The 57,377-nt window shown below is 73.2% G+C and carries 45 protein-coding genes, 1 pseudogene and 1 riboswitch; of the genes and pseudogenes, 33 read left to right on the plus strand and 13 right to left on the minus strand.

The genetic code is table 11. The features are described 5' to 3' along the window. The 3 genes and pseudogenes from ACH4FX_RS18120 to ACH4FX_RS18130 all read right to left on the minus strand — a co-directional run. A pseudogene (locus ACH4FX_RS18120) lies at nt 1–232 on the minus strand (IS630 family transposase); the annotation flags it as partial. Continuing rightward, a complete protein-coding gene (locus tag ACH4FX_RS18125) occupies nt 229–768 on the minus strand; it encodes a winged helix-turn-helix domain-containing protein (protein WP_398480015.1) in 540 nt (179 codons plus the stop codon). The gene ACH4FX_RS18125 and the pseudogene ACH4FX_RS18120, both read right to left, overlap by 4 nt. Nucleotides 769–856: 88 nt before the next feature. Further along, nucleotides 857–1,636, minus strand: coding sequence for a GNAT family N-acetyltransferase (locus ACH4FX_RS18130; protein WP_398480017.1), 780 nt, complete (start codon nt 1,634–1,636; stop codon nt 857–859). Nucleotides 1,637–2,034: 398 nt separating this feature from the next. On the opposite strand from ACH4FX_RS18130, the gene ACH4FX_RS18135 reads away from it, so the two are divergent. Next, nucleotides 2,035–2,388 (plus strand): hypothetical protein, encoded by a 354-nt coding sequence (locus tag ACH4FX_RS18135; RefSeq protein ID WP_398480019.1) that lies wholly within the window; start codon nt 2,035–2,037, stop codon nt 2,386–2,388. A 122-nt stretch (nt 2,389–2,510) separates the two neighbouring features. On the opposite strand, the gene ACH4FX_RS18140 is transcribed toward ACH4FX_RS18135, so the two are convergent. Continuing rightward, a complete protein-coding gene (locus tag ACH4FX_RS18140) occupies nt 2,511–3,686 on the minus strand; it encodes an NlpC/P60 family protein (RefSeq protein WP_398480021.1) in 1,176 nt (391 codons plus the stop codon). A 7-nt stretch (nt 3,687–3,693) separates the two neighbouring features. Then, nucleotides 3,694–3,915: riboswitch (cyclic di-AMP (ydaO/yuaA leader) on the minus strand. Between the two features lie 279 nt (nt 3,916–4,194). On the opposite strand from ACH4FX_RS18140, the gene pcrA reads away from it, so the two are divergent. Continuing rightward, nucleotides 4,195–6,702, plus strand: coding sequence for a DNA helicase PcrA (gene pcrA / locus ACH4FX_RS18145; protein WP_398480022.1), 2,508 nt, complete (start codon nt 4,195–4,197; stop codon nt 6,700–6,702). A 106-nt stretch (nt 6,703–6,808) separates the two neighbouring features. On the opposite strand, the gene ACH4FX_RS18150 is transcribed toward pcrA, so the two are convergent. Then, a complete protein-coding gene (locus tag ACH4FX_RS18150; RefSeq protein WP_398480024.1) occupies nt 6,809–8,551 on the minus strand; it encodes a peptidoglycan DD-metalloendopeptidase family protein in 1,743 nt (580 codons plus the stop codon). Nucleotides 8,552–8,823: 272 nt separating this feature from the next. Then, entirely contained in the window at nt 8,824–9,756 is a 933-nt protein-coding gene (locus ACH4FX_RS18155) for an esterase/lipase family protein (protein ID WP_398480026.1), read from the minus strand. Between the two features lie 427 nt (nt 9,757–10,183). Here ACH4FX_RS18155 and ACH4FX_RS18160 point away from each other — a divergent pair, with 427 nt between their 5' ends. Beyond that, nucleotides 10,184–10,594, plus strand: coding sequence for a cobalamin B12-binding domain-containing protein (locus ACH4FX_RS18160; protein ID WP_398480028.1), 411 nt, complete (start codon nt 10,184–10,186; stop codon nt 10,592–10,594). Nucleotides 10,595–10,725: 131 nt separating this feature from the next. Here ACH4FX_RS18160 and ACH4FX_RS18165 read toward each other — a convergent pair whose 3' ends face one another. Together ACH4FX_RS18165 and ACH4FX_RS18170 are read right to left on the minus strand one after the other, a co-directional pair. After that, nucleotides 10,726–12,672: a DUF5691 domain-containing protein gene (locus ACH4FX_RS18165; protein WP_398480030.1), complete on the minus strand. Its 1,947-nt coding sequence runs from the start codon at nt 12,670–12,672 to the stop codon at nt 10,726–10,728. 141 nt (nt 12,673–12,813) lie between these two features. Continuing rightward, on the minus strand, nt 12,814–14,196 hold the full coding sequence (locus ACH4FX_RS18170) for an SWIM zinc finger family protein (RefSeq protein ID WP_398480031.1): 1,383 nt from the start codon (nt 14,194–14,196) through the stop codon (nt 12,814–12,816). A gap of 267 nt (nt 14,197–14,463) precedes the next feature. Here ACH4FX_RS18170 and ACH4FX_RS18175 point away from each other — a divergent pair, with 267 nt between their 5' ends. From ACH4FX_RS18175 to sucD, 7 genes are all read left to right on the plus strand, one after another. Further along, nucleotides 14,464–15,597: an AAA family ATPase gene (locus ACH4FX_RS18175; protein WP_398480033.1), complete on the plus strand. Its 1,134-nt coding sequence runs from the start codon at nt 14,464–14,466 to the stop codon at nt 15,595–15,597. Beyond that, nucleotides 15,594–18,263: a DUF5682 family protein gene (locus ACH4FX_RS18180; RefSeq protein ID WP_398480035.1), complete on the plus strand. Its 2,670-nt coding sequence runs from the start codon at nt 15,594–15,596 to the stop codon at nt 18,261–18,263. Before ACH4FX_RS18175 ends, ACH4FX_RS18180 begins: the two co-directional genes overlap by 4 nt. Nucleotides 18,264–18,428: 165 nt before the next feature. Then, nucleotides 18,429–19,586 carry a VWA domain-containing protein gene (locus tag ACH4FX_RS18185; protein WP_398480037.1) on the plus strand — a complete coding sequence of 386 codons (1,158 nt, stop codon included), beginning with the start codon at nt 18,429–18,431 and terminating at the stop codon, nt 19,584–19,586. A 227-nt stretch (nt 19,587–19,813) separates the two neighbouring features. Further along, nucleotides 19,814–20,767 carry a hypothetical protein gene (locus tag ACH4FX_RS18190; protein WP_398480039.1) on the plus strand — a complete coding sequence of 318 codons (954 nt, stop codon included), beginning with the start codon at nt 19,814–19,816 and terminating at the stop codon, nt 20,765–20,767. A 129-nt stretch (nt 20,768–20,896) separates the two neighbouring features. Further along, complete coding sequence (locus ACH4FX_RS18195; protein WP_398480041.1) at nt 20,897–21,985, plus strand: hypothetical protein; 1,089 nt, start codon at nt 20,897–20,899, stop codon at nt 21,983–21,985. A gap of 391 nt (nt 21,986–22,376) precedes the next feature. After that, nucleotides 22,377–23,558, plus strand: coding sequence for an ADP-forming succinate--CoA ligase subunit beta (gene sucC, locus ACH4FX_RS18200; RefSeq protein ID WP_398480043.1), 1,182 nt, complete (start codon nt 22,377–22,379; stop codon nt 23,556–23,558). Between the two features lie 23 nt (nt 23,559–23,581). Further along, complete coding sequence (sucD, locus tag ACH4FX_RS18205) at nt 23,582–24,466, plus strand: succinate--CoA ligase subunit alpha (RefSeq protein ID WP_125054662.1); 885 nt, start codon at nt 23,582–23,584, stop codon at nt 24,464–24,466. A 135-nt stretch (nt 24,467–24,601) separates the two neighbouring features. Here the strand turns inward: sucD and ACH4FX_RS18210 are convergent, their stop codons facing one another. Continuing rightward, nucleotides 24,602–25,567, minus strand: a complete 966-nt coding sequence (locus ACH4FX_RS18210) for a sigma factor-like helix-turn-helix DNA-binding protein (protein ID WP_398480045.1) — start codon at nt 25,565–25,567, stop codon at nt 24,602–24,604. A gap of 179 nt (nt 25,568–25,746) precedes the next feature. Between ACH4FX_RS18210 and ACH4FX_RS18215 the strand changes: the two genes are divergently transcribed. Then, complete coding sequence (locus ACH4FX_RS18215; RefSeq protein ID WP_398480047.1) at nt 25,747–28,014, plus strand: DUF6350 family protein; 2,268 nt, start codon at nt 25,747–25,749, stop codon at nt 28,012–28,014. Nucleotides 28,015–28,059: 45 nt separating this feature from the next. On the opposite strand, the gene ACH4FX_RS18220 is transcribed toward ACH4FX_RS18215, so the two are convergent. Next, nucleotides 28,060–29,058 (minus strand): hypothetical protein, encoded by a 999-nt coding sequence (locus ACH4FX_RS18220; RefSeq protein ID WP_398480049.1) that lies wholly within the window; start codon nt 29,056–29,058, stop codon nt 28,060–28,062. Nucleotides 29,059–29,321: 263 nt separating this feature from the next. On the opposite strand from ACH4FX_RS18220, the gene purN reads away from it, so the two are divergent. Next, on the plus strand, nt 29,322–29,975 hold the full coding sequence (purN, locus tag ACH4FX_RS18225; RefSeq protein WP_398480051.1) for a phosphoribosylglycinamide formyltransferase: 654 nt from the start codon (nt 29,322–29,324) through the stop codon (nt 29,973–29,975). Next, nucleotides 29,972–31,531: a bifunctional phosphoribosylaminoimidazolecarboxamide formyltransferase/IMP cyclohydrolase gene (gene purH / locus ACH4FX_RS18230; RefSeq protein WP_398480053.1), complete on the plus strand. Its 1,560-nt coding sequence runs from the start codon at nt 29,972–29,974 to the stop codon at nt 31,529–31,531. Before purN ends, purH begins: the two co-directional genes overlap by 4 nt. 99 nt (nt 31,532–31,630) lie before the next feature. Here purH and ACH4FX_RS18235 read toward each other — a convergent pair whose 3' ends face one another. Both ACH4FX_RS18235 and ACH4FX_RS18240 read right to left on the minus strand, forming a co-directional pair. Further along, nucleotides 31,631–32,200, minus strand: a complete 570-nt coding sequence (locus ACH4FX_RS18235; protein ID WP_398480055.1) for a hypothetical protein — start codon at nt 32,198–32,200, stop codon at nt 31,631–31,633. A 152-nt stretch (nt 32,201–32,352) separates the two neighbouring features. Further along, on the minus strand, nt 32,353–33,153 hold the full coding sequence (locus ACH4FX_RS18240; protein WP_398480057.1) for an RDD family protein: 801 nt from the start codon (nt 33,151–33,153) through the stop codon (nt 32,353–32,355). Nucleotides 33,154–33,429: 276 nt separating this feature from the next. Between ACH4FX_RS18240 and ACH4FX_RS18245 the strand changes: the two genes are divergently transcribed. From ACH4FX_RS18245 to ACH4FX_RS18300, 12 genes are all read left to right on the plus strand, one after another. Continuing rightward, nucleotides 33,430–34,284 (plus strand): bifunctional methylenetetrahydrofolate dehydrogenase/methenyltetrahydrofolate cyclohydrolase, encoded by an 855-nt coding sequence (locus tag ACH4FX_RS18245; protein ID WP_398480058.1) that lies wholly within the window; start codon nt 33,430–33,432, stop codon nt 34,282–34,284. A gap of 63 nt (nt 34,285–34,347) precedes the next feature. Beyond that, nucleotides 34,348–34,776 (plus strand): DUF3017 domain-containing protein, encoded by a 429-nt coding sequence (locus tag ACH4FX_RS18250; protein ID WP_398480060.1) that lies wholly within the window; start codon nt 34,348–34,350, stop codon nt 34,774–34,776. A 233-nt stretch (nt 34,777–35,009) separates the two neighbouring features. Then, complete coding sequence (locus tag ACH4FX_RS18255; RefSeq protein ID WP_398480062.1) at nt 35,010–36,230, plus strand: NADP-dependent isocitrate dehydrogenase; 1,221 nt, start codon at nt 35,010–35,012, stop codon at nt 36,228–36,230. 368 nt (nt 36,231–36,598) lie between these two features. After that, the gene (locus ACH4FX_RS18260; RefSeq protein ID WP_398480064.1) at nt 36,599–37,402 is read left to right on the plus strand and encodes a peptidoglycan-binding protein; all 804 of its coding nucleotides are present in this window, start codon (nt 36,599–36,601) and stop codon (nt 37,400–37,402) included. Next, complete coding sequence (locus ACH4FX_RS18265) at nt 37,399–38,301, plus strand: DUF2690 domain-containing protein (RefSeq protein ID WP_398480066.1); 903 nt, start codon at nt 37,399–37,401, stop codon at nt 38,299–38,301. The genes ACH4FX_RS18260 and ACH4FX_RS18265 overlap by 4 nt, the downstream gene beginning before the upstream one ends. A 293-nt stretch (nt 38,302–38,594) precedes the next feature. Then, nucleotides 38,595–40,103 (plus strand): helix-turn-helix domain-containing protein, encoded by a 1,509-nt coding sequence (locus tag ACH4FX_RS18270; protein WP_398480068.1) that lies wholly within the window; start codon nt 38,595–38,597, stop codon nt 40,101–40,103. Between the two features lie 321 nt (nt 40,104–40,424). After that, nucleotides 40,425–41,414: a malate dehydrogenase gene (locus ACH4FX_RS18275; protein ID WP_398480070.1), complete on the plus strand. Its 990-nt coding sequence runs from the start codon at nt 40,425–40,427 to the stop codon at nt 41,412–41,414. A 224-nt stretch (nt 41,415–41,638) separates the two neighbouring features. Further along, a complete protein-coding gene (locus ACH4FX_RS18280; protein ID WP_398480072.1) occupies nt 41,639–43,597 on the plus strand; it encodes a hypothetical protein in 1,959 nt (652 codons plus the stop codon). Between the two features lie 118 nt (nt 43,598–43,715). Continuing rightward, on the plus strand, nt 43,716–44,093 hold the full coding sequence (locus ACH4FX_RS18285; protein WP_398480074.1) for a hypothetical protein: 378 nt from the start codon (nt 43,716–43,718) through the stop codon (nt 44,091–44,093). A gap of 2 nt (nt 44,094–44,095) precedes the next feature. Next, nucleotides 44,096–45,061, plus strand: coding sequence for a hypothetical protein (locus ACH4FX_RS18290; RefSeq protein ID WP_398480076.1), 966 nt, complete (start codon nt 44,096–44,098; stop codon nt 45,059–45,061). 59 nt (nt 45,062–45,120) lie between these two features. Further along, complete coding sequence (locus tag ACH4FX_RS18295; RefSeq protein ID WP_398480078.1) at nt 45,121–45,366, plus strand: helix-turn-helix transcriptional regulator; 246 nt, start codon at nt 45,121–45,123, stop codon at nt 45,364–45,366. Continuing rightward, nucleotides 45,363–45,905 carry a hypothetical protein gene (locus tag ACH4FX_RS18300; RefSeq protein WP_398480080.1) on the plus strand — a complete coding sequence of 181 codons (543 nt, stop codon included), beginning with the start codon at nt 45,363–45,365 and terminating at the stop codon, nt 45,903–45,905. The genes ACH4FX_RS18295 and ACH4FX_RS18300 overlap by 4 nt, the downstream gene beginning before the upstream one ends. Here ACH4FX_RS18300 and ACH4FX_RS18305 read toward each other — a convergent pair. Beyond that, nucleotides 45,872–46,378 carry a DUF1772 domain-containing protein gene (locus ACH4FX_RS18305; RefSeq protein ID WP_398480082.1) on the minus strand — a complete coding sequence of 169 codons (507 nt, stop codon included), beginning with the start codon at nt 46,376–46,378 and terminating at the stop codon, nt 45,872–45,874. The genes ACH4FX_RS18300 and ACH4FX_RS18305 overlap by 34 nt on opposite strands. 147 nt (nt 46,379–46,525) lie before the next feature. Here ACH4FX_RS18305 and ACH4FX_RS18310 point away from each other — a divergent pair, with 147 nt between their 5' ends. The 8 genes from ACH4FX_RS18310 (at nt 46,526) to ACH4FX_RS18345 (ending at nt 57,049) form a co-directional block, all read left to right on the plus strand. After that, a complete protein-coding gene (locus ACH4FX_RS18310) occupies nt 46,526–47,503 on the plus strand; it encodes an AraC family transcriptional regulator (RefSeq protein ID WP_398480083.1) in 978 nt (325 codons plus the stop codon). A gap of 238 nt (nt 47,504–47,741) precedes the next feature. Next, nucleotides 47,742–49,250: an aldehyde dehydrogenase family protein gene (locus ACH4FX_RS18315; RefSeq protein WP_398480085.1), complete on the plus strand. Its 1,509-nt coding sequence runs from the start codon at nt 47,742–47,744 to the stop codon at nt 49,248–49,250. Nucleotides 49,251–49,308: 58 nt separating this feature from the next. Next, the gene (locus tag ACH4FX_RS18320; RefSeq protein WP_398480087.1) at nt 49,309–50,853 is read left to right on the plus strand and encodes a GMC family oxidoreductase; all 1,545 of its coding nucleotides are present in this window, start codon (nt 49,309–49,311) and stop codon (nt 50,851–50,853) included. Then, a complete protein-coding gene (locus ACH4FX_RS18325) occupies nt 50,850–51,965 on the plus strand; it encodes a glycine betaine/L-proline ABC transporter ATP-binding protein (RefSeq protein ID WP_398480089.1) in 1,116 nt (371 codons plus the stop codon). Before ACH4FX_RS18320 ends, ACH4FX_RS18325 begins: the two co-directional genes overlap by 4 nt. After that, on the plus strand, nt 51,965–52,231 hold the full coding sequence (locus ACH4FX_RS18330) for a hypothetical protein (RefSeq protein ID WP_398480091.1): 267 nt from the start codon (nt 51,965–51,967) through the stop codon (nt 52,229–52,231). The genes ACH4FX_RS18325 and ACH4FX_RS18330 overlap by 1 nt, the downstream gene beginning before the upstream one ends. Further along, nucleotides 52,228–54,219, plus strand: a complete 1,992-nt coding sequence (locus tag ACH4FX_RS18335; protein WP_398480093.1) for an ABC transporter permease — start codon at nt 52,228–52,230, stop codon at nt 54,217–54,219. Before ACH4FX_RS18330 ends, ACH4FX_RS18335 begins: the two co-directional genes overlap by 4 nt. A 2-nt stretch (nt 54,220–54,221) precedes the next feature. Beyond that, the gene (locus tag ACH4FX_RS18340) at nt 54,222–55,208 is read left to right on the plus strand and encodes an ABC transporter substrate-binding protein (protein WP_398480095.1); all 987 of its coding nucleotides are present in this window, start codon (nt 54,222–54,224) and stop codon (nt 55,206–55,208) included. 179 nt (nt 55,209–55,387) lie between these two features. Next, a complete protein-coding gene (locus ACH4FX_RS18345) occupies nt 55,388–57,049 on the plus strand; it encodes a sensor histidine kinase (protein WP_398480097.1) in 1,662 nt (553 codons plus the stop codon). Nucleotides 57,050–57,377 lie beyond the last annotated feature (328 nt).

Consider the following 57,377-nt stretch of genomic DNA (forward strand, 5'->3'; position numbering starts at 1 on the left):
GCTGGTGGTAGGCCGCGATGAGCAGGTCGCGGTAGTCGGTCCAGGTGAAGCTTCGGCGCTTGGCCTCCTTGTGGGCGCCGTGCCGCTTGGGACGGAAGATCAGACGGGAGCGTTCGCCGTGCTTGTAGCAGGTCAGAGCGGCGATGGAGAAGCGTCGCTGGGAGCGTCCGCGCACGTGGACCAGCGGGGTGTGCCCGCGCCTGGCCCAGGTGCGGCGGGTTGGCGGCGTCATCGAGAATCCGGCCTCGTCCTCGAAGCAGAGCCAGGCCCCGCGCGCCGCCGCGGTGCTTTTGCCCGTGGCCAGGTCTCCTTCAGCCAGCCGGTCACCTTCTCCTCGACGCGCTCCAGTGCCCGCCGGGCGGGCATCTGATGGCTGAAGCCGTGCCGCCGCAGCATCTTGGCGATGGCAAAGAGGGTGAAACTCTTGTGGAACCGGCGCCCGATGAGCGTCTTGATTCTGGCCGGGGTCCAGGTCTGGTCCGGCCAGCCATGCGCCACTGGCCCCTTGGCCAGCTCTTCTTCCAGCACTGCGAACAAGGTCTCGCTGAGCCCCGGCCTGGACGCCGGCCCCTTTGAGCGCAGGCCGCGCTGGCCTGCGGCTTCCCAGGCCCGGCGCCACCGCTGCACCGACCGGACGCTGATCCGCAGCCTCTTCGCGACCAGATGGTTGCTCTGTCCGGCAGCGAACATCCGGGCCGCTTCCATGCGAATACGTTCGCGAAACGCCTGCCTTTCGGCAGTCAGGCCACCGCCTTGCGGATACCTCATGTCTCGGGCGTACCGCAGCGATCACCACCTGTCAGCCCTGACGACACCACGCAGACAAAGTCAGTAGCCGGTACCGGTCCACAAGACGTCAGCCGGTGCCGTCCTCCGTCGGCGGTGGGATGCGTACGGCCGTGACCGGTGCGTGCAGGCGCCAGCCCAGGGATCGGTAGAGGGACCGCCCGGCGGGGCTGGCCACCAGGACGCCGTGGGTGGCGCCCAGCCGGACGGCGTGGGCCGACAGCGTGTTCATGACGAGGCGGCCCAGGCCGCGGCGGCGGTGTCCCGCACTGGTGTTGATCATGTCGAAGACCGCCGAGGGGTGCGTGGCGGCGTCGGTGAGACCGGCCCGCCCCCGGGCGGCGAGCTCGCCGGTGGCGGCGTCCAGCACGCGGCACTGGAGGACGCCGGTGCCGTCCTCGTCGACCGTCTCGACCGTGTAACCGGTCGGCGCCGCCACGGGGGCGGGCGCCGGGGGCAGGGTGGCCGACATCAGGAACTGCGGCTCGGCGAACTCCCAGGTGGGCGGCAGGGCCGGGGCGATGTCCGAGCGCGGGGCGCAGACGTTGACCCACAGGTTGGGGGTGGTGATCGAGGCGATGAGGCCGCGGAGGACGTCCGGGTCGGCGGCGGGAAAGACGTAGCGGTGCGACCGGACGGGGACGCGGACCTCGACGTAGAAGCCGCCGTGGACCGCGACGGGGGCCGCGGCGCCACGGCACCGCGCCAGGCCGTGCACCCAGGCCCGGACGAGATCCGGGTGCGCGGCGGGAAGAGGGAACGGGGCGGAAGGGGAGGCGGGGGAGGCGTGGGTGGGGAAGGGGTGCGAACCGGCCGTATCTATAGGGGGGTTGTCTATAGGGAGGTCCATACGGCCGATCTTAGAGCGGTCCGTGGTGCGGGCTGAGAGCCCGCTGTCCGGGCCGTTCTCCTGGGGCGCCGTCCTCCTGGAGCGTTGCCCTCCTGGGTCCGGCGGCGGCCCGTAACAGGGGGAGCGGGCCGCCGCCGTTCCTCTCGGCGGAGACGGCCGACGACCGCCGGGGCGGAATCCGGCGGAGGTGGGGTGTCGGCCGCCTGATGAAGGACGCTAAACCTCCGCCCCCCGGAAAGGTGACTGGTTGACGGGTATTGCTCGTTTTCGTCCCGCCGGTGGGTGTGCCTGTCCGTTGCCGTACGCCTTGGAGGCGTGCCGGGAGCGGGCTCCGACCGGAGTGGGAGAGGCGGACCTGAGTGCGAAGCCGTGGTAAGCGAGGGCTACGATCCACCACTATGGACGTAGTAACCAAGGTCTTCGTGGGCCTGCACATCATCGGCATCGCGTCGCTGCTCGGCGGTTTCCTGACCCAGCTGAAGCCGATGAGCGCGGGCACCGCGCGCTTCGTGCCGGCCATGCTGCACGGCGCGCTGACGATGCTGGTGACCGGCGTCGCCCTGGTCGGCCTCAACCAGGCCCAGGACCACTCGCTCGACAACGTCAAGCTCGGCGTCAAGCTCGCCCTGCTGGTCGTGATCCTGGGCCTGGTCTACGTGAAGCGCGACGAGGAGAAGGTGGAGAAGCCCTTCTTCCTGGCGGTGGGGCTGCTGACGGTGGTCAACATCTTCATCGCGCTGCTGTGGACGTGAGCGGCGGAGCCTGAGAGGACAGGCCGCGGGGCACCGGCCCCGCGGCCTTCGTCCTGTGCGGGGCGGGTGCTCCCGCTCATGCGGACCCGGTGCTTCCGCTCATCCGCGCCGGGCGCTCCCGCTCAAGCCGGCCGCACGCTCCCGTAGATCGGCATGTAGTAGATCGACTCGACCCGGACACTGGCGCCCGGCTTCGGGGCGTGGATCATCTTGCCGTCGCCGATGTACATGCCGACGTGGCTGATGTCGTTGTAGAAGAACACCAGGTCACCGGGTTTCAGGTCCTTGGTCGCCACGCGGTCGCCGGCCTTGACCTGGTCCCAGGTCGTCCGGGGCAGCGAGACGCCCGCCGCCTTCCAGGCCGCCTGGGTCAGACCGGAGCAGTCGTACGAGTTCGGGCCGGTCGCGCCCCAGACGTACGGCTTGCCCATCTGGGCGCGGGCGAACGCGAGCGCCTTGGCGGCCTTGGTCGCGTACGAACCGTCGTCGGCCGTCCCGCCGCCGGAGGAGCCGCCGTCCGGTGATCCGGAGCCGGTGCCCTGGCCCGGCTTGTCGTGCTGCTGGCGGTCCGCCCGCTCCTTGCGTTCCTTCTCGGCCTGCTTGCGGGCCAGTTCCTCGGCCTTGCGCCGGGCCTCGGCCTCCTTCTTGCGCTCCAGCTCCGCCAGCCGCGCCTTCTCCTGGGCGGTCAGCCGGGACAGCAGCTGCCGGGCCTCGGCCAGCTTGTCCTGGACGTCCTTCTTGGACTCCTTCAGGGACGCCTGGGTCTCGGTGAGCCGCTCCAGGCTCCGGGCCGCCTCGGTCCGCTGCCGTACGGCCTTGGCCTGCTGCTCCTGGTAGTCGGTGACGGCCTGCTTCTGCGCGCCGGTCAGCCGGTCCATCAGGTGGCTCCGGTCGACGAACTGCTGCGGGTTCCGGGCCAGCAGGAGCTGCGCGGTCGGGTTCATGCCGCCGCTGCGGTACTGGGCCGACGCGTAGGTGCCCAGCTGGCGCCGGGCGTCGTTCATCTTCTGGGTGCGCCGGGCGGTGTCGTCCAGGAGGCGGTCGACGGTGCTGCGCTGCTCGTCGGCCTGCTCCTTGGCGGCGTTGTACTTCTGGGTCGCCACCTCGGCCTGCCGGTAGAGGTCGTCGACCTTCTGCTTGACCTCTTCGATCGTCTGCTTCGGCTGCCGTGGCGCGGCCTCGGCCGTCTGCGAGAGCAGGGTGACCGAGGCGAGGGCGGCGGTGGTGAGCCCGGCGGCCGTACGGCGGCTTCCGGGCGAGGCGAGTATGCGGGTGCGCGGCTTGCGGTGCGACGCCAAGGCCGGCGCCTCCTTCCGTGGACCGCCTACCGGGTTAGCTGTCAGGTTCGGGCGTACGGAAGGCTGCCCTACGGTCCGTACGGCGCGGCAGAGGTCCTGGGAGCGCTCCGGGCGGTGGTCCGAGGCGCCTCTCGCCGTGTGCCGTACCGGACCGATTCACCTCGGTGGTACGTGTGGGTCCCCGGCTCCGGATGCCTCGCGGCAGCGCCGGACTCGGCGGGGGCGGCCCGTGCGGACGCTGTCGACCGCGGGGACGGCGGGCTGCCCGAGCGAGCACGGTAGCCAACCCATGTGGCTCCTGTGAAGGCTGATGTTCGATATGCCCGAAACCTTTTCGTGATCTGATCGCATCCGGGGCGTGTCCTGGCCCGCGCCTGTCCGCCCGGGACCGGATGGTGTCGTACGCGCCCTGTGACGCACGACACCCGTCGGAGGCGTGCGAGGTCACACGGCCGGTTTTCCCGGTACGGGCCGGGCTGTCAGTGGGGCGGCCTAGACTCGGTGGGCGATGAGCAGCCTCTTTGACGACAGCTTCCTGGCGGACCTCGAACCCACCGGCGAGGGGCCCCCGCCGCCTCCCGAGGACGAGGACGGTCCGGCACAGGAGGAGATCCCGGCCGACCTGTTCGGCGGGCGCTTCGACGTGCCCGGCGGCATCCCGCACGCCGTGGGCCCGGGCCGGGACCCGTACTACCGCGACGGCGCCGCCCGCCCCGCGGTGGATCCGGCCGCCCTCCTGGAGGGGCTGAACGACCAGCAGAAGGCCGCCGTGGTGCACACCGGCGGCCCGCTGCTCATCGTCGCAGGCGCCGGCTCCGGCAAGACCCGCGTCCTGACGCACCGCATCGCGCACCTGCTCGGCGCGCGCCGGGTGCATCCGGGCGAGATCCTCGCGATCACCTTCACCAACAAGGCCGCGGGCGAGATGAAGGAGCGCGTCGAGGAGCTGGTCGGCCCCCGGGCGAACGCGATGTGGGTCTCCACCTTCCACAGCGCGTGCGTGCGCATCCTGCGCCGCGAGTCCAAGAAGCTGGGCTTCACGTCGTCCTTCTCGATCTACGACGCGGCCGACTCCAAGCGCCTGATGGCCCTGGTCTGCCGCGACCTGGACCTCGACCCCAAGCGGTTCCCGCCCAAGTCCTTCAGCGCCAAGGTCTCCAACCTCAAGAACGAGCTCATCGACGAGGAGACCTTCGCCCAGCAGGCCGCCGACGGATTCGAGAAGTCGGTGGCCGAGGCGTACACGATGTACCAGGCGCGGCTGCGCGAGGCCAATGCCCTGGACTTCGACGACATCATCATGACCACGGTCAACCTGCTCCAGGCGTTCCCGGATGTCGCCGACCACTACCGCCGCCGCTTCCGGCACGTGCTCGTGGACGAGTACCAGGACACCAACCACGCCCAGTACACGCTCGTACGGGAGCTGGTGGGGCCGGCCGAGACCGCCGGTGAGCTGTGCGTGGTCGGTGACGCCGACCAGTCGATCTACGCGTTCCGCGGCGCCACGATCCGTAACATCCTCCAGTTCGAGGAGGACTATCCGGACGCCACGACGATCATGCTGGAGCAGAACTACCGCTCCTCCCAGACGATCCTCAGCGCCGCCAACGCCGTCATCGAGCGCAACGAGAACCGCCGCCCCAAGAACCTGTGGACGGACGCCGGCGAAGGCCCCCGCATCACCGGCTACGTCGCCGACACCGAGCATGACGAGGCCCAGTTCGTCGCCGACGAGATCGACCGGCTGACCGACGCGGGCGACGCCAAGGCGGGCGACGTCGCGGTCTTCTACCGCACCAACGCCCAGTCCCGCGTCTTCGAAGAGATCTTCATCCGGGTCGGCCTGCCCTACAAGGTCGTCGGCGGGGTGCGCTTCTACGAGCGCAAGGAGGTCCGCGACATCCTCGCGTACCTGCGCGTCCTCGCCAACCCGGAGGACAGCGTCCCGCTGCGCCGCATCCTGAACGTGCCCAAGCGCGGCATCGGCGAGCGCGCCGAGGCGATGATCGACGCCCTGTCCGCCCGCGAGAAGATCACCTTCCCGCAGGCGCTGCGCCGCGTCGACGAGGCGTACGGCATGGCCGCGCGCTCCGCCAACGCCGTCAAGCGCTTCAACACGCTGATGGAGGAGCTGCGCACCATCGTCGAGTCCGGCGCGGGCCCCGCCACCGTCCTGGAAGCGGTCCTGGAGCGCACGGGCTACCTGGCCGAGCTCCAGTCCTCGACCGACCCGCAGGACGAGACCCGTATCGAGAACCTCCAGGAACTGGCCGCCGTCGCGCTCGAATTCGAGCAGGACCGCGGCGTGGGGGCACCTTCCAGCCCCCAGGCCGGGGGAGAGAACCCCGGCACCCTCGCCGACTTCCTGGAGCAGGTCGCGCTGGTCGCCGACTCCGACCAGATCCCGGACGAGGACGAGGAGGGCACCGGCGTCATCACCCTCATGACGCTGCACACCGCCAAGGGCCTGGAGTTCCCCACCGTCTTCCTGACCGGCATGGAGGACGGCGTCTTCCCGCACATGCGCGCGCTGGGCCAGACCAAGGAGCTGGAGGAGGAGCGGCGCCTGGCGTACGTCGGCATCACCCGCGCCCGCGAGCGGCTCTACGTGACCCGCTCGACCATGCGCAGCGCCTGGGGACAGCCGTCGTACAACCCGCCGTCCCGCTTCCTGGAGGAGATCCCGGACCAGTACGTGGACTGGCGGCGCACCGGTCCCGCGACGCCCTCCGCCTCGATGGGCGCGCTCTCGGGCACCGGCGGCGGGGGCTTCGGCTCCGGCCTGTCCTCGTCGCGTACGAAGGCGGGGCCGAGCGGCTTCGCGACCCGGCGCGCCAAGGACCGCGAGGTGGTCTCGCTGGCGGTCGGCGACCGCGTCACGCACGACAGCTTCGGGCTCGGCACGGTCGTCGCGGTCAAGGGCAGCGGTGACAACGCCGAGGCGACGATCGACTTCGGCGGCGAGAAGCCGAAGCGGCTGCTGCTGCGGTACGCGCCCGTCGAGAAGCTCTGACGGAGGGCGGAGACGGACACGGAGCCGTCCGGCACCCCGCGGGGCGCCGGACGGTGCCGGCTGCCGGCTCCCGGCCGCACGTGCTGAGGGCGGCCGGTCCGGTCGGTCAGGTCGGGTTGAGGCCGTGGCTGCGCAGCCAGGGCAGCGGGTCGATGGCCGAGCCGCCGCCGGGGCGCACCTCGAAGTGCAGATGGGGGCCCGTGGAGTTGCCGGAGCTGCCCGAGTAGGCGATCTGGTCACCGGCCTTGACCGGGCCCGACCGGATCTTGGTGCTGCTCAGGTGGCAGTACCAGGTCTCGGTGCCGTCCGGGGCGGTGACGATCGCCATGTTGCCGTAGGCGGAGTTCCACTGGGTGCGTACGGTGCCGTCCGTGGCGGCCATGACGGGCGTGCCGAAGCCGACGGGGAAGTCGATGCCGGTGTGCACGGACATCCAGTTCACGCCCGCCTGCCCGTACAGCGCGCTCAGACCGTGCTGCGCGACCGGCAGCACGAACTTGGGGCGCAGGGCTTCCTTGCGCGCCGCCTCCTCCGCCCGGCGCTTCTTCTCGGCGGCCTGCCGGGCCTTGAGGTCGATGCGCTCCTGCGTACGGCTGGCCCGGTCGGCGAAGTCGTCGGCGCCCGCGCTCAGGCTGGCGAGCTGGGTGTCGAGCTTGTTGTTGGCGGCGGCGGCCGGCTGCACGGCCGCGGGGTCCCCGGCGGCCTGGGTCGTCGTGCTGTCCTTCGCGCCGCTCTCGGCACCGCTGGTGACGGAGGCGGCGGCCACGGCGCACACACCCATGGCGGCGACGGAGGGCACCGCGACGGTCAGCAGGGCCGAGCGCTTGGCGGTGCGGCGGCGCCCGCGACCGGACGAGGCGCCGCCCGACGCCGCCCGCCGGGAGCGGGAGCCGCGCGCGGCGGGCACGGCACCGGAGGCGGGGCCGTCGTCGGGCGTGATGTCGGCGGTGCCGGAGAGCTCGGCGGCCCCGTGCGGGAGGCCGTCGAAACCGTCGAGGTCGGGCGTGATCGCCGGGGTCGTCTGGGTGAGGGCTTCGGCGATGGCGGTGGCACCGAACGGGTCGTCGTCCGGGGACCCTATGCCGTGGCCGTCGGGGGAGCCGTGGCCGTGGTGCGGCTGGGCGGGCCCGTGGTCCGCGGCGAATCGGTTGTCCGCCGTATCCGAATTCGAATCCGCCTCATACGCACCGTAAGCGGAATCGTACTGATCGTTTGTGTTCGCGTACGGTCCGGAACCGTACTGCTGCCCGCTTTCGTACGCTTCGCCGCCGTACGAGCCCAGACCGGGACCGGCCCAAGTCATGGTCTCCCACTGGGAGCTGGCATCGGCGTCGTACGGGTGGCCGGCCTGCGGGGGGCCCGCCTGCGCCGGAATCCCGGCGACCAGGTCCGTCCCGACGGCGCCCCAGACCGCGGTGGCCTCGTAGGCGTCGGGCCCGGTGACGCCGTCGGACCCGTAACCGCCGTCGTACGCGGTGTGGGAGTACGGGTCGTAGGCGGCCTCCGGCTGCGTGCCGGTGTCCCGGGCGCCGGAGTTGGCCGTTCCGCTGTCATAGGCGCCCGCGGGGTGGGTACCCGCGTCGTAGCCGCCGCCGTAGCCACCGGTGGCATACGCGGCGGTGGCGTACGTGTCGGTGCCGTACGCGGCGGTGTCGTACGGCGAGGCGTCGTGCGCGCCGGTGGCCTGGTGGCCGGGGAGCGCGCCGAAATACGGGTCGCCGCCGTATGGCGCCTGTCCGGCCTGGGTGTCCTGGTGCCCGTAGGACTCGTAGGCCGGGTAGTGCGCATACGAGGCGTCGGGAGAGGGGACAGCCGGAGCGGGGGACTCCGGCGAGTGACGGTCGTTCACCACCACTTCTCTTTCGCCTCGGCAGCAGGAGAATTAGCGGCGACTGTACCCGGCAGTACGTGACGGCGACAATCTTCGGCAGGTTTCGGGCTTCTCGACAACGGGCATTTGGCCGCCTTTCGGCGGACAGCATGCGCGTTCTTGGCGCCGCGTTCGAGGGCCGTTCGAGGCGGTGCGGGGCGCTGCGGGGTGCGGAAACGGTCCCGCGGAGAGCGGACGGGCGCGCGCGACCTTGGAAAGTGCCCGGGCGGCAGCCGCCCGGAGCAGGGAACTCAGGCCACCGAAGTGGCGCTCGTGCCGTCTTCCGCGTCCTCCTCGGCGCTGAGCGCTTCCCGTATTCCGGCCGCCACCGCACCGTTGACCGGGAGCGCGAGATGACCGACTCCCGATACCCGCACGCTGCGGGTGATCAAATCCCGGTGATCGATTCGCGCGGTCTCCACCGGGACCATCAGCTGGTCCAAGTCGCTCCAGAAGCAGACGAAATGCGTACGGCAATTCGGGGCGGGCCGAGCCAACTCCACGATCACGTCGGAATGCGGGCGCATCTGCCGGACCAGCGGATGGGCCGACATCAAAGGCGCGACCCGGGTGCCGCCGTGCGGGGTGCCGAGGGTGACCAGGGTGCGCACCCGGAGGTCACCGCCCAGCCGCTGGGCGTAGTAGCGGGCGATCAGGCCGCCGAGGCTGTGGCCCACCAGGTCGACCCGGCTGTGGCCGGTGCGCTCGCAGATCTGCTCGACGTGGCGGCCCAGGAGCTCGGCGGCCTTGCGGAGGTCGCAGGTCAGCGGTGAGTAGTTGAGCGCTTCCACATGGCGCCAGCCGTGCCGGAGCAGCGAGCGGCGCAGCAGGACGAAGACGGAGCGGTTGTCGATGAAGCCGTGCAGCAGGAGGACCGGCGGGTGGGCGCGGCCTTCCGTGGGCAGCAGTGCCGGCCGGGCGGCGGTGACCGTACCGGTGGTGTCGTCGGAGCCGTCGCTGATGCCGGGGGCGGTACCGCCGCTGCTGCCGGGCGCGGGACCGTCGTTGCCTCCGGTGCCGTTCCCCGGGCCGGCGGGCGTGCCGGGGACGGCTCTGGGCTGCTCCTGGTGCATGCCGGTCGGATAGAGCAGAAGGTGTCCGGCGAGGATCGCCAGCTCCACTACCGTCGCGCGCAGCAGCGCGGAGGGGCGGGCCAGACAGCAGAGAAAGGGCAGGGCCTTCATGGCCGACCTCCCGAATGGCACGCGGGAGACGACTCTGTCCCCCGTGTGCCCTCATGGGCAGCCGTTTCCGGCAACGTACAAGTACGTGAACGAGCTGCTGCGTGGACGTACGGATACGAAGACGGAAGCGTTCAGGGGCCGGACCCCCGTGCCGCGCGGCTGACGGCGCGGAGGTGCGGCGACCTCACTGCGGCTCCCCGTGCGTCCGCTCCGCGGCCGGAAGCGACGCGGAACGCAACGCGTAGCGAACGTGTCCCAATGTGTGATTTCCCCCTCCCTCAGTGTTACGAAACGGCCGGGTACGGGATGCTGGCGATAACGTTCGTTCACGCTTGGGGCGGCCGACACGGCCGCACATCGGATGTCGGTCCGGCGGCCCTGTTCCGTGCAGGTGCCGTGTCGTGCCGTGCAGGGCTGGGAGGCAGTGATGGGTGTGCAGGGTCCGATCCGTGTGGTGGTGGCCAAGCCGGGACTCGACGGCCACGACCGGGGGGCCAAGGTCATCGCGCGGGCACTGCGCGACGCCGGCATGGAGGTCATCTACACGGGACTGCACCAGACCCCGGAGCAGGTCGTGGACACCGCGATCCAGGAGGACGCCGACGCGATCGGGCTGTCCATCCTGTCCGGGGCGCACAACACCCTGTTCGCGAAGGTCATAGAGCTGCTCAAGGAGCGGGACGCGGCGGACATCCAGGTCTTCGGCGGCGGCATCATCCCCGAGGCGGACATCGCGCCCCTCAAGGAGCTGGGCGTCGCGGAGATCTTCACGCCGGGCGCGACCACCTCCTCGATCGTGGAGTGGGTCCGGGCCAACGTCCGCCAGGCGGCGGTCTGAGGGGGCGGGGGCCGGGGGCGGTTCCGGGAGAAGCGTCCTGCGGCGGATCGCCTTCGGGCGGGGCGATTCGGGGTGGGGCGGTTCCGGGCCGGTGGCGGGGTGGTGCTGCTTCGGGCCGGTGGCGGGGTGGTTCATGGGGCCAGCTCCGCCCGCATCGTGGCGCGCAGCCGCAGCGTGCCCACCAGGCGCTGGAACGCCTCGGACCAGTAGCCGACCGCGCCGGGTGAGCCGTCGGCGGGCTCGTCCGGAGTCGCGGTGAGCATGTCGAGCCGGTCCGCCGCCGCGGGGTCCAGGCACCGTTCGGCGAGGCCCATCACCCCGCTGAAGCTCCACGGATAACTGCCCGCGTCCCGGGCGATGTCCAGCGCGTCGACCACCGCCCGCCCCAGCGGCTCGGACCACGGCACCGCGCACACCCCGAGCATCCGGAACGCGTCGGACAGGCCGTGGACCGCGATGAATTCCGCGACCCACTGGGCGCGTTCGTCCTCGGGCAGGACCGTCAGCAGCCGCGCCAGGTCGCGTGACGACCCGGCCGGGTCGTGCGAGGCGGCGGTGCCTGCGGGGGAGGCGCTGGTCGCGTAGGCCGTGCCGGTCGCGGTGCCCGGACCGCCCGGCGCGGACGGTCCGGTTCCGTACGGGCCCGCGCCCGGCTGGGCCGCGGTCGGGGCGCCGAGCAGGGCCCGCGCCCAGGCGACGTTCCGCTGGCGGACGGCGGCGCGGCACCAGGCGTCGAGCAGCTCGGTGCGCCAGCCGTCGGCCACCGGCAGGGCGACGATCGCCGCCGGCTCCCGGCCGCCCAGCCACCGGCTCCAGCAGTCCAGCGGGGCGGCCTCCAGCAGCTGGCCCAGCCACCAGGCACGTTCGCCACGCCCGGTCGGCGGCCTCGGGACCACCCCGTCCCGCTGCATCGCCGCGTCACACTCCCGTGGCGCTTCGACGACGAGCGTCCAGGCACCGGCACCGGCGGGGGCCGTACGGGGGCCGGTTGTGCCGGTGGTGGTCGTGCCGGTAGTGGTCGTGCCCATGGCGGACGTGCTGATGGTGGACGTGCCGTTCCCGGAGCGGGTCAGCCTGACGCAGGCGCGGGCCCGGGCTGCCATCCGCCCGGCGAGTGCGGTGCCGGGCAGCGCCGACAGCAACTCGGCAGCGGTGCCCCGCACGTTACGGCTGCGATCGGACAGCGCCTCCTCCAGGAACGGCTCATCGGCCACCGACAGGCCCTCGCGCAGGGAGTCGAGGAACATCAACCGGTCCTCGGCCCGTTCCGTACTCCAGGTGGTGGCCAGGAGGGCACGCCCGGCCGCCGGGTCGCGGCGGCGCAGCGCCGCCAGCAGGGAGACCCGCTCCGCGAACAGCCCCTCGTCCCACAGGGCGCGCACGGCCTCGGGATCGTCGGTGCCGGGCGGTACGGCCGTGCTCCCCGCGCCACGCAGCACGAACTTCCACTCGTTGTTCAGCCGCGCCAGCCACCGCGCCCGCGGGCCGGCGAAGCCGAGGGCCGCGGCGCGCAGGTCCGTCCGCGCGCGGGCCGCGTCGAGCAGCGCGGGCAGCAGCGCCTCGGGGGCGCGGTAGCCGTACTCGGTGGCGGCGGTGAGCCACTGCGGCAGCAGCTCGGTGAGGTCGGGGGCGGAACCGCGGCGGTGGCCGCCGCCGGTGCCGCTCTGGTCGGCGAGCAGCAGTCCGAGTCTGCGCCGCGCGGCCGGCGGCAGCGGCGGGCGCGGGTCGGACGGGGCCGGTACCGGGCGCTCACGGGCGGGTGCGGGACGCAGCGCGGCCCGGCGCCGCACCGTGCTCAGGGCGGCCGCGTCCAGAAGCGCGCCCGCGGCACTCTGGCCCGCACGGACGGCGACCGGCGGCGTACGGCGTTCCGTCCCGAGCAGCGCCGCGCTCACCAGCTCTTCCCAGGTGGGATCGGTGGTGGGGGAGGCGGTGGCGGGGCGGGTGGGGCCGGCGGGGTGGCCGCCGGAGCCGTGCGGGCCTGCTCCGGCGGGCAGAGTTCCGGCGCGGTGCGGGCTTCCGCAGCGGTGCGGGCTTCCGGTGCGGTGCGGGCTTCCGGTGCTGGAGTCGTCGTTCATGGTTGTCCCCCGGGCTGTGATCGGACTGGCTGGTGAGGGTGGATGGTTGCCACTGGCTGGGCGGCCTCGGTTGCTCGGCGCCGGTTGCTCGGCACGGTGTGCCGGGCGCCGGTCGGGGCGGCCGGGCTGTCGGCCGCCGGGTCACAGCGCGACCGGGTCCGGGTCCCACGCGGTCAGGGGCACGAAGCCGCGGTGGCCGCATTCGCCGAAGACCGTGACCGGCTCGCCGCCGGATATCGCGGCCAGGCGCCACAGGCCGGCCCGCTCTGTACAGCGCGGGTCCACGGGGAGCGCCGACTCCCCGTCGCCGTCGGCCAGTTGCCAGTGCTCCCCGTCGCGGCCCGGTATCGGTACGACGTCGGTCAGGACCACCGGCCAGGCGTCGAGCCAGGGATCGTCGCGCAGCGCGTCCCCGTATGCGGCGAGCGCGGCGTCGGTGCCGCCGCCCGGCGGTGGCCCGCCGGCCGGCACCGGATCGGCGTGCCGTCCGCCCAGGGCGACGCGCAGCGGCCGGGCGCCCGGGTAGTACGCGAGGTCGGCGTCGAGGACGAGACCTCTCGGCAGGGAGAGGTCCAGCGGCCGGTCCCGCCCGCCGAAGGAGAGGTGCAGCGCCATGCGTCCGGTCCGCTCACCGCGCAGCCATATCCGTCTGCTGGTCAGCATCCCTTCCTCGGTGTCCTCCTGGGCGAGCACCAGCCAGCGGTCGCGGACGGTCGCGGTGTCCGCGCCGGTGAGCACTTCCGCCGCGTCGGTGGTGAGCCCGACGCGGGTGCGGACCGTGGCGGCCAGGGCGGGCGGCAGGCGTTCCATGCCCAGGTACGCCTGGTCGAGGAGGTGGACCAGGGAACACTCCGCGAGGAGCCGGGACGGCCAGTCCGGCCCGGAGGCCACCACCGCCCCCAACTCCCTCACGCGCGAGGCGAGGCCGGGCGCCTGGGCGTCCACCATGCGGGCCGCCGTCTCGTCCCAGGTGCCGTACCCCGCGCGGTCGGCGGTGGCCAGGCCGGAGCGGAGCAGGTCCGCCAGCCGCTGCTCCAGCTCGGTCGCACCGGCGGCGATCCGCTGCGCGCGCTGCGCCGCCCGCCGCCGGGCGGCCTCCCGGCTCGCAGCCGGCGCCGGGCCCGTCGAACTGCCCGCGCCGTCGAGGTCGTTGCTCCTCCTCGAAGCCTTCTCCTCGGCCCGCTGCTGACGTGCGGTGAGCCATTCCGTCACCCACGCGGGCGGCTCGCCGTCGGCGACGGCTCCTTCTTCCCCCGCCCACATGAGCAGCAGGCCCAGCGCGTGCTTGCACGGGAACTTGCGGCTCGGGCAACTGCACGTGAAGGCCGGTCCGGCCGTGTCCACGACGGTTCGGTACGGCTCGCTGCCGCTGCCCTTGCACAGTCCCCACACCGCGCCGCGCCGTGTGCCGGTCTCCGGCCAGGAGCCCGGTGCGGCGAGCCTGCTGCCCGCCTTGCGCGACGGCGCGTCGGGCGCGAGCGCGAGCACCTGCTCCGACGTCCAGCGTTCCCCCTGCGGATTCATGCCCCAAACGCTACGAGCCACCACTGACAATCGCCTTGACCAGCGGAAACCTCGGTCGGAAGAAGGAAGACGGCCGACGGCACCGCCTGCCGACGAGTCCTTGACCCTCATCCCGCGCCGATCCGCTCGTCGCGGGGCGACGATGCGCTGAAGTAGCAGGCGAGGGCCGGTTTTCCGGTGATTGTCAGTGGTGTGGTGCAGGGTGGGTCTTGCAAGCGGCCGGCGGAGGCGGGGTGTTGGCCGCAGACCTTGCGATGAGGGGGAACCATGTCCGAGAAGACCACCGGGGGCGCCGTCGGCGGCACCGCGACCGACGACTCCGCGCAGGTGCTGCGCCCGCACGCGGAGGACGCGTTCGCGGAGGAACTGAAGGCACTGGCGGCGGCCGACGACCGGCCGCGCCCGGAGCGCTGGCGGCTGTCGCCGTGGGCGGTGGCGACGTATCTGCTCGGCGGCACCCTGGCGGACGGCACGCTCATCACCCCCAAGTACGTGGGCCCGCGCCGGATCGTCGAGGTCGCGGTGACGACGCTCGCCACCGACCGCGCGCTGCTGCTGCTCGGCGTGCCCGGCACGGCCAAGACCTGGGTGTCCGAACACCTGGCGGCGGCCGTCAGCGGCGATTCGACCCTGCTCGTGCAGGGCACGGCCGGCACCCCGGAAGAGGCCATCCGCTACGGCTGGAACTACGCGCAGCTGCTCGCGCACGGCCCCAGCCGCGACGCGCTGGTGCCGAGCCCGGTCATGCGGGCCATGGCGCAGGGCATGACCGCGCGCGTGGAGGAGCTGACCCGCATCCCCGCCGACGTACAGGACACGCTCATCACGGTCCTGTCGGAGAAGACCCTTCCGATCCCGGAGTTGGGGCAGGAGGTCCAGGCGGTGCGCGGCTTCAATCTGATCGCCACGGCCAACGACCGCGACCGCGGGGTGAACGAACTCTCCAGCGCGCTGCGCCGCCGCTTCAACACGGTCGTCCTGCCGCTGCCCGCGACGCCCGAGGAGGAGGTGGGCATCGTCTCCCGGCGCGTCGAGCAGCTCGGCCGTTCCCTGGACCTGCCGCCCGCGCCCGCCGGGACGGACGAGATCCGCCGGGTCGTCACGGTCTTCCGGGAGCTGCGCGACGGTGTCACCGCCGACGGCCGCACCAAGCTCAAGTCCCCTTCGGGCACGCTGTCCACGGCTGAGGCCATCTCTGTGGTGACGAACGGGCTGGCGCTGGCCACGCACTTCGGTGACGGGGTGTTGCGGTCCGGGGACGTGGCCGCGGGCATCCTCGGTGCCGTGATACGCGACCCGGCGGCGGACCGGGTCGTCTGGCAGGAGTACCTGGAAACCGTGGTGCGTGAGCGTGACGGCTGGAAGGACTTCTACCGTGCCTGCCGCGAGGCGGGAGCATGACCGACCGGGAGCAACCCCTGCTGCTGGGGGTGCGGCACCACGGACCGGGCTCGGCGCGGGCGGTGCGCGCCGTGCTGGAGCGGTACGCGCCCCCCGCCGTACTGATCGAGGGCCCACCGGAGGCGGACGCGCTGGCGGCCCTGGCCGCCGACGAGGCGATGCGCCCGCCGGTCGCGCTGCTCGCCCATGTCCCGGCCGATCCGGGGCGGGCGGCGTTCTGGCCGCTGGCCGAGTTCTCCCCGGAGTGGGTGGCGCTCCGGTGGGCCCTGGCCCATGACGTACCGGTGCGCTTCATCGACCTGCCGGCAGCGCACTCCCTGGCGCTCGGGGAGGGCGTCGGGGAGGGCGCCGGGGACGGCACGGAGGCAACCGGAGACGCGGCCGGCACGGACGGGACCGGCACGGACGGGAGCGGAGACGGTGCGGCAGCTCCTGGCCGGGTGGCCACCCCCGACGGCCCGGCAACCCCCGACGGCCGTGGCGCGGGCCCCGACGGCTGCGGGCCGGACCCCGACGGCCGCGGAGCGTGCCCCGATCGGGCCGCTGACACCGACCTGGCGGAAGAGGTGCGGATCGACCCGGTCGCGGTGCTGGCCGAGGCCGCCGGATACGACGATCCGGAGCGCTGGTGGGAGGACGTGATCGAACACCGCGCCCACGCAAGCCGGGGGAACCAGGGCAGCGGGGGTGCACGGCCGGACACTGCCCCGGTCCCGGGCCACGAACCGTACGGCGACGCGGTGGACGGTGATCCGCTCGCGCCGTTCGAGGCGCTGGCCGAGGCGATGGAGGCGCTCCGGGAGGTGTACGGCGCCGGCGGGCAGGACCGTGACCTGGTGCGCGAGGCCCATATGCGCCTCCGGCTCCGCGAGGCGCGCCGGGAGTTCGGGGACGGCGTCGCCGTGGTGTGCGGGGCGTGGCACGTCCCGGCGCTGGCCCGGCGGACGACGGTGACCGCCGACCGGCAGCTGCTCAAGGGCCTCCCCAAGGTGAAGCCCGAGGTGACGTGGGTGCCGTGGACCCACCGCAGGCTGTCGCGCCGCAGCGGGTACGGCGCGGGCATCTCCTCACCCGGCTGGTACGGCCACCTCTTCAGCGCGCCGGACCGTCCCGTCGAACGCTGGATGACGAAGGTCGCCGGCCTGCTGCGCGCGGAGGACTACGCCGTATCGTCCGCGCACGTGATCGAGGCCGTACGGCTCGCCGAGGCGCTGGCCGTGCTGCGTGGCCGGCCGCTGGCCGGACTGGCCGAGGCCGGGGACGCGGTGCGCGCGGTGTTCGGCGAGGGGTCCGACGCGCCGTCCGCCCTGATCCACGACCGCCTGGTCGTGGGCGACGCACTGGGCGAGGTGCCGGAGAGCGCCCCGGCGGTGCCGCTCCAGCGCGACATCGCCCGCAGCCAGCGGTCGCTGCGCCTCAAACCGGAGGCGGCGGAGCGGGAACTGGACCTCGACCTGCGCAAGGAGACGGACGCCGGGCGCAGCCGGCTGCTGCACCGGCTCCGGCTGCTCGGCGTGCCGTGGGGCGAGCCCGCCCGGACGCGGGCCGGCACCGGCACCTTCCGGGAGAGCTGGCGGCTGCGGTGGGAGCCGGAACTGTCCGTGCGGGCCGCGGAAGCCGGCATATGGGGTACGACGGTGGAGGCCGCCGCGACGGCCAAGGCCGAGTCGGACGCGCTGGGGACCACCACCCTCGCGGACGTGACGGCACTGGCCGAGCGCTGCCTGCTCGCCGTGCTCCCGGACGCGCTGCCCGTGGTCATGCGGGTGCTGACGGACCGGGCCGCGCTGGACGCGGACGTGGGGCACCTCGCCCAGGCACTGCCCGCGCTGGTGCGCTCGGTGCGCTACGGCGACGTACGCGGCACGGACGCCGCCGCGCTCGGCGAGGTGGCCACCGGGCTGGCCGAGCGGGTCTTCGTCGGCCTGCCCCCGGCCTGCACGGGCCTGGACGCGGACGGCGCCACGGAGATGCGCCGCCACCTGGATGCCACGCACCACGCGGTGGGCCTCTTGGACGAGGGCCCGGGCCCCCGGGCAGGCGTTCTGCGGGAGCGCTGGGCGGGGGTGCTGCGGAAGCTGGCCGAGCGGGAAGCCGTGCCCGGCCTGCTGCGGGGGCGCGTGATCCGGCTGCTGCTCGACGACGGGCGGCTGGCCGCCGAGGAGGCGGCACGGCTGATGGGGCTGGCGCTGTCGGCGGGGACCCCGCCGGCCGAAGCGGCGGGCTGGATCGAGGGGTTCGCGGGCGGCGACGCGGGCGGGCTGCTGCTGGTGCACGACGAGCGGCTGCTCGCCCTGGTGGACGGCTGGCTGGCGGACGTGCCGCCGGACGCGTTCACGGACGTACTGCCGCTGCTGCGGCGGACGTTCGCGGAATACGACGCCGGAGTCCGGCGCACGCTCGGCGAGTTGGTGCGCCGCGGCCCGGCCGGTGCCGTCGGGCCTGCTGCCGCGCGGGGTGATCAGGAGCCCGCGATACCGGGCTTCGGACCCGGCCTGGACCGTGACCGGTCGGCAGCCGTGCTGCCGACCCTGCGCCTCCTGCTGGGCCTCCCGGAGGGCATGGACGGTGCGCGGGACATGACCCGCGCGGGTGACGTGGCCGGAGCGGCCGGCAGGGGAAACGACGGCGGACGGCAGCCGGAGCGTACGGGGGAAGCCGGGTGAGCGGGACAGGAGGGCACGGGGGCTGGGGAGTGAGGGGCAGGAGGGCCCGGGGCCGGGCGAGTGACGGGCAGGGATACATGGGCGACCGGGTGGCCGGATGAGCGGGGGACAGGGGGACACGGGGGTGGCCGGGTGAGCGGGACAGGAGGGCACGGGGGTGGTCGGATGAGCGGGGCGGAGGAGCGGCTGCGGCGGTGGCGGCTGGTGCTGGGCGGTGACGGCGCCGACGGGACCGGCTGCGAGCTGCGCGGACAGGACGCCGCCATGGACGGGGCGCTCAGCGCTCTCTACGGAGGAGACCGGCCGGGCGGTGCGGACAGCGGGGCAGCGCGCAGGGCCGGGCTGGGCGCTTCGGCGCCGAACGTGGCCCGCTGGCTGGGCGACATCCGTACGTACTTTCCCACCTCCGTCGTCCAGGTGATGCAGCGCGACGCGATCGAACGGCTCGGGCTGTCCGTGCTGTTGCTGGAACCGGAGATGCTGGAGGCCGTCGAGGCCGACGTGCACCTGGTGGGGACGCTGCTGTCGCTCAACAAGGTCATGCCCGAGACGGCGAAGGAGACCGCGCGGGCCGTGGTGCGCAAGGTCGTCGCTCAGCTGGAGAAACGGCTGTCGACCCGCACCCGCGCCACGCTCACCGGCGCCCTGGACCGGTCGGCGCGCATCAGCCGCCCCCGGCACCGGGACATCGACTGGGACCGCACGATCCGCACGAACCTCAGGAACTACCTGCCCGAGTACCGCACGGTCGTACCGGAACGGCTGATCGGCCACGGACGGGCCGCGCAGTCGGTCAAGAAGGAGGTGGTGCTGTGCATCGACCAGTCCGGGTCGATGGCGGCCTCCGTCGTCTACGCGTCCGTGTTCGGTGCGGTGCTGGCGTCCATGCGGGCCATAGCGACCCGGCTGGTCGTCTTCGACACCGCGGTGGCCGACCTGACGGACGAGCTGGACGACCCGGTCGACGTGCTCTTCGGTACGCAGCTCGGCGGCGGTACGGACATCAACCGCGCGCTCGCGTACTGCCAGTCGCAGATCACCCGGCCCGCCGACACCGTCGTCGTACTGATCAGCGACCTCTACGAGGGCGGCATACGCGACGAGATGCTCAAGCGGGTCGCGGCGATGAAGGCGGCCGGGGTGCAGTTCGTGGCGCTGCTCGCGCTGTCGGACGAAGGCGCGCCCGCCTACGACCGGGAGCACGCGGCGGCCCTCGCGGCCCTCGGCGCACCGGCGTTCGCCTGTACGCCGGACCTCTTCCCGGAGGTGATGGCGGCCGCGATCGAGAAGCGCCCGCTGCCGATACCGGACATGGCGGGGTAACGGTGACGAGAGCCCCGCGGGGCTTGCGGGGCCCCTGGTCCGTCGTGCAAGGATCAGGGCACCGCTCGATCACCGCGCTGCGCGTGACGCCGGTTCGCCGGGGCCGAACGGCCCACGGCGCCGTGCCTCCGCGCCTCCGCGCCCGGTCACCGTTCCCGGCCGACCGCGTTCTCCTGTCCGCTCCCGTCGGGGCCCGCGCCCCTTCATCCGCCGCGAAGGATCCGCCCGTGTCCGCTGTACCGGCTCCGTCCGCCGCTGTGCGCCTGCCGCGCACCGTGGTGGTGCGCCGTGCGCTGCTGGCAGGGCTGTTCCTGGCGGGGTTCGTGGCGCTGGGTTTCGCGTTCGGCGGCGGTGCGCAGGCGGCGGACCGTACGGCGGGCCCGGACCCGAGGCTCGGACCGACGGCCCAGGCGACTTCGATGACGCCGGTGACCTCGGCCTCCGCGGCCGGTGCCGGGCGGGAGTTGGCGCACAGCCGCGAGTCCGCCGCGGACGCGGTGGCGGGGTCTCCGGTCGGTACGGCCGTGCGGCCCGTCGCCGAGCGGACCGGACCGGCCGTCGAGAAGGGCACTGAGCAGGCCGGACCGGTCGCCCGGCCGGTCACCGAACCGGTCCGGGACGTGGTGCGCGACGTGCGCCGCGTCGGGGGCGTTGCTGCGCTGCCCGTACAGCTTCCCGGCCGGCTTCCCGGTCTCGACGACGGCGCCCGCGACGGTGAGCACAGTGGTGACAACGGCCGTGGTGACGGGCCCGGCGAGCAGCCGGGCCAGGAACCGGAGTCGCGGCACGGCAGCGGACCGCAGCACCCCGGTGCCGGTGACGCGCTGACCGGCGCGAGCGCCGGCGAGGCCGACGCGGCCGGTGCGGAGAGGTGCACGCCCGCTTCGGCGAGCGCTCACAGCTTCGGTGACGCGTCGCCGCGTGCCGCGCAGCGCACCGATGCGGCGTCCGGTCAGCAGCCTGGCCAGGGCCGCGACGGCCTTCCCGGCCAACTGCCGCAGGGGCCCGCCGCGGCGGCCTCGCACACCGCCGGTGACGGCCACGGCCCCCGTGGCGGGGACCAGTTCGCCGCCGTACCGGCGCATCCCGCGCACTTCGGGCTGGTGCCCGGAGGCGTCCTCGCGGCAGCGGAGCCGCCGACGCGGCAGTGTGCCGCGGACATCCTCGAATTCCCGGGCTAGGGCAGACCTCCGGACCTCTGGTGTCCGGGCTCCCCGTCCGCAGACGTCGCGTCTGCGCAGGACCTGCCGCGCGGGGGCGGGACAGGTCTGCCCGTCGAACCCCCTGAATTCGAAGGACGTTTTCCCATCATGCGTACGCACATCCGTCGTTCCATCGTCGTAGCCGCCGCCGCTTCCGGCCTGTGGGCCCTGGGCTCCGCCGCCGCCGGGGCGGCCGAGCTGCCCGGCACCGCCGACCTGCCCGCCGCCGGTGCGGTCACCGACACGGTGCGGGGCGGGCTGCCGGCCGGCGACGTGCACACCCAGGACCTGCCCGCCGCCCCGAAGCTCCCCGCTCCGAAGCTCCCCGCGACGGACGGCCTCGGGAAGGCGGCCGGCCTCGGCGAGGGCACCGGCCTGAGCAAGGTCACCGACCTCACCAAGACGGCCGGCCTGGGCAAGGCCACCGGCCTCACCAAGACCGTGGACCGCACCAAGCCCGCCAACCTCACCAAGCTCACCAAGACCGTCAACCCCACCAAGGCCACCCGCACCGCGCAGCACGCCGTACGCTCCCTCGGCGCGGCCACCGGCGGCCAGCTCCCCACCGGCCTCGGTGGCCTCCCCACCGGCCTCGGTGACCTCCCCGCCGCCGACCTGCCCACCGGCGAGGTCCCCGGCGTGCAGCCCGTCGACCTGCCCGAGGCCCCCGCGCTGCCGAAGGCCCCCGGCTCGGCCGGCAACCTGCTCGCCGGGCTGTCCGGCGCGGGTGTGCGCCCCGAGCAGCTGACCGGCGCCGCGCAGGGCGCCCTGGGCACCGCGCGTCCGGTCGTCGACAGCACCACTGCCGACGTGCTGCCGCCCGTCACCCAGCGCTTGGTCGGCAAGGTCGTGCCGGTCGCCCAGGGTGCTGTCGGCGGTGCCGGACAGCTCGCCGGTGACGTGACCAACCGGGCGACCCCGTTCGTGCAGCGCGTCGCCGGTGGGGCGCAGGTCTTCGTCCAGGGTGTGGCCACGGACGCCACCCCCTTCGCGCAGGACCTGGCCGGCACGGTGCGGACCGACGCCACGGGCATCACGGGCAGCGCCGCCGCGGGCCTCCAGGGCGCGCTCCCGGGCCAGGCCGTGCCCACCGTCCCCGCCGACCTGACCGACGCCGCCAACATCCCGGCGCTCCCGGCGCTCCCGGCGCTTCCGTCGCTCCCGGGCGCCCCGACCCTCCCGGCCCAGGGCATCTGACGCCGCATAGGCCCTCAGGCCCGTACCGCCGCGTATGACGCCGCTCCCCACCGGCGGGTGGGGAGCGGTCAGCCGGGTGGCTCCCTGTGGGGAGGGAGTCGCCCGGTTCCGCGCTGTGCGCCGGTCTCCGGAGAGCCGGTGTGCACCCGCCGGTACCTGTCCGTGATCTGTGACCGTTCTCTCTGTGACTGTTATCACCGCCGCAGTGTGATCTGCGATTTAGGGAGCCCGGTCCTGCGGGGATAACCTGCGAGACGGACATGCCGCGTACCGGCCACCGTGTACGCCTCCCTCAGTGACAGCGCAGTCACGTTGCCCTTCGCGGCACGCCCATGCAGACAACGAACCGCGATCACTACGGCGATTCTGAGTAGACAAGGGACGGACGCGCGTGGACCTGTTCGAGTACCAGGCGAGGGACCTCTTCGCCAAGCACGGTGTACCGGTGCTGGCCGGTGAAGTCATCGACACGCCTGAGGCGGCACGCGCGGCGACCGAGCGCCTCGGCGGCAAGTCCGTCGTCAAGGCGCAGGTGAAGGTCGGCGGCCGCGGCAAGGCCGGCGGCGTGAAGCTGGCCGCCTCCGCCGACGAGGCCGTGGAGCACGCGACCAACATCCTCGGCATGGACATCAAGGGCCACACGGTCCACAAGGTGATGATCGCCGAGACGGCCCCGGAGATCGTGGACGAGTACTACGTCTCCTTCCTCCTGGACCGCACCAACCGCACCTTCCTCTCCATCGCGTCCGTCGAGGGCGGCATGGAGATCGAGGAGGTGGCGGCCACCCGCCCCGAGGCCGTCGCCAAGACCCCGATCGACGCCAACGAGGGCGTGACCCCGGAGAAGGCCCGCGAGATCGTCGAGGCCGCGAAGTTCCCGGCCGAGGTCGCCGACAAGGTCGCGGACGTGCTGGTCACCCTGTGGAAGACCTTCATCGCCGAGGACGCGCTCCTGGTCGAGGTCAACCCGCTGGCCAAGGTCGCCTCCGGCGACATCCTGGCCCTGGACGGCAAGGTCTCGCTCGACGAGAACGCCGCCTTCCGCCAGCCCGAGCACGAGGCCCTGGAGGACAAGGCCGCGGCCGACCCGCTGGAGGCCGCCGCCAAGGCCAAGGACCTCAACTACGTCAAGCTGGACGGCTCGGTCGGCATCATCGGCAACGGCGCGGGGCTCGTCATGAGCACCCTCGACGTCGTCGCGTACGCCGGTGAGAAGCACGATGGCGTCAAGCCCGCCAACTTCCTCGACATCGGCGGCGGCGCCTCCGCCGAGGTCATGGCGAACGGCCTGGAGATCATCCTCGGCGACCCGGACGTCAAGTCCGTCTTCGTCAACGTATTCGGTGGCATCACCGCCTGCGACGAGGTCGCCAACGGCATCGTGCAGGCCCTGGAGCTGCTCAAGTCCAAGGGTGAGGACGTCACCAAGCCGCTGGTCGTCCGCCTGGACGGCAACAACGCGGAGCTCGGTCGCAAGATCCTGAGTGACGCCAACCACCCGCTGGTCCAGCGCGTGGACACCATGGACGGCGCGGCCGACAAGGCCGCCGAGCTCGCCGCGGCTGCGAAGTAAGGGATAGAGGGACTCAGACCACCATGGCTATCTTCCTCACCAAGGACAGCAAGGTCATCGTCCAGGGCATGACCGGTGCCACGGGCATGAAGCACACCAAGCTCATGCTGGGCGACGGCACCAACATCGTCGGCGGCGTGAACCCGCGCAAGGCCGGCACCGAGGTCGACTTCGACGGGACCTCCGTACCCGTCTTCGGCTCCGTCGCCGAGGCGATGGAGAAGACCGGCGCCGACGTGTCCGTCATCTTCGTGCCGCCGAAGTTCGCCAAGGCCGCCGTGGTCGAGGCGATCGACGCCGAGATCGGCCTGGCCGTCGTGATCACCGAGGGCATCGCGGTGCACGACTCCGCCGCCTTCTGGGCGTACGCGACGAGCAAGGGCAACAAGACCCGCATCATCGGTCCGAACTGCCCCGGCCTGATCACCCCCGGCCAGTCCAACGCCGGCATCATCCCGGGCGACATCACCAAGCCCGGCAAGATCGGTCTGGTGTCGAAGTCCGGCACGCTGACCTACCAGATGATGTACGAGCTGCGCGACATCGGCTTCACCTCGGCCGTCGGCATCGGTGGCGACCCGGTCATCGGCACCACCCACATCGACGCCCTGGAGGCCTTCGAGGCCGACCCGGAGACCGAGCTGATCGTCATGATCGGCGAGATCGGCGGCGACGCCGAGGAGCGTGCGGCCGACTTCATCAAGGCCAACGTCACCAAGCCGGTCGTCGGCTACGTCGCGGGCTTCACCGCGCCCGAGGGCAAGACCATGGGCCACGCCGGCGCCATCGTCTCCGGCTCCTCCGGCACCGCCCAGGCGAAGAAGGAGGCCCTGGAGGCCGCCGGCGTCAAGGTCGGCAAGACCCCGTCGGAGACCGCGCGCCTGGCGCGCGAGATCCTCGTCGGCTGATCGCGTCACGCGTCGGCGCGGGCCCGTACTCCTCCCAGGGGTGCGGGCCCGCGCCATTCGTGTGTACGGCGCGGGTACGGCGGCCGGTGGCCCGCCTCCAGCGGCGCTGAGCCCTGCCCCGTATGGTCCCGTCCGCTACCGCGCTTCCGGGGCGAGATGGCCGGCCCGTACGACCTTCCCGCGTGCCGGGCCGCCCGCCTTGGCCTGCGGGGCGCGGGTGGCTTTGTCCTTCTCCGTACGGTCGGGCCCGGGCGTGACGGAGGAGGCCGCGGCCGGGTGACCGGCCTCCGGCCGGCCGGGGAGGGTGCCCGCCTGCTGGACGAGTGTGAAGGTGGTGGCCACCGCGATCAGGGCGGTGAGCCCGAACGCGCCCTGCGTCATCCGGCTGACGGTGCGCTCACTGCCGCTGCGTACGGCTCTCGCGGTGGGCGGCGCCACCGGTTGCGTGCGGGCCAGTCCGGCCAGCCGCTCCCGCAGGATCTCTCTCTGGCGTACGGGCGTCTCGCTCGCCAGGCCGAGCTCTGGAATCTGCTCGGCGAGGGCCTGGCGCGCGCGCACGAGGCGTCCGGCCGTGGCTGGCGTACTGGCCTCCACCTCGGCGGCCGTCTCACTCAGTTCCAGGCCCAGGCCGTCGTGCAGGAGCAGCACCCGCCGGTACGGGGCGGGCAGCCGCAGCACCGCCTCCCGCAGCGCGCGCTCCGGGGGAGTGGCGCACGGCGGGGCGGGTGCTTCCGGGGACGGCCGCTCGGCGGTCCACAGACCCGGGCGCATCCGGTGCCAGGGCGACAGCGCGTACTCGTGCACCATGGCCCGCACCCGGCCCGCCGGATCGGGATCGACCGCCACCTCTGGCCAGCGCTGCCAGGCCATCTGGAACGACCGTTCGACGGCCTCGCGGGAGAGGTGGGAGTGACCGGTGAGCACGATGGCCTGGCGGGTCAGGTCGGAGGCGTGCCGGGTGTAGAGGGCGTCGAAGGCGGCTGCGGGGCAGGGCCTCTCCGCTGACTGAGCATCAGGAGTAGGGCTCGGCGCGGACTCTGACGGGGCGTCGGGTGCGGCGTGCGAAGTGACAGGTACCTCTGTTCGTTCCGTCTCCGTCATGCCGGCCTCTTCGTGTGCGGGAGCGGGCGGGCGGTGGGGGTGCGGGCGCAGACGTCCGAAGGGCCGATGGCGTACGGACGGCTCAGCGGCGTGAAAAGGTACATAAACATATATTGAGCGACACGGCCGGTAATTGCCTGCTCCATGGCGGAAACGCGTGTTGTTGGCAGCATGGCGGTGTGAGCCAATTGACCGACCGCGGCCCGACGTTGTCGTCGCGCGGCCGTGCGTCCAGCCAGCGGTCCTCCGCGCTCGGCACCGCCTTCGTCGGCGGCGTGCTGGCCGCCGGGCTCGGGCTCGGGGCGTTCGCCGTCGCGGTACTGCTGCTGTGGGTGGCGTCCCCGTACCCGGACAGCGATCCGTCCCGGGCCCTGCACCTCGCCGCCGACCTGTGGTTCCTCGCCCACGGCAGCGATCTCGTACGGGCCGCCACCGCCTCCGGGGCCGCGTCGCCCGTCGCCGTGACGCCGTTGCTCCTGATGGCCCTGCCCGTGTGGCTGCTGTACCGGGCGGCCCGCCACATCCTCGAAACCCCGGCCTGCGGGGACACCGCCCCGCGTACGCGCTCCTGGACGGACGCCCGGACGGTGCTCCCACCGGACCCACGGGCCGATGACCCCGCAGACGTACGGCCGCCGGACCCGGATACCCCCGAAGTCCTCCCTCCGGCCCTTCCGGACCCGCCAGCCCCACCGGTACCGCCACGGCCTTCCTTCCCCCCGTCCCCCAGCCTCCTCCACCCCGACGACATCGACCTGGAGCCCACCCCCCGCCTGCTCCTCGGCTGGTTCCTGGCGGGCTATCTGTCCGTCGCGGGCGCCGCCCTGCTGTATGCCTCCGGTGGGCCGCTGTACGTCGAACCGCTCAGCGCCCTGCTGTACGTGCCGGTGGTCGCGGTCGGAACCGTCGCCGTGGCGGCGTGGCACAGCGCCGGAAGCGCCGCCTTCGTCCCGCTGCCCGGTCCGGTCCAGCGATTCCACGGCCGGATGCCGCTCGCCCTCCGCGCCGCGCTGGAAGGCCGGCGCGGTACCGCCGCGCTGCGCGCCGGCACCGCGGGCACTCTGGCACTGCTGCTCTGCGGCGCACTGCTGGCACTCCTCGCGCTGGGCTGGCACGCGCCGACGGTCCGGGCGGAATTCCTCGGCCTCACCCACGACTGGGCGGGCCGGTGCACCGTGGTGCTGCTCAGCCTCGTCCTGCTGCCGAACGCCGTCGTCTGGGGACTGGCGTACGGGCTCGGCCCCGGCTTCACGCTCGGCGCGGGGAGCACGGTCGGCCCGCTCGGCACCAGCGGGCACCCGGACCTGCCGCACTTCCCGCTGTTCGGCATGTTCCCGGAACCGGGCGGCACCGGCCCGCTCCACTGGCTGACCGCCGCGGTGCCGCTCGCCGCCGGGCTGGCGCTGGCCCGGTACGCGGCCCTCTCCGCGAAGGCGTACGCGGCCACCGTGCGCGCCGGAGCACGTGTAGAGGCCGACTCCCGGCCGGAGGACGACAGCCGAGCGGAGGCCGACGCTCGACCGGAGGCCGACACCCCGGCGGAGGCCGCTCCCCGTACAGAGCCCGCCCCCCGTACAGAGCCCGGCCCCCATACAGGGCCTGCCCCCCGTACAGGGCCCGCCCCCCGTACAGAGACCTCCACCCGTTCGGATCCCCCCACGCCCGCGGCCGCGGCCGAGTGGATCGGCTGGCGGGCGACGGCCGCCGCCGCGGGGCTCGCGGCGCTCGGCTGCGGGGTGGTGTCGGCGGTGCTCGCCGGACTCGCGGGCGGCGCGCTGGGCAGCGCGGCGCTGGCCAGCTTCGGGCCCAGTTGGTGGCAGACGGGGCTGGCCGCGATGGGCTGGACCCTGCTCATCGGCGTTCCCGGCGCGCTCGTCGCGCGCCTGTGGTGGCTGCGCGGCGTGCCGCGCCCGCCGAAGCCCGCGCCACGGCCGCGCGTGAAGCTCAGGGTGCGGGCCGGACGCGCCCTGAAACGCCTCACCCGTGCCGCGGTCCGCGCCGCCGGGCGCTGGACGTGGGCAGCCTGCCGCTTCTGCTGGACGGTGCTGACGCGTACGGCTGCCCGTTCGCTGCGGCGACGCCCCCGCTCCGGGCGCGGCCGCCATTCCCGCCGCCGTACACCGGACGTCCCGGAACCGTACGACTACGCGTACGACCGCGACTACGGCTACGGATACGGGCACGCACACAGCCGCGACACCGGACGCGGTCACGGCACCGGAGGCGACCAAGCCCACGGCACCGACCCCGGACGCGACCCCGCCTCCGCCCCCGCCGCGCCCCCGAACACCCCCTGGCACGACCCCAGCACCCGCAGCGCCCGCTGGTCGGAGCTGCGGGCCTCCTCCGGTGGCCTGATGACCGACTTCGAGCCCACCGCGCCGCCGCACGAGGAGGCCCCGGCCCCCGGAAACGCCTCGGCCGCCACCCCTGAGGGCGGCGGCTGAGGCGGACGGCTCCCGGCGCGCCTGCCGGTCCGGGCTAGCGCGGGATCACTGCTGCTGAGCGCTGAGCAGCGGGCGCAGCTGCTCGGGCAGCAGCTTCTCGCAGGAGTGCGCGGCGGACCGGGTCAGCGCGTCGTCCACGCACGTGAAGTAGTCGCGGTAGACCAGCTGGAGCGTGAAGGTGGCCGCCACCATGACCAGGGCCAGCGAGGCGGTGACCAGCCCCGCCACGGCCGCGGTCGTCTGCGGGCGGGTGGAGCCGGCCGGCTGCGGCCGGCCCGTGGCGGAGGCACCCGGGTCCGTACGGGGCGGGGCCTGGCCCGAGACGTCGGCGGCCGTGGCGCGCGTGCTGCTGCCCGTGCGGGCCGGCTTGGCGCGCAGCGAGCTGATGCCCCAGTACAGGGCGAGCGTGGCCAGCAGCAGGGCGATCTCCGGCAGGCTGAACAGGACGAAGAAGAAGCCCCACATGCCGGCGAGCAGCGCGTAGCGCGCGCGGCGCTGGGCCGGGTCGGTCGGGTCCCAGCGCAGGCCGCCGGATCCGCCGGGGCCGCCCGGGCCCTGCTGGCCGTTGCGGTTGCCCGGCCGCGTGCCGAAGCCGCCGCCCTGGCGGCCCGGCTGTCGGCTGCTCCACTGGCTGCCCAAGGAGGGCGGCTGCCGGTCCCCGTCCTCGTCGCCCTGCCCCTGCTCCTGGCCCTGGCCGTGGTGGCGGGGCCGCCACGGCTGGTCGGGTGCGTCGGCGGGCGGCGGCGCGAACGGGTTGTCGCTGTCCTGCTCCCCGTCCCGGTTCCCCGAGGGCCGGGTCCGGGCGCGCTCCCTGGCCGGACCGTCCCCGGCCCCCGACCCGGACGTGCCCGGCGTACCCGTGGCGTCCGACGACGAGCCGGACGTACCCGACGTATCCGAAGGCCCCGGAGCGCCGGCGGAATCGGAGGACGGCTTGCGCTCGCGCAGCAGCACCGCCCCGGGAGCGGCGGCGGGCCGGGGGCACCCCCCGGCGGTGGCCGGGAGAGGGAGGAGGAGGGCCGCGCGGCGGCGTCGGTCCGGCATCTGGAGTGTGTCTTCCCCTTGTCTCGTCCGTACGTCCGACGGTGGGCCGGGCGGGCGGATACCACGAACAGCGTGCGTTCTCACGCCCGACGCTACCTCTCGCGTGCGCCCCCGTCCCGTGGGGGCCGCGCGGTGTGCCGGTATCGTTGCTGACGGTCGGCGCCTTCGTAGGGTTCCCCGGTTCTCGGCTACCCATGGTTTTGTACGACCGCACAACACCGCATACCGCCGTACAGCAGCACCGCGCGAGAAAGAGCCCCGCCGTGGCTTCCGCTTCCCCGTCCCACGCCGTTCCCGCCGCTTCCCCGGCCCGTATCGTCGTCCTCGTCTCGGGTTCCGGCACGAACCTTCAGGCGCTGCTCGACGCGATCGCCGGCGCGGGTGTCCCCGCGTACGGGGCCGAGGTGGTGGCCGTCGGCGCCGACCGGGACGGCATCGCCGGTCTGGAGCGCGCCGAGCGGGCCGGCCTGCCGACGTTCGTGTGCCGGGTGAAGGACCACGCCGACCGGGCCGCCTGGGACCGCGCGCTCACCGAGGCCACCGCCGCCCACGCGCCCGACCTCGTCGTCTCGGCCGGCTTCATGAAGATCCTGGGCCCGGAGTTCCTCGCCCGTTACGGCGGCCGGATCATCAACACGCATCCGGCCCTGCTGCCCAGTTTTCCCGGGGCCCACGGCGTGCGCGACGCGCTCGCGTACGGCGCCAAGGTCACCGGGTGCACCGTCCACTTCGTCGACGACGGCGTCGACACCGGCCCGGTGATCGCCCAGGGAGCGGTCGGGATCCGGGACGAGGACGACGAATCCGCGCTGCACGAGCGCATCAAGGAAGTCGAGCGCAAGCTGCTCGTCGAGGTCGTGGGGCGTCTGGCCCGGCACGGCTACCGCATTGAGGGACGAAAGGTACTGATCCCGTGACCGCCGAAGCAACGAAGCGCCCCGTCCGCCGGGCGCTGGTCAGCGTCTACGACAAGACGGGCCTCGAAGAACTGGCCCAGGGGCTGCACGCGGCGGGCGTCCAGCTCGTCTCGACCGGTTCGACGGCCGCGAAGATCGCGGCGGCCGATGTCCCGGTGACCCGGGTCGAGGAGCTGACCGGCTTCCCCGAGTGCCTGGACGGCCGGGTCAAGACCCTGCACCCGAAGGTGCACGCCGGCATCCTCGCCGACCTGCGGCTGGAGGACCACCGGCGGCAGCTGGACGAGCTGGGCGTCGAGCCGTTCGACCTGGTCGTCGTCAACCTGTACCCGTTCGGCGAGACCGTGGCCTCCGGCGCGGAGCCGGACGCGTGTGTGGAGCAGATCGACATCGGCGGGCCCTCGATGGTGCGCGCCGCCGCCAAGAACCACCCCTCGGTCGCCGTGGTCGTCAACCCGGACCGCTACGCGGACGTGCTGAAGGCGGTCGCGGACGGCGGTTTCGACCTCCAGGAGCGCAGGCGGCTGGCGGGCGAAGCGTTCCGGCACACCGCCGAGTACGACGTGGCGGTGGCGTCCTGGTTCGCGGGTGACTATGCGGGCGACGGCGGCGAGTTCCCCGGCTTCCTCGGCGTGACGTACGAGCGCAAGAACGTACTGCGCTACGGCGAGAACCCGCACCAGGCAGCCGCGCTCTACACAGGCGGCTGCGGCGGCCTGGCCGAGGCCGAGCAGCTGCACGGCAAGGAGATGTCGTACAACAACTACACGGACACCGACGCCGCGCGCCGGGCCGCGTACGACCACGCCGAGCCCTGCGTGGCCATCATCAAGCACGCCAACCCGTGCGGCATCGCGATCGGTTCGGATGTCGCCGAGGCGCACCGCAAGGCGCACGCCTGCGACTCGCTGTCCGCCTTCGGCGGCGTCATCGCCGTCAACCGCCCGGTGTCCGTGGCGATGGCCGAGCAGGTCGCGGAGATCTTCACCGAGGTCATCGTGGCCCCGGACTACGAGGACGGCGCGGTCGAGGTGCTGTCCCGCAAGAAGAACATCCGGGTGCTGCGCTGCCCGGAGGCCCCGCAGCCGGCGGCCGAGTTCAAGCCGATCGACGGCGGCGGCCTGGCCCAGGTCAAGGATGTGCTCCAGGCCGAGGGCGACGACCCGGCCAACTGGACGCTGGTGTCCGGTGCGGCGCTGCCCGACGCCGAGCTGGCGGAACTGGCCTTCGCCTGGCGGGCGTCGCGCGCCGTGAAGTCCAACGCGATCCTGCTCGCCAAGGACGGCGCGACGGTCGGCGTCGGCATGGGCCAGGTAAACCGCGTGGACTCGGCGAAGCTCGCCGTGCAGCGGGCCGGCGAGGAGCGGGCGCGCGGCTCCTACGCCGCCTCCGACGCGTTCTTCCCGTTCCCGGACGGCCTGGAGGTGCTGCTGGAGGCGGGCGTCAAGGCCGTCGCGCAGCCCGGCGGTTCGGTCCGCGACGAGCAGGTCATCGAGGCGGCGAAGGCCGCGGGCGTGACGATGTACCTGACGGGGACGCGGCACTTCTTCCACTGAGCCGCCCGCCCGTGGACGCGTGGGCGCCGCGGGCCCGTGAACGCGCCGAGAGCCGCACCCGGCCCCGGGTGCGGCTCTCGCGCGTGCGGTGGGAACGGCTCAGTAGCGCGGGCGCGTGAACCAGGCCGCGCCGTCCGTCTTGGAGACCATCACGATCGAGATGACGCACATGACGTCGTAGACCAGTCCGAACGGCATGAACACGAAGCTGAACACGATGCCGGTCACGCAGACGACGATCGCCATGACGCGGGCGCCGTTGCCGCCCTTGGAGAACTGGGTGGCGGCCACGATCGCCGCCGCGCCCCAGAGCACCATGCCGATGATCATCGCGATCAGCAGGCCCTTGCCGACCTGGAGGCTCTCGAAGCTGCTGGACGAGACGTACTCGGACTTGCTGGCCTTGCTGATGGTGCTCAGCAGGAACACGACCACGCCCAGACCGATGACCGTCAGTCCGGCCATGACGTAGAGCATCACACGGGCGGCCTTCACACCGCCCGGCATCACGGTCGGCGCAGGTATGCCGGGCATGCCCGCGGGGCCGCCGGGGAACGGCGCGTACGGCTGCACCGGCTGCTGCTGCGGGTAGCCGTACTGGGGCTGGGGAGGGCCCTGCGGCTGGCCCTGCGGCGGGCCGTAGGGGTTGGGCTGGTTCGGGTAGCTCACGAGCGGTGTCCTTCGAGCGGTGTGACCTGGTGTCAGCCGGTGCTGCACGGTTCCGGCGGTTCCGGTGAGGTAAGAGATCGGTAAGAGCCTACGGGGCGGCGAAGGCCCCCTCACGCGCCTGCGCATGAGGGGGCCCGGGCCGCGTGTACCGCTTACTGGGAGCGGACGACCACCGAGCCGACGATCTTGTCGGCGAAGGTCTGCGACTTCTCGTCCCACAGCGGCCACCAGTAGCCGAGACCGCACAGCGGACCGTCCACCACGTGGCAGATCTTGCGCACCAGGGCCATGCCGAAGCCGAGCGGCTGACCGGTCGCCTCGCGGACGACCCGGATCTTCAGGGCCTTCTTGCCCGGGGTCTGGCCGGTGGAGCCTTCCTTGGCGATCAGGAAGAGCCCGCCGGCCAGGCCGAGCAGCGCGGCCAGCGCGATCAGGACGACCGCGAAGACGGGCATCCCGGTGTCCATGTTGTTGTAGGCATCGCTGATGCACTGGTAGTTGCCGGGAGCACAGTAGGACGTGTCCGGCGCCTTGACCGTGGAGCCGGCGGCCACGACGAGGGCGATGATGTACAGGACGCCCGGCACCAGGCCGACGATCAGGCCGTCGAGCAGGTAGGCACCGACCCGCGCCCCCCAGCTCGCATACCCCTGCGGTATGCCCATTCCCGGCATTCCGGGCTGCTGGCCGTAGGCCGCCTGCTGCGGGTAGCCGTACGCCTGCTGCTGGGGCACCTGCGGGGGCTGGCCGTAGGGGGCCTGCGGCTGGGGCGGGGCCTGCTGCGGGTAGCCGTACCCCGGCTGCGGCTGCGGCTGCTGCGGGTAGCCGTATCCGGGCTGGCCCTGCGGGGCCGCCGGCGGCTGCTGGCCGTACGGGGCCTGCGGCGGCTGGCCGTACGGTCCGGGCTGGCCCTGCGGCTGGCTGTAGGGATTGTTCGGGTCGCCAAAGCTCATTGGCTGGTTTCCTCCGTTGTTGTTCAGTGGGGGACGGCAGGGCGTGCTCGGAGGAAAACTTGGAACCAGTGGCCCGCCCCCCGATGATGCCTGCGGCACTGAGCCGCAATCCTTCTAGTTGCGCAATATCGTTGTCCAGTCAAGGGGGAAGGTGTTGTGCAAGTGCAATGATCGATTCCGTGAATGCATTTCGGTCATCTCCGGGCATCGCCCTTGTCGGCGGCCATAGCGCGCCCTGATTGGAACGGAGGTGGCCCCATCCGGGAGGATGGGGGTATGAGCGCCCAGATTCTCGATGGCAAGGCCACCGCAGCCGCGATCAAGTCCGAACTCTCCGTCCGCGTGGAGGCGCTGAAGGCCCGGGGCGTCACGCCCGGTCTCGGCACCCTCCTGGTCGGCGACGACCCGGGAAGCCGCTGGTACGTGAACGGCAAGCACCGCGACTGCGCCCAGGTGGGCATCGCCTCCATCCAGAAGGAGCTGCCGGACACCGCGTCGCAGGAGGAGATCGAGGCCGTCGTACGGGAGCTGAACGAGGACCCGGCCTGCACCGGCTACATCGTCCAACTGCCGCTCCCGAAGGGCATCGACACCAACCGCGTCCTGGAGCTGATGGACCCGGCCAAGGACGCCGACGGCCTGCACCCGATGAGCCTGGGCCGGCTGGTGCTGGGTGTCGAGGGGCCGCTGCCGTGCACCCCGTACGGCATCATCCAGCTGCTGCGCCACCACGGTGTGGAGATCAACGGGGCGCATGTGGTCGTGGTCGGCCGCGGCATCACCGTCGGGCGCTCGATCCCGCTGCTGCTGACCCGCAAGTCCGAGAACGCCACCGTCACCCAGTGCCACACCGGCACCCGCGACCTGGCCGCGCAGCTCAAGCAGGCGGACATCATCGTCGCCGCCGCCGGCGTGCCGCACATCATCAAGCCGGAGGACGTCAAGCCGGGCGCGGCCGTCCTGGACGTCGGCGTCAGCCGGGACGAGAACGGCAAGATCGTCGGCGATGTGCACCCCGGTGTCGCCGAGGTGGCCGGCTGGCTCTCCCCGAACCCGGGCGGCGTCGGCCCGATGACCCGCGCCCAGCTGCTGGTCAACGTCGTCGAGGCGGCCGAGCGCGCCGCGGGCTGACCCCCGCACCGGCCCACCCCCCCCCCGCAGCACCGGAACGGACACGGAAAGGGACCGCCACCCATGAGTGCCGAAGCGCACGCGGAAGGCGCCTCCGAGCCGCAGCGGCCCTCGCGCCGCTTCCCGCGGATCACCACCGACACCGCGCGGCCGGAGGGCGGCGGCAGGACCGCCCCCGGCAGCGCGTCACCGCCCGCCCGGCAGTGGCCGCTGCTGGCCGTCATGGGCGGCGTGGCCCTCGGGCTGTTCATCGTCGCGCTGGACGGCTTCCGCATCGGGACGCTGCTGATCGGCCTGTCCCTGCTGGGCGGGGCGGTGCTGCGCCGGGTGCTGCCGAAGGTGGGCATGCTGGCCGTACGGTCCCGGTTCACGGACATGGCGACGTACGGCGGGCTGGGCGTGGCCATCGTCCTGCTGGCACTGATGGCGCAGCCCAAACCGTGGCTGAAGATCCCGTTCCTGGACGACCTGGTGCACTTCACGGTCTGGTGAGCCGGGGCCGTACGGCCGCCGGGCTGCCCGGCCGTACGGCTGTGGGGCGGGGCGGCTGCGCGGCCGTACGGCCCCCTCCCGCGCCATTCGCGTGAGGCGCGCCCGCGCGTGCCGTCCAGGACGGCCGTCGCGTCCCCGCCGCCGAGTAACTTGACGACCGAGGCACATCGAGGTGTCCGGGACACCGCCGGCATCGCCGCCCCAGTCGTCGCGCGAGAGGGACGCCCCACCGCATGGCCAAGATCAAGGTTGCCCAGCCCGTCGTCGAGCTCGACGGCGACGAGATGACCCGCATCATCTGGTCCACCATCAGGGACAAGCTGATCCTGCCCCACCTCGACGTCGAGCTGGACCACTACGACCTGGGCATCGAGAACCGCGACGCCACCGGCGACCAGGTCACCGTCGACGCCGCCCGGGCGATCGAGAAGCACGGCGTCGGCGTGAAGTGCGCCACGATCACCCCGGACGAGGCGCGGGTCGAGGAGTTCGGCCTGAAGGCGATGTACCGCTCGCCCAACGGCACCCTCCGCGACCTCCTCGGCGGTGTCGTCTTCCGCGAGCCGATCATCATGGCGAACGTGCCGCGCCTCGTACCGGGCTGGACGAAGCCGATCGTCGTCGGCCGGCACGCCTTCGGCGACCAGTACCGCGCCACCGACCTGAAGGTCCCCGGGCCCGGCACCCTCACCCTGACCTACACGCCCCGGGACGGCGGCGAACCGGTCGAGCTGGAGGTCCACGACTTCCCGGGCCCCGGCGTCGCGCTCGCCATGTACAACCACGACGCGTCCGTGCGCGACTTCGCGCGGGCCGTGTTCCGCTACGGCCTGGCCCGCTCGTACCCGGTGTACCTCTCCACGAAGAACACGGTCCTCAAGAAGTACGACGGCCGGTTCAAGGACCTGTTCCAGGAGGTCTTCGACGCCGAGTTCAAGGCCGACTTCGACGCCCGCGGCCTGACCTACGGGCACCGGCTGATCGACGACATGGTCGCGGCGGCGCTGAAGTCGGACGGCGGCTACGTCTGGGCCTGCAAGAACTACGACGGGGACGTGCAGTCCGACGCGGTGGCGCAGGGCTTCGGCTCGCTCGGCCTGATGACCTCGGTCCTGATGACGGCCGACGGCCGCACCGTGGCGGCCGAGGCCGCGCACGGCACGGTGACCCGGCACTACCGCCGCCACCAGCAGGGCCTGCCCACCTCCACCAACCCCGTCGCCTCGGTCTTCGCCTGGACCCGCGGCCTGGCCCACCGCGGCGAGCTGGACGGCACCCCCGAGGTCACCCGGTTCGCCCGCACGCTGGAGCGGGTCTGCACCGAGACCGTCGAGGGCGGCCGGATGACGAAGGACCTGGCGCTGCTCATCTCGGAGAACCAGCCGTACCTGACCACGGAGCAGTTCCTCGACGCGCTCGACGTGGGGCTCCAGAAGAAGCTGGCGGACTTCTGAGGTGCCGGGTCCGCCGCCGGTCCGCTGAGGCACCGGCCCGCCGGCGGCCCGCCCGCTCCCCCGATGGTGGGCGGGCCGCCCGGCGCCCCGGCCGGTGGCGGCCCGGTGCGCACCACCGACGGTGCGGCCTGTGCCGCCACTTTGGCCAGGACCGCCCGGGACGTTGGGTCACGGTGGGACGCTCCCGGGGCTGACCTGCGAGGACGGCGGGGCGGCTGACGGCGCGGTGGGACGCGATGGGACGCGGCGCATGTCCGGACGGCGTGCGGAAAGGGTTAGGACGGGAACCGGCGGTGGCCCGACCGCCATCTCCGGCGACCAAGGGGGCGCGACGCCTCGGGGGAAGAGCCGGACGTGTGGGGTGGAGCATGTCGCGTTGGCGGGAACTGCCCGCGCCGTTGGACCAGCGGGTCGTCCAACTGGTCGTTCAGTTACGTCGGTTGAAGGGCCACAGCGGTCTGAGTCTGGCCGCGCTGGCCGCCAAGACCGCATACAGCAAGTCGTCCTGGGAGCGGTACCTCAACGGCAAGAAGCTGCCGCCGCGGGGCGCGGTCGAGTCGCTGGCCCGGGTCTGCGGGGCCGAGCCCACGCGGCTGCTGGCGCTCCACGAGGTCGCGGCGGAGGGGTGGGAAGCGGGGTCGGTTGCTGAAACTGGTGGGGCGGATGAGGCCGGTGGGGGCGGTCGGGTCGGCGGGGGTGGTGAAGGCGCACGGCCCGACGACGTGCGGCCCGGTGGGGCCCGGCGGGGGCGGTGGCCGCGCGCCCGTACGGCGGTGATCGTGTCGGCGGTCGTCCTGGTGGCCGCGTCGGCCGTGGGGCTGCTCGCCGCCCGGCCCTGGCAGAACGACGCACCCGCCGCCCGGGCGTCCGCGTCGCCGGAGGCCTTCGTCCACCGGCCGGGCACGGTGTTCGACTGCCGGGTGCGCCGCGCGCACGGCGTGCTGACCGCGGGCCGCAGCGACACCGACCAGGCGCTCCTGGCCAACGGCACGTCCGGCTGGAGCGTCGTGGAGGCACAGTGCCTGCTGCGGCACCGGGGCTACGACCCGGGAGCCGTCGACGGTGTCGTCGGCGAGAACACGATCCGCGCCGTGAAACGGTTCCAGGCCCGGTCCCACCTGCCGCCCGACGGCATCGTGGGCCCCGAGACCTGGGAAGCGCTGCGCCGATGAGCGGTACGGGAGCCCCCGGGCCGCTCGAAGGCGCCCGGCTCGCCGCCGCGTTGCGGGAGGTGCGCGACCGTACGGGGCTGTCGCTGGCGGCCCTGGCCGACCGTACCCCGTACAGCAAATCGTCGTGGGAGCGCTACCTCAACGGCAAAGCGCTGCCGCCGAGGGAAGCGGTCGAGGCGCTGTGCCACCTGGCCGGGGAGCCCGGCGGCCGGCTGCGGGCGCTGTGGGAACTGGCCGACGCGGCGTGGAGCGGGCGGGCTCGGTCGGCGGAGCGCGGTGGTCCGGAGGCGGCAGGGACGGAGGCGGGGGCGGAGGTGCGCAAGCGCGCGGCAGCGCCGCCGGAGGACGGCGGCAAGGCGGTGCAACGTCCCGAAGATGCCCCGCGATCGAAGCCGTTCGGCAGGCGCCGGGCGGCGCTGGCGGCAGGTGCGGCCCTGGTGCTGGCCGCCGTCGCCGTTCCGGCCGTCGTGGTGGAGTGGCGGTCCGGCGCCGACGAGGGCGGACGGCAGGCGGGTACGGCGGTCTCCTCCACCTCCGTCGCGCGGACGGGCTGCCGCGGCGCGGCGTGCGACGGGCAGAATCCGCAGTTCATGCTGTGCGGCGGAGAGGGCATGGCGGCCACGGTGCTCAACCGCACCGTCACGGGCGGGCGCCACCTCCAGCTCCGCTACAGCGAGGCGTGCGGGGCGGCGTGGGCCCGTATCCGGGGCGGGCGGATCGGTGACCGCCTCGAACTCCACGCGCCCGACGGCCGGTCGCGGAGCGCGCGGGTCACCGACCGGTTCGACGCCGAGGGGTACGTCGTCACGCCGATGGCCGCCGCCTCCGGCCCGGAGCAGCTGAAGGTGTGTCTGCGCCCGGCGGGTGGCGGCCCCGCCGAATGCTCCGGTACGGACTGAGCGCGCTGGAGCGGACGCCCGTATCCCTGGCAAAGGCCGTCATCGCGGCCTTTGTTGCGCTGCTCGCAGCACGGTCTGGCGCGAGCGGGCGGAAGTGTACGGGGGTGTACGGCTACGTGTCCCATGCCCGAATGCTCCCGTGCGCCCCGGAGATGGGAACTGGCATCCTGACTCTGAGCATCCCTTTGGGTAACCACCGGGGCGGACGGCGGGGGTCGCGCCCTGGCGGAGGAGTGGACGCAAGAGCACGGGACAGGCGCAACCAGGCGCATACGGGGGGTTAGGGGGAGGCAATGCCTCGCTGGAGGGCGCTACCGGAAGAACTCGATCCGCAGGTGAAGGAGTTCGCGAGCCAGCTGCGCAGGCTCGTGGAACGCAGCGGTCTGAGTTTGGCCGCCGTCGCGGACCGTACCGGCTACAGCAAGACTTCATGGGAGCGCTACCTCAACGGGCGGCTGCTGCCGCCGCAGCGCGCCGTGGTGGCGCTGGCCGAGGCCACCGGCGCGCACGCCGGGCACCTCACCACGATGTGGGAGCTGGCCGAACGCGCCTGGAGCCGCTCGGAGATGCGGCACGACGTCACCATGGAGGCGATCCGGGTGGCGCAGGCGCGGGCCGCGCTGGGGGAGTTCGGCCCGGCGCCGGGCAAGGCGAAGTCCCGGTTCAAGGACAAGGTCAGGGAGAAGGCGCAGGAGAAGGCGCAGGACAGGGCCAAGGGCAAGGCCGAGGACAAGGCGGGGGCGCAGGGGGAGCGGGAGCCGGGGCAGGCGCCGGGCCGGGACGGGGCTCCGCGGCACCGCGGTGACGAACTGCCGTCCAGCGCGGACTTCCCCGGCCTGGCCGAGCCGCCCGCCGCGGCGGCGCCACCGGCTGCGGCGCCCTCCGCGCCGCCGTCCTCGGCACCGGATGCGTCTGCCGGTGCGCCGCCGGACGCGTCACCGGGCGTGCCACCGGGCGTCTCGCCGGTGCAGCCAGCCGCCGGAGCGGACGGCGACGCCGACCGGCCGGACAAGGTGTCCTGGCCCCGGGTGACCGCCTACGTGGAAGCCGACCCCGTCGGCCCGCCGCCCCGGTACGACGCCCCTCCGTACGGCGCGTCTCCCCCCGACGCGTCCCGGGCGGGCGTATCCGGGACCGGCACACCGCGGCCCGACACATATCGGCCCGACACCTCCAGGCCCGACGCGTCCCGGCCCGGCGCAGGCAGCCGCCCGGCCGGGCCCGCCGCCGGGCACCTCGCGGGGGCGCCCGCCTCCGCCGGGCCCCCGGACGCCACCGACCGGCAGCTCCGCCGCCGTCGCGTCACGATGTTCCTGGCCGGTGTCGTCGGCGCGCTGCTGGTGATCGCCGCCGCGGTGCTGCTGCTGGACACCGGCGGCGAGGGGGGCGGGCAGGCGGCGCCCACGCCGTCGGCGTCCCCGAGCAAGAAGCCGGTGCTGCCCGCCGGGGTGAAGTGCGCCGGGAGCGACTGCGCGGGCAAGGACCCCGAGGCGATGGGGTGCGGTGGCCGGAACGCCGACAGCCCGGCCCGGGGATTCGCCGGCGGCACGCTGATAGAGGTCCGGTACAGCAAGGTGTGCGGCGCCGCCTGGGCCCGTATCACCGGGGCCGCGCCGGGCGACGAGGCGGCGATCAGTTCGGCGGGCCGTACCGAGAAGGCCAGGGCCGGGCGGGACGGTGACGCGTACACCGCGATGGTCCCGGTGTCCGGGGACCCGAAGAAGGTCACGGCGTGCGGGACGACGGCGGCGGGCGCGAAGGGCTGCGCCAAGCCGGTGCCGACGGGAGCGGGAGCGGGGTGAGAAGGAGCCCCCGAGGGGGGATTGCCCGCGCGAATCCGGGGCAGGGGCAGAAATGACCCCCCACGGGTGCGGCACCATCCGGCGGCCGTCCGCGCTCCCCCTCCTTGAGCGGACGGCCGCCCGCCGCGCGCCCGCGGGGGCCCGCCGGCGGTCCGGTGAGGCGTTCCACACCGGCCCGGCGGCCGTGCGGTGCGGCGGTCCGATAGCCTGACGGCCGAGTCTCTCGATACCAAGAGATCTCGGTAAATGGGCAGGGGTTCCCGCCGCCACCAACGCGGTACGGGGGCTGTGCCCCCAGAAAACAGCGCGCAGGAGATCGCCATGACCCGCACTCCCGTCAATGTCACCGTCACCGGCGCGGCCGGCCAGATCGGTTACGCACTCCTCTTCCGTATCGCCTCCGGCCAGCTGCTCGGCGCGGACGTACCGGTCAAGCTGCGTCTGCTGGAGATCCCGCAGGGCCTGAAGGCCGCCGAGGGCACCGCCATGGAGCTCGACGACTGCGCCTTCCCGCTGCTGCGCGGCATCGACATCTCCGACGACCCGAACGTTGCCTTCGAGGGCGCGAACGTGGCCCTGCTCGTCGGCGCCCGCCCCCGTACGAAGGGCATGGAGCGCGGCGACCTGCTGGAGGCCAACGGCGGCATCTTCAAGCCGCAGGGCAAGGCCATCAACGACCACGCCGCGGACGACATCAAGGTCCTGGTCGTCGGCAACCCGGCCAACACCAACGCCCTGATCGCCCAGGCCGCCGCCCCGGACGTGCCGGCCGAGCGCTTCACCGCGATGACCCGCCTGGACCACAACCGCGCCATCTCGCAGCTCGCGCAGAAGACCGGCGCGCAGGTCTCGGACATCAAGAAGCTGACGATCTGGGGCAACCACTCCGCGACCCAGTACCCGGACATCTTCCACGCCGAGGTCGCCGGCAAGAACGCCGCCGAGGCCGTGAACGACCAGGCGTGGCTGGCCGACACCTTCATCCCGACCGTCGCCAAGCGCGGCGCCGCGATCATCGAGGCCCGGGGCGCCTCCTCGGCCGCCTCCGCCGCCAACGCCGCCATCGACCACGTCCACACCTGGGTCAACGGCACCGCGGACGGCGACTGGACCTCCATGGGCATCCCCTCGGACGGCTCCTACGGCGTCCCGGAGGGCCTGATCTCCTCCTTCCCGGTCACCTGCAAGGACGGCAAGTACGAGATCGTCCAGGGCCTGGAGATCAACGACTTCTCGCGCGAGCGCATCGACGCGTCCGTCAAGGAGCTGTCCGAGGAGCGCGACGCCGTCCGCGGTCTCGGCCTCCTCTGACACGTCGCAGGCCGCGCGTCCACTGACGCGCCCCGCACGGCCGGAGCCCGTACGGAACCCTGGCGGTTCTGTACGGGCTTCTTCGCTGTGTCACACCTTGGTGGGATCTTCCGGGCGCGCGCCTGACACGGCTGCCGGACCTCCTTTATGCTGCGGCGTTCACGACACGCAACCTCCCTGCCGCAGGGGACGGTTGGTGGCGTTCTGTGCCTTGGGGGAATCAGGTGACTCATCCGTACGTGCCGCAGCAGCCCGGACCGGAGAACGGTCCGCGGAACGGTCCGGAGCACGGCCCGGGGAGCGGCCCGCCCCCCGTGGTGCGCCGGCACCCCAGCGCCAGCGAGGCCACCCGGCTGCTGTGCGCCGGCACGTACCTCGATCCCGCCTACCGCGACGCGGTGATCGACGAGCTGTACGTCCACGAGGAGCGCCTGGCGGCCCCCTCGCTGGGCATGGACGCGGCCCGCGTGCTGGCCCACGCGCTGCGCGCCCGGCGCATCGAACTGGCCTGGGCCGCGGTCGTCCTGCTCCTGTGGATCGTGTCCGTCCCGCTCTCCTCCGGTCTGACCCTGCTGTACCTGCTGCCGGTCGTACTGCTCTCGCTGGCTCCCTACGTACGGGGCCGCGCCGCGCCCGCCCCCTGGTACCGGCGGTTCGCGGCGTGGGTGCTGCGCTGGTACGGGCGTTTGAGCGCGGTGGCCGTGGGCGTGCTGCTGCTGGCGACGGCGTTCGGCGGTGACGACTCCGGCGGGTCCGCCGGGACGCCGTACGCCTTCTCCGGCAGTTCTTCCGCCGGGCTGTCCGACGGTATGGCGCCGCTCCTGCCGTCCGAGCTGTTCGGGCAGAGCATGAGCGCGGCACGGCCGCTCCACGCCTGGCTCGCCCTGGCGCTCCCGTTCGTGCTGGCCTGGGCCGTCGGCGCGCGGCACGGCCAGGTCGCCAGGGCGCTGACCACCGAGCTGTCGCGGGCGCGGTTCCCCGACGTGGCGGCCGATCCGGCCGAGCGGGCCGAGGGCGGCCGGTTCCAGCGGCTGCGGCACCGCATCCGTACGGAGCAGCACGGGCCGCTGGTCATGTACCGCGCGGCCGACCCGTTCTGCGGCGCGGGCACCCCGTACGAGACCTGGTCGCTGTCGGTGGAACTGCGGCCGCGCAAGGACGCGGCGCCGGCCGCGAAGACCGCCACCAGACCCCTCGCGAAGGACGCTCCGAAGACCCTGGCGAAGGCCGCCCCGGGCACGGACGCGCAGCCGGACGCCGCCCCCGGCCCCGCCCCCCTCGACAACGACACCATCCTCCAGCGCGTCATCCCCCTGGTCGCGGCGCTCCGCGAGCCCTCCGCGCACGGTTCGCCGCAGGCCGCCGCCGCGGTGCGGGACCGGCTGCGCGAGCTGGAGATCGACGAGTGCGTCTTCCTGCCGGTGGCCGGGCTGCCGTCCCGGGACGCCGCCCCGTACGGCCCCGAGAGCTTCGCGGCGCACCGGGCCCGCGCCGTCGAGGAGGGCGGTGAGACCCGGCGGCACTTCCTGCGCATCCGGGTCGGCGGCTGGGGCGAGGGCATCGTCACGACGGTCTACGTGCGGGTCCACACGCAGGGCGGCATGCTCATGCTGGAGGTCGCGCCGCATGTGCTGTGGCCCGTCCGCGCCCTGTACCGGGAAGCCGACCGGATCGCCCACCGCTACCGGAACAACAACCCCTTCGGAAAGGCCGTGTGGGCGCTCGCGCAGACCCCGCGCTCCGCCGGGCGCGCCGTGGCGAGCCTGTGGCGCGGTGCCGTCTCCGCGTGGAGCCTGCTCACCGGCGGGCACGGCGGCGCGCTGCCCGACGGGCCCGCGGCCTCGGTCCGCGAGCTGGGCTCCGACGGGGACGCCTCGCTCTTCCAGGAGATGGACGTCACCCGCTACCTGAAGAGCATCCAGGACCGGGTGGCGAGCGGTGTACGGCTGGCCCTGTACGAAGCGGGCTGGCAGACCGACGAGTTCGAGCAGCGGATCGTCAACGTCACCAACGGCGGTGTGTTCATCGAGTCCGCGCAGGGCGCCATCGGCATCGGCGACCACAACACGATCAGCAGCGGCGCACTGGGCGGTGCGGCCGGTGCGGCGGGAGGCGCGGGGTCCGGTGCGGCGGCGTCCGGTGCGGCCGGCAAGGCCGCCAAGCCCGCCGACGCGGGCCGGTGAACGGCCGGTACGGCCCGCCCGGGACCGGTGCACAATCGTGAGCACGGCCGGCGCGCGCGGCCCCCGGCGGACCGGACCGGCGCGCACGGCACCACAGCGGACGAACGGGGAGGCGGACATGACAGCGGCTGACGAACGCGACCGCGGCATCCACATCGGCGAGGTGCGCGGCGCCTTCGCCATCGGCGACCACAACACGGTCACCCACCATGAGTACGGGACCGGCGGCCCCGGCATCGACCCCGCGCACGAGGAACTGCTCGCCGCCGTGCGGCAGTTGCGTGCGGACCTGGCCAGGGTCATCGAGACACCGCAGGTCACGCTGCTGACCGCGGAACTGACCGACGCGCAGGAAGAGATCGAGACCACCGGCCGCACCGCGCCCGGCCGGCTGGACCGGCTGCGCACGGCGCTGGCGGACGCCGGCGCGGTCACCGGCATGCTGGCGTCGGGCGCCGCCGTGGGGCAGGCCGTGGCCGCGCTGCTGGGAGGCTGAACATGAACGCACAGGGGGGCGGCGCGGGCGGGGCGCGCTGGAACGACGAGGAACAGCGCTGGGACTCCGGCGGCCCGGCCCCCGCGCCGTACACGAGCCCGCCGCCGTCGAAGCCCGGATTCGTCCCCGGGCCGGGAGGCGCGCCACCGTCCGGCGCGCACTTCTCCACCGGCGAAGGGGCCGACGCTTGTGACCCACCGGCCTACCCGCCGCCCCACGACCCGTCCCGCGACCCGGCGGCACCGGGCTCCGGGATGTCCGCCGCCCACCCGCGCTCCTGGTCGACGCCGCTCGTCGTCGCCGCGGCGGTCGCCGTGGTCGCCGCGGGGTTCGGCGGGGGCTGGCTGCTGTGGGGCGGCGACGAGGCCACGGTCCGCTCCGACGGCCGTACGGCGGTCTCGCCGACCGCCTCGTCCCCGGACCGGCACCGGGCCACCGCCCCGGCCGACGTGCCGACCGGCACCGCCACCGGCACCCCGCCGTTCGGCACCGCCGCCTCCGGCGCCCCCTCGGGCACCCTCCCGTCCGGCTACCGGCTGGCGCGGGACAGCGCCGGTTTCTCCCTCGCCGTACCGGAGGGCTGGCAGCGCACCGAACGCAAGGACGGCGTCTTCTACACCGCCCCCGACGAGCGCTACCTCCTCCAGATCTTCGAGATCACCGAACCCGACATCACCCCGTACGAAGCCCTGAAGGCCACCTCCCGCAGCCTCGCCGACAAGTCCGGCTACGTGGAGATGAGCCTGGGCCCGGTCGCGGACATCGGCATCGGCTCGGGCGCCACCGAACTTGTCTACGCCTACGACAGCGACAAACTGGGCGTCCGCGCCCGCGTCACCGACCGCGCCTTCACCGTCCCCGACGGCCGCCAGTTCGCCGTCCTCGTCCTCGGCCCGGACGCCGACTGGCCCGCCCAGAGCCGCATCCAGCAAACGGCGCTGCAGTTCTTCACCCCTCGGACCACCTGAACCCTCACCACGTGCCACGACCGTTGTGCACCTGCACCGCAATGTAGTACTTCTTATACATGAGCGAGCAGGTCCACAACAGGCTGGCGATGGTGCGTGCCGAGCGCAAGGTGTCCCGGCAGGCGCTGGCCGATGCGGTCGGTGCCCACTACCAGACCATCGGCTACATCGAACGCGGGCAGTACAACCCGAGCCTCGATCTCGCCCTGCGCATGGCCGAGTTCTTCGAGCTGCCGGTGGAGGCACTGTTCTCCCTCCGGCCGTTCCGCCCGCTCACGGACGAGGTCTACGGGAGGAAACCATGACGACCGCCGGCACCACCCCCACCCCCCGCCGGGCGCGTACGCGCTACGACGAGCGCATGTACGCCCTCATGAACAGACGCGAGGCCCCTGGGCTGTACGCGACGGTGGGGCGGCGGCGGGCGGTCGTCGTCGTGCACATACTGCTCACCGTGGCGAGCCTGGCCGCGGTGTTCAGTGCGCTCGCGACCGCCACGGTCTGGCTCAGCTTCCTGCCGCTGGTGCTGGTGCTCCCCTGGTGCATGGCCACCGCCGTGATCAACGCGGCCACCCGCGGCCTTCTCGAACTGCGGACCCGTGTCCTCGACGAGCGCCAACTGGCCGAGCGCGACCGGGTGCGCGCCCTGGCCCACCGCCTGACCACATACGTACTGTTGTGTGCTGCGGCGGGCGGCATCGTGGTCGGCGAGCTCGGCGGCCTGACGGCCGGCGGGGCGGTCCTCCCCGTGCTGATCTCGGCGTTCGTCGTGCACTGGCTGATGCCCCTGTGGGTGGCCGGGATGACGGCTCAGGACGAACCGGCCGACGAGAGGGACGAGTAGCCCAGCACCGCGCGGATCAGGCAGGTCAGCGCCGCTGTCGCGGTGAGGGTGCGGACAAGATTCCAGCGGTTCCACTTGTCCTCGAAGTGGGCGCGCGACGTGGAGAGTTCGCCCGGTGCGTGCGCGGCGTCGAGGATGTTGTTCAGCGGGACATTGATGGTGAAGGTGATGGCGAGCATCGCCACGTAGAGGACGAGCGCGGCCGCCGTCCAGGGGAGGGTCGCGCGGGCGCCGGTGCGCAGGTGGAAGGCGGTGGCGGCGGCGATGAGGAGGGGCGCGCCGGCGAAGGCCGAAGCGAACCATCCGTTCCGGATGGCGGTGTTGATCCGCTGCATCGCGGTGACGAACGTCGCGTCGTCGGCCTGCCGCAGCCCCGGCATCACGGCGACGGAGAACGCGAAGAACAGGCCCGCGACGAGGCCCGTGGCCAGCGTGGCGGCGAACAGAGTGGCGGTGCGGGCAGTGTCGTACATGCGATGGCGGTCCTCTGCTGGCGGTGTCCGGCGGGCCGGTGGCTCCCGTGCCCTGCGAACCAGTGAAGGCCGGACGGGGCGGGGCGGCCCATGGCCGGGCGGCTCGCTCGCATGTCCGTGCGTCCAGCCGTGTTCTACGCTCACGCCATGGACGCCCTGACCGGCCTGCTGGACGGGCCGTGCGCCCGCGGCGCCTTCCTCATGCGCTCGGTCCTCACCCCTCCCTGGTCGCTGCGCATCCAGGACGAGGCCCCGCTCACCGCCGTGACGATGGCGCGGGGGGAGGGGTGGGTGGTCACGGATGGGGCAGGGGGGCCCGCGGGCCGGACCGCCGCGACCCCGCTGCACCCCGGTGACGTGGCGATTCTGCGCGGCCCCGACCCGTACACCGTCGCAGGCGACCCGGCCACCCCGCCGCGCGTCGTCATCCACCCCGGGCAGGTCTCCGCGACGCCGCAGGGTGCGGGGCTGTGCGAGGCCATGGGGCTGGGCGTACGGACCTGGGGCGACCGTGCCGACGGGCCGGTGGTGCTGCTCAGCGGTACGTATCAGATGCGCGGCGAGGTCGATCAGCGGCTGCTGCGCGCGCTGCCACCGCTGGTGCGGCTGGCCGCCGACGCCTGGAACTCCTCGCTGGTGCCGCTCCTCGAAGCGGAGATCGGCCGGGACGCGCCGGGGCAGGAAGTCGTCCTCGACCGGCTGCTGGACCTGTTGCTGACCACCGCCCTGCGGGCCTGGTTCGCCCGGCCGGAGGCCGAGGTGCCGGGTGGGTACGGTGCGGAGGGCGACCCCGTGGTGGGCCGCGCGCTGCGGCTGCTGCACGCCGAACCGGCGCGGGCCTGGACCGTCGCCGGACTCGCCGCCGCGAGCGGCGTCTCGCGCGCGGCGCTGGGCCGCCGCTTCACCGCGCTGGTCGGCGAGCCGCCCATGACGTACCTGACGAATCTCCGCCTCACACTCGCCGCCGATCTCCTGCGCGAGCCGGACGCCACGCTCGGCGCGGTGGCCCGCCGTGTCGGCTACGGCAGCTCATTCGCGCTCAGCGCGGCCTTCAAGCGGGTGCGGGGGATCAGTCCGCGCGAGTACCGCCGGGGCGGTGGTGCTGCGCCGCACGCGGCGGTCTGAGGGGTGTACGGAGGGCCGAAAGGGCCGTATGGCCCCCGTGCGGCGGGTCGGCAGGGGGCCGTAAAGGCAGACCAGTGACCCGGATCGGGCCCGTCAAACCTGTATTCCGGGGGCCGGAAGAGTGAGTCGGGTCACTTTCCCGGAAGGTTTCGGCATAGGTGAGGGGGTTCCGGGGAGGGGTCCTCGTTGCTGGTGTGAACCAGTGGCAGCAAACCGGAAGTCGAAAGGCAGAACAAACGTGTCGGCAAGCGAGACGATTCACGTAGACGGGGTGTGGCGCGCCGCCGTGTCCGGGGGGACGCGGGAGATCCTGGACCCCGCCGATGCGAAGACGCTCGAGGTCGTCGCCGAGGGCGGGGCCGAGGACGCCGACGCGGCGGTCGAGGCCGCGCGCCGTGCCTTCGACGGCGGGGCCGGGCAGTGGCCCCGTACCCCGGTCGCGGAGCGGGCCGCGCTGCTGCGGCGGGTCGCCGATCTGCTCCAGCGGGACCGCGAGGAGATCGCCCTCATAGAGAGCCGGGACACCGGCAAGACCCTCGAAGAGGGCCGGGTGGACGTCGACGACGTCACCAACGCCTTCCGTTACTTCGCGGACCTGGTGATGAACGAGAGCGGCGGGCGTGTCGTGGACGCCGGGAGCCCGGACGTGCACAGTGTCGTCGTGCACGAGCCGGTGGGCGTCTGCGCGATGATCACCCCCTGGAACTACCCGCTGCTCCAGGCCAGTTGGAAGATCGCTCCGGCGCTCGCCGCGGGCAACACCTTCGTCATCAAGCCGAGCGAGGTCACCCCGCTCTCCACCGTGCACCTGGTCAAGCTGCTGGTCGAGGCCGGGCTGCCGGCCGGGGTGGCGAACATCGTCACCGGTGCGGGCGTGCCGGTCGGCCAGCGGCTGGCCGAGCACCCGGACGTGGACCTGTTCTCCTTCACCGGTGGCCTGGTCAGCGGTACGAAGGCCGGTGCGGCGGCGGTCGCGGGCGCCAAGAAGATCGCGCTGGAGCTGGGCGGCAAGAACCCGAACGTCGTGTTCGCCGATGCCTGCGCCACCGACGAGGGCTTCGACACCGCCGTGGACCAGGCGCTGAACGCCGCGTTCGCGCACAGCGGCCAGGTCTGCTCGGCCGGTGCCCGCCTGATCATCGAGGAGTCGGTGCGGGACCGTTTCGTCGCCGAACTGGCCCGCCGCGCCGAGAAGATCAAGCTGGGCCGCGGTACGGCCGAGGGTGTCGAGTGCGGCCCACTCGTCTCGCAGCAGCAGCTGGAGAAGGTCGAGGCGTACGTGGCGTCCGCCCTTCAGGAGGGTGCTCAGCTGCGCTGCGGCGGTCGCCGTCCGGAGCCCAGCGATGTCCGCCCGGCCACCGGCTACTTCTACAGCCCGACCGTGCTGGACGGCTGCCACCGCGACATGAAGGTGGTCCGTGAGGAGACCTTCGGGCCGATCCTGACGGTGGAGACGTTCACGACCGAGGACGAGGCCGTCGCGCTGGCCAACGACACCGAGTACGGCCTGGCCGGCGGCGTCTGGTCGGCCGACACCGCCCGCGCCCGGCGGGTCGCCGCCCGGCTGCGGCACGGCACGGTCTGGATCAACGACTACCACCCGTACCTCCCGCAGGCCGAGTGGGGCGGGTTCGGAAAGTCCGGCATCGGCCGGGAACTGGGCCCCGCGGGTCTGGACGAGTACCGCGAGAGCAAGCACGTTTACGAGAACCTCCGGCCGGAACCGGTCCGCTGGTTCGCGGGCTGAGGGCCCGTCTGTTCACCGCACCGCGCACGCACGAACTTTGCAGAAGGAGCACCACCTCATGCCCGTGTACGACTACGTGATCGTCGGTGGCGGCACCGCAGGATCGGTGATCGCCTCCCGCCTCACCGAGGACCCCGGCGTCAGCGTCGCCGTCATCGAGGGCGGCCCGTCCGACATCGACCGCGAGGACGTGCTGACGCTGCGCAAGTGGCTCGGCCTGCTCGGCGGCGAGCTGGACTACGAGTACACCACCACCGAGCAGCCCCGCGGCAACTCGCACATCCTGCACAGCCGCGCCAAGGTGCTGGGCGGCTGCTCGTCGCACAACACCCTGATCTCCTTCAAGCCGCTGCCGTCCGACTGGGACGAGTGGGAGGCGGCGGGCGCCACCGGCTGGGGCGCCAAGGACATGGACCCCTACTTCGGCAAGCTGCGCAACAACATCGTGCGGGTGGCGAAGAAGGACCAGAACCAGATCGCCACCGACTGGATCGAGGCCACGAAGACCGCCCTCGGCGTGCCCGAGGTCGTCGGCTTCAACGACCAGCCGTTCGAGGAGGGCGTCGGGTTCTTCGACCTGTCGTACCACCCGGAGAACAACAAGCGCTCCTCCGCATCGGTGGCGTACCTGCACCCGCACATGGAGGCCGGTGACCGCCCCAACCTCACGCTGATGCTGGAGACCTGGGCGACGAAGCTGGAGCTGGACGGCACCACCGCCAAGGGCGTGCACGTCCGCACCAAGGACGGCGAGGAGGTGTACGTCGAGGCCGCCCGCGAGGTGCTGGTGTGCGCCGGCGCGGTGGACACCCCGCGCCTGCTGATGCACTCGGGCATCGGGCCGAAGAAGGACCTCGAAGCGCTGGGCATCGACTGCAAGGTGGACCTGCCGGGCGTCGGCGAGAACCTGATCGACCACCCGGAGTCGGTGATCGTGTGGGAGACCAACGGGCCGATCCCGGGGAACTCCGCGATGGACTCCGACGCGGGCCTGTTCGTGAAGCGGGACCCGGACCACAAGGGCCCGGACCTGATGTTCCACTTCTACCAGATCCCGTTCACCGACAACCCGGAGCGGCTGGGCTACGAACGCCCCGAGCACGGTGTGTCGATGACGCCGAACATCCCCAAGTCGCGGTCGCGCGGGCGGCTGTACCTCACCTCCAAGGACCCCGAGGTCAAGCCGGCGCTCGACTTCAAGTACTTCATGGACGAGGACGACTACGACGGCCGGACCCTCGTGGACGGCATCAAGCTGGCCCGTAAGGTCGCCGAGGCCGAGCCGTTCAAGAAGTGGCTCAAGCGCGAGGTCTTCCCCGGCCCGGACGTCACCGAGGACGAGGAGATCAGCGAGCTGGTGCGCAAGGCCGCGCACACCGTCTACCACCCGGCGGGCACCTGCAAGATGGGCGCCAAGGACGACGAGACGGCGGTCGTGGACCCGGAGCTGAAGATCCGCGGCCTGTCCCGCATCCGGATCGCCGACGCGTCGGTCTTCCCGACGATGCCCGCCGTGAACCCGATGATCGGTGTGCTGATGGTGGGGGAGAAGGCCGCCGAACTGCTCGTCGACTCCCCGACCCGGGGAGGTGATGCCCGATGACCGCCACCGCCTCCGAAACCGGCATACCCCAGCCCCGCAAGGCCGCCGACGACCGGCCGTCCCAGGACGGCCGGGACGTGGTCTTCTCCGTCCGCAACCTGTGGAAGGTCTTCGGCCCGAAGGCCGAGCGCGTCCCCGGGGACGCCGAGCTGACCGGTCTGTCCGCGCGCGAACTGCGCGAGCGGACCGGCTGCACGGCCGCCGTCCGCGACGTCAGCTTCGACGTCCACCAGGGCGAGGTCTTCGTCGTCATGGGCCTGTCGGGTTCCGGCAAGTCCACCCTGGTGCGCTGTCTGACCAGGCTCATCGAGCCGACCAGCGGCGGCCTGGACATGGACGGCGAGGACGTGCGCGCCATGGACAAGGCCCAGCTGCGCGAACTGCGCCGCCGCCGCGCCGCCATGGTCTTCCAGCACTTCGGCCTGCTGCCGCACCGCTCGGTGCTCGACAACGTCGCGTACGGCCTGGAGATCCAGGGCGTACCGCGTGCCGAACGCCGCGAGCGCGCCGCCGAGATGGTGGAGAAGGTCGGCCTGGCGGGGCTGGAGAACCGCCGCCCCGGGCAGCTGTCCGGTGGCCAGCAGCAGCGCGTCGGGCTGGCCCGCGCGCTCGCCGTGGACCCCGAAGTCCTGCTGTTCGACGAGCCGTTCAGCGCGCTCGACCCGCTGATCCGGCGGGACATGCAGGAAGAGGTCGTCCGGCTGCACGAGGACGAGGGCCGCACCATGGTCTTCATCACCCACGACCTCGCCGAGGCCCTGCGCATCGGCGACCGGATCGCCCTCATGCGGGACGGCAAGATCGTTCAACTGGGCACCCCCGAGGAGATCGTGGGCTCCCCGGCGGACGACTACGTACGCGACTTCGTCCAGGACGTGCCGCGCGAGCAGGTGCTGACCGTACGCCGCGCCATGCGTCCGGCCGAGGCCGGCGAGGCGGAGACGGGGGCCGCGCTCGCGCCGGACACCCTGGTCGCCGACGCCATCGAGGCCGTCGCCCGCTCCGGCGGCGCGGCCCGCGTGATGGACGGCAAGCGCTGCCTGGGCATCGTGGACAGCACCTGCCTGCTCAACGTCGTCGCCAAGATCGACGCCGGCGAGGTGGCTGCCTGATGTCCACGCACACCAGTACCGCCGACGCCGCCCTCGCGGCGGCCGGCTGGCCCCCGACGCGGCGGCCCGTCCGGGTGGCGCCCGCCCAGGTACGGACCCTCGATCCGCCGACCCGGGCCCAGCCCCGGGCCCGTACCCGGCAAGTCCCTGGCACCGACTCCCTGGTGGACCGGTTCCGCACCGCCGTGCAACGCCGCTGGCACGACGCCCAGCGCGCCGCGGCGATGCAGATACCGGCCGGCACGGTGAAGCGGGGGCGCGCATGACGGCCGCCACCCCCACCGCAAGCACCGGCACCGCGCCCGACCGGCAGGGCGCTCTCCAGGCCGCCCTCCAGAGCCGCGGCCTCCGCAAGATCCTCGTACTCGCCGTCGCCGCCGCGGTCCTCGTACCGCTCGCCCACGCCAAGTGGTCCAGCGGCACCTGGCCGAGTGACCTGACCGTCGATCTCACCGGCCCGCTCGGCCGGACCAGCGACTGGATCATCGACAACCGCGACAGCCACCCGCTGTTCGTGTACTTCCTCGGCCACCTCAGCAACGCCGTCGTCATCTCCGTACGCGCCGTCTACCAGCTGCTGCTGTTGCTCGGCTGGACCGGCGTCACCGCGGGCGTCACCCTCGTCGCCTGGCGCGTCGCGGGCCTGCGCATCGCCGCGACCGCGCTGATCTCCTTCGCCGTCAGCGGCGTCCTGGACATGTGGCTGCCGACCATGCAGACCCTCGCCCTGATGATCGTGGCGGTGCTCGCCTCGGTCGTGGTGGGCGCGCTGCTGGGACTGGCGGGCGGCCTCTCCGAGCGGCTGTTCAAGATCCTGCGGCCGGTGCTGGACACCATGCAGGTGCTGCCGGCCTTCGCGTACCTGCTGCCCGTGGTGCTGGTCTTCGGCATCGGCGTGCCCGCCGCGCTGCTGGCCACCGTCGTCTACGCGGCCCCGCCGATGGCCCGGCTGACCGCGCTCGGCCTGCGCGGCGCCGACCCCGGCGTCCTGGAGGCCGTCACCTCGCTCGGCGCCACCGGCCGGCAGCGGCTGCTGACCGCCCGGCTGCCGCTGGCCCGCAAGGAACTGCTGCTCGGCCTCAACCAGACGATCATGATGGCGCTGTCCATGGCGGTCATCGCCTCCATGATCGGCGCGGCCGGCCTCGGTGACCGCGTCTACCAGGCGCTCGCCTCGGTGGACGTCGGCGCCGCGCTCGCCGCCGCCGTACCGATCGTGCTGCTCGCCATCGTCATGGACCGCACGACCGCCGCGGCCGGCGAGCGGATGGGCGCCGACGCGGTCACCCGCGGCCCCAAGCTGCTGCGCGGCTGGTACGCCTGGGCCGGTGTCGCCGCCCTGACCGTGCTCGCCACCGTCGCGGGCCGGCTGGCCGGCTCGACGATCTGGCCCTCCGGCTGGACGGTGGCCATCGCCCGCCCGGTCAACGACTTCAAGGAGTGGATGGTCGACCACCTCTACTCCGGAGTCCCGGTCGTCGGCGGCACCGCCGACTGGGCCGCGCACTTCACCTCCTGGGTCCTGGACCCGCTGCGCGACGGCCTGACGGCGCTGCCCTGGTGGGGCGCGCTGCTGATCGTCGCCGCGCTGGCCTGGCTGATCGGCACCTGGCGTACGGCGCTGACCGCGACGCTGGCGATGGCCGCCATCGGCGTCCTGGGCGTGTGGAAGCCGTCCATGAACACCCTCTCCCAGGTCCTCGCCGCCCTCGCGGTGACCCTGGTGCTGGGCTTCGGCATCGGCATCCTCGCCGCGGGCAGCAAGCGCCTGGAGGCGATCCTGCGCCCGGTGCTGGACGTCATGCAGACCATGCCGCAGTTCGTGTACCTGATCCCGGTGGTCGCGCTGTTCGCCGTGGGCCGTGCCCCGGCCGCTGCCGCCGCCGTCGTCTACGCGCTGCCCGCGGTCATCCGTATCACCACCCAGGGCCTGCGGCAGGTGGACCCGGGCGCGATGGAGTCCGCGCGCTCGCTGGGCGCCACCCGCTGGCAGATACTGCGGCAGGTTCAGCTCCCGCTGGCCCGGCCCGCGCTGCTGCTGGCCGTCAACCAGGGCGTCGTCCTGGTCCTCGCCGTCGTCATCATCGGCGGTCTGGTGGGCGGTGGCGCGCTCGGTTACGACGTGGTCACCGGCCTGGCCAAGGGCGACCTGGCGCTCGGCCTGGTCGCGGGCGTCGCGATCGTCTGCCTCGGCCTGATGCTCGACCGGGTGACCCAGCCGACGCAGCGCCGTACGACGGGGAAGGGAGCCTGACGATGACCCGTACCCGCATCCGCGTGGCGGGGGCCGCCGCGCTGGCGGGGGCGACGCTGCTCGCCCTCTCCGGCTGCGGCAAGGCCGACATGACCAAGCAGGGCTCGCCCTTCCAGGCGGCGGGCGGCCAGCGCTCCGTCACCCTGTCCGTACAGACCTGGGTCGGCGCGCAGGCCAACGTCGCGGTCGCCAAGTACCTGCTCGAACACGAGCTGAAGTACCACGTCGACACCGTCCAGGTGGACGAGATCCCGGCGTGGGACGCGCTCAGCCAGGGCCGGGTGGACGCCATCCTGGAGGACTGGGGCCACCCGGACCAGGAGAAGCGGTACGTCAAGGACAAGAAGACGATCACGGCGGGCGGCGGCAACGGTGTCACCGGCCACATCGGGTGGTGGGTGCCCAAGTACTGGGCCGACAAGCACCCGGACGTGACCGACTGGAAGAACCTCAACAAGTACGCCGACCAGCTCCGCACCTCGGAGAGCGGCAGCAAGGGCCAGCTGATGGACGGCTCGCCGTCCTACGTCACCAACGACAAGGCGCTGGTGAAGAACCTCAAGCTGGACTACGAGGTCGTCTTCGCGGGTTCCGAGGCGGCGCAGATCACCCAGATCCAGCAGTTCGCCAAGCAGAAGAAGCCGTTCCTGACGTACTGGTACGAACCGCAGTGGCTGTTCAACCAGGTGCCGATGGTGGAGGTGAAACTCCCCGAATACACCGACGCCTGTGCGGAAAAGGGCGCCCATGACCCCGCGTCCATCGACTGCGCCTATCCGACGACGCCGCTGCAGAAGTTCTTCAACACGGAATTCGCCGAGGGCGGCTCCGACGCCGCGGCGTTCCTGAAGAATTTCCACTGGACGAAGGAGAACCAGAACGAGGTCTCCGAGATGATCGCCGCCAAGGGCATGTCGGCCGACGAGGCGGGCAAGGCCTGGGTGGAGAAGCACCCGGAGGTCTGGAAGAAATGGCTGCCGAAGAAGTAGCCGAGCGGTTCCCCGCGGGATAGCCGAGCGGCCGCCCATCGGACAGCCGAATGGCTGCCCGGGAGGCCGCCGCGGGAACGCCACGGGCCGGGCGGGTCTGTCTTCGGGCAGACCCGCCCGGCCCGTTCTCCTTCTCAGGGTCCACCGGTCGCGGCACCGGCGTCCGGATAATCGAGGGCATGCCCTCCACGCCGCCGACGGCCCGGCCGTACGACGCCGCCGCTCCCCGCCGACGCAAACGGCGCCGCCTGGCCGTCCTCTTCGAAATGGCCGTGGCGCTCGGTTACCTCGGCCTCGTGGGGCCCTATTCGTTCGGCTGGTTCGGGCTGCTGCCCGCCGAGACGAAGGTGGCCCTGTGCGCCGCGGCGGCGGTGCTGCTGCCCGTCCGGCGGCGTCACCCCGTCACCGTCCTGCTGGTCCTCGCCGCGTTCGCGGGCGCCCTGCCGGTCGGCGGCATGCTGACCGCCCTCGTCGCCTACGACGCGATCCGCCGTACGGACGACCCGCGCCGCCGTACCGCCGTCCTGCTCACCGCCACCGTCATCCCCGTGCTCACCGCCGTCGCCGGCACGGTCGGCACCGCGTACGAGAGCTGGAGCCTCGGCTTCGCGCAGGGCGCCGTGGTCGGCGGCGTCGGCATCCTGATCCCCGGCCTGGTCGGCAGCTCACGCGGTCAGCAGGAGCGTCTGGTGGTGGCCCTGCGGGAGCGGGCCGCCGCCGCGGAGGAGGCCCGCCGGCTGATCGACAGCGCGTCCCGCGTCGAGGAGCGCTCCCGTATCGCCGCCGAGATGCACGACCTGGTGGGCCACCGGCTCAGCCTGATCTCGCTGCACAGCGGCGGCCTGGAGATGGCGCTCGCCGCCAAGGCGCCCGAGCTGAAGGAGGAGGCCGCACAGGTCCGGGTGGCCACCCGGGACGCCATGAACGAGCTGCGCGGGGTCCTCGGCGTCCTCGGCCCGCTGGGCCGCGACACCGGCACCGAGGCGCTGACCGACGCCACCGGCACCCGCGCGGACATCGCGGCGCTCGCCGAGGAGTCCCGGGCCGCGGGCATCCCCGTCGCCGTCCGCTGGCAGGGCGCCGACCTGGACGGACTGGAGCCGCGGGTACGGCGCGCCGTGCACCGCGTGGTGCGCGAGGCGCTGACCAACGTCCACCGGTACGCGGCCGGCGCCTCCGTCGAGCTGGCCGTCGAGCACACCGCCGAGCGGGTTCGGGTCACCGTCCGCAACGAAGCGCCCCCGGAGCCGCCGGAAGCCACCACCGGGCTCGGCACCGGCCGCGGCCTGACCGGCCTGCGGGAGCGGGTGGGCCTGCTCGGCGGCGAGCTGCGGACCGGGCCGACCGGGGCGGGCGGCTTCCTGGTCGAGGCGACGGTGCCCGCCCATCCGGACCCCTCCACGGCGTCCGCCGGGCAGCCGGACGCCTCGCCCGCCGCCCTGGCCGCCGGGGAACGGCGGGTCCCCGGCGCACTGCCCGGCGTCCTGCGGCACCTGCCCGGTCTGGCGACCGGATGCCTCGGGCTGGTCGGGGTGGGCACGATGCTGGCGCTCGGCCTGATGCTGGTGCAGGAGTCCCGGACGGCCCAGGAGCCGCCGCCCCCGCGCGAGGTCCACGTCGGCATGACGCGGACGGAGGTCGAGAACGCCAGCGCCTTCGACAGCGGCCTCGCCCGCGCCGCCGCGGCGGGCCGCGAGCCGCCCCGGCCGAGCGGTACGCAGTGCATGTTCCCGTACACGAGCGACGATCCCGTGGACGGCCGCATGGAGATCACCCGGTACTGCTTCCGCAATGACGTGCTGGTCGAGATGGAGAAGTTCTGGCTGCCGGCCGCGCCCTGATCACGATGTCTGCACACCGGCACCCCACCGGCCCCCGGTGCCGCTACCGTTCGGCCAGGCCGACGGCCGATGGCCGACGGCCGTCAGCCGCCGGTTGCCGGCCGTCGAGGGGAGCGACATGGCCGTGGAGGCCTGGCACGCGTACGTGCTCCGGTACCGTCTTCAGCGAGTACGTGCCCGGACGCTCGCAGACCTGGGCCCGGGTCGTCGTCGCCGCGGGCACCGCCGCCTTCATGGGGCCGGGCACCGGGCGCGTGGCGCTGCCCGCTGCACGGCCTGGGGCGGTGCGCGGCTCGGGGCGGACGAACCGGCCGCGGGCGCGGAACCG

Source organism: Streptomyces sp. NPDC018019 (assembly GCF_044327805.1).
In the GTDB taxonomy this organism is placed as follows: domain Bacteria; phylum Actinomycetota; class Actinomycetes; order Streptomycetales; family Streptomycetaceae; genus Streptomyces.

Bases quoted from the DNA above. Each gene is read 5' to 3' on its own strand.
- ACH4FX_RS18125 (WP_398480015.1), bottom strand. From the start codon at position 768: ATGAGGTATCCGCAAGGCGGTGGCCTGACTGCCGAAAGGCAGGCGTTT.
- ACH4FX_RS18130 (WP_398480017.1), bottom strand. From the start codon at position 1,636: ATGGACCTCCCTATAGACAACCCCCCTATAGATACGGCCGGTTCGCAC.
- ACH4FX_RS18135 (WP_398480019.1), top strand. From the start codon at position 2,035: ATGGACGTAGTAACCAAGGTCTTCGTGGGCCTGCACATCATCGGCATC.
- pcrA (WP_398480022.1), top strand. From the start codon at position 4,195: ATGAGCAGCCTCTTTGACGACAGCTTCCTGGCGGACCTCGAACCCACC.
- ACH4FX_RS18155 (WP_398480026.1), bottom strand. From the start codon at position 9,756: ATGAAGGCCCTGCCCTTTCTCTGCTGTCTGGCCCGCCCCTCCGCGCTG.
- ACH4FX_RS18160 (WP_398480028.1), top strand. From the start codon at position 10,184: ATGGGTGTGCAGGGTCCGATCCGTGTGGTGGTGGCCAAGCCGGGACTC.
- ACH4FX_RS18165 (WP_398480030.1), bottom strand. From the start codon at position 12,672: ATGAACGACGACTCCAGCACCGGAAGCCCGCACCGCACCGGAAGCCCG.
- ACH4FX_RS18170 (WP_398480031.1), bottom strand. From the start codon at position 14,196: ATGAATCCGCAGGGGGAACGCTGGACGTCGGAGCAGGTGCTCGCGCTC.
- ACH4FX_RS18175 (WP_398480033.1), top strand. From the start codon at position 14,464: ATGTCCGAGAAGACCACCGGGGGCGCCGTCGGCGGCACCGCGACCGAC.
- ACH4FX_RS18180 (WP_398480035.1), top strand. From the start codon at position 15,594: ATGACCGACCGGGAGCAACCCCTGCTGCTGGGGGTGCGGCACCACGGA.
- ACH4FX_RS18185 (WP_398480037.1), top strand. From the start codon at position 18,429: ATGAGCGGGGCGGAGGAGCGGCTGCGGCGGTGGCGGCTGGTGCTGGGC.
- ACH4FX_RS18195 (WP_398480041.1), top strand. From the start codon at position 20,897: ATGCGTACGCACATCCGTCGTTCCATCGTCGTAGCCGCCGCCGCTTCC.
- sucD (WP_125054662.1), top strand. From the start codon at position 23,582: ATGGCTATCTTCCTCACCAAGGACAGCAAGGTCATCGTCCAGGGCATG.
- ACH4FX_RS18210 (WP_398480045.1), bottom strand. From the start codon at position 25,567: ATGACGGAGACGGAACGAACAGAGGTACCTGTCACTTCGCACGCCGCA.
- ACH4FX_RS18220 (WP_398480049.1), bottom strand. From the start codon at position 29,058: ATGCCGGACCGACGCCGCCGCGCGGCCCTCCTCCTCCCTCTCCCGGCC.
- ACH4FX_RS18240 (WP_398480057.1), bottom strand. From the start codon at position 33,153: ATGAGCTTTGGCGACCCGAACAATCCCTACAGCCAGCCGCAGGGCCAG.
- ACH4FX_RS18245 (WP_398480058.1), top strand. From the start codon at position 33,430: ATGAGCGCCCAGATTCTCGATGGCAAGGCCACCGCAGCCGCGATCAAG.
- ACH4FX_RS18250 (WP_398480060.1), top strand. From the start codon at position 34,348: ATGAGTGCCGAAGCGCACGCGGAAGGCGCCTCCGAGCCGCAGCGGCCC.
- ACH4FX_RS18255 (WP_398480062.1), top strand. From the start codon at position 35,010: ATGGCCAAGATCAAGGTTGCCCAGCCCGTCGTCGAGCTCGACGGCGAC.
- ACH4FX_RS18260 (WP_398480064.1), top strand. From the start codon at position 36,599: ATGTCGCGTTGGCGGGAACTGCCCGCGCCGTTGGACCAGCGGGTCGTC.
- ACH4FX_RS18265 (WP_398480066.1), top strand. From the start codon at position 37,399: ATGAGCGGTACGGGAGCCCCCGGGCCGCTCGAAGGCGCCCGGCTCGCC.
- ACH4FX_RS18270 (WP_398480068.1), top strand. From the start codon at position 38,595: ATGCCTCGCTGGAGGGCGCTACCGGAAGAACTCGATCCGCAGGTGAAG.
- ACH4FX_RS18275 (WP_398480070.1), top strand. From the start codon at position 40,425: ATGACCCGCACTCCCGTCAATGTCACCGTCACCGGCGCGGCCGGCCAG.
- ACH4FX_RS18285 (WP_398480074.1), top strand. From the start codon at position 43,716: ATGACAGCGGCTGACGAACGCGACCGCGGCATCCACATCGGCGAGGTG.
- ACH4FX_RS18290 (WP_398480076.1), top strand. From the start codon at position 44,096: ATGAACGCACAGGGGGGCGGCGCGGGCGGGGCGCGCTGGAACGACGAG.
- ACH4FX_RS18295 (WP_398480078.1), top strand. From the start codon at position 45,121: ATGAGCGAGCAGGTCCACAACAGGCTGGCGATGGTGCGTGCCGAGCGC.
- ACH4FX_RS18300 (WP_398480080.1), top strand. From the start codon at position 45,363: ATGACGACCGCCGGCACCACCCCCACCCCCCGCCGGGCGCGTACGCGC.
- ACH4FX_RS18305 (WP_398480082.1), bottom strand. From the start codon at position 46,378: ATGTACGACACTGCCCGCACCGCCACTCTGTTCGCCGCCACGCTGGCC.
- ACH4FX_RS18310 (WP_398480083.1), top strand. From the start codon at position 46,526: ATGGACGCCCTGACCGGCCTGCTGGACGGGCCGTGCGCCCGCGGCGCC.
- ACH4FX_RS18320 (WP_398480087.1), top strand. From the start codon at position 49,309: ATGCCCGTGTACGACTACGTGATCGTCGGTGGCGGCACCGCAGGATCG.
- ACH4FX_RS18325 (WP_398480089.1), top strand. From the start codon at position 50,850: ATGACCGCCACCGCCTCCGAAACCGGCATACCCCAGCCCCGCAAGGCC.
- ACH4FX_RS18330 (WP_398480091.1), top strand. From the start codon at position 51,965: ATGTCCACGCACACCAGTACCGCCGACGCCGCCCTCGCGGCGGCCGGC.
- ACH4FX_RS18335 (WP_398480093.1), top strand. From the start codon at position 52,228: ATGACGGCCGCCACCCCCACCGCAAGCACCGGCACCGCGCCCGACCGG.
- ACH4FX_RS18340 (WP_398480095.1), top strand. From the start codon at position 54,222: ATGACCCGTACCCGCATCCGCGTGGCGGGGGCCGCCGCGCTGGCGGGG.
- ACH4FX_RS18345 (WP_398480097.1), top strand. From the start codon at position 55,388: ATGCCCTCCACGCCGCCGACGGCCCGGCCGTACGACGCCGCCGCTCCC.